General features: G+C 35.3%; 55 protein-coding genes (2 of these 55 running past the window's edge). 25 read left to right on the top strand and 30 right to left on the bottom strand.

Features of this window, described 5'->3' with window-relative positions; translation table 11 throughout:
* The 6 genes from ACFEMA_RS13260 to ACFEMA_RS13235 form a co-directional block, all read left to right on the top strand.
* On the top strand, positions 1–918 hold the 3' portion of the coding sequence (locus ACFEMA_RS13260) for a pyruvate dehydrogenase complex dihydrolipoamide acetyltransferase (protein ID WP_411768693.1). Its footprint begins 792 nt before the window's first position; the window shows 918 of its 1710 coding nt (coding positions 793–1710); the start codon falls outside the window, past its left edge; its stop codon occupies positions 916–918.
* 102 nt (positions 919–1020) lie between these two features.
* Positions 1021–1701, top strand: coding sequence for an SDR family NAD(P)-dependent oxidoreductase (locus ACFEMA_RS13255; protein WP_411768692.1), 681 nt, complete (start codon positions 1021–1023; stop codon positions 1699–1701).
* Between the two features lie 84 nt (positions 1702–1785).
* The gene (locus ACFEMA_RS13250; RefSeq protein WP_411768691.1) at positions 1786–5823 is read left to right on the top strand and encodes an FG-GAP-like repeat-containing protein; all 4038 of its coding nucleotides are present in this window, start codon (positions 1786–1788) and stop codon (positions 5821–5823) included.
* Positions 5824–5843: 20 nt separating this feature from the next.
* Complete coding sequence (locus tag ACFEMA_RS13245; RefSeq protein WP_411768690.1) at positions 5844–6440, top strand: SprT-like domain-containing protein; 597 nt, start codon at positions 5844–5846, stop codon at positions 6438–6440.
* 14 nt (positions 6441–6454) lie between these two features.
* A complete protein-coding gene (locus ACFEMA_RS13240) occupies positions 6455–7537 on the top strand; it encodes a mannose-1-phosphate guanylyltransferase (protein ID WP_411768689.1) in 1083 nt (360 codons plus the stop codon).
* An 8-nt stretch (positions 7538–7545) separates the two neighbouring features.
* The gene (locus tag ACFEMA_RS13235) at positions 7546–9018 is read left to right on the top strand and encodes a DUF389 domain-containing protein (RefSeq protein ID WP_411768688.1); all 1473 of its coding nucleotides are present in this window, start codon (positions 7546–7548) and stop codon (positions 9016–9018) included.
* Here the strand turns inward: ACFEMA_RS13235 and ACFEMA_RS13230 are convergent.
* The 6 genes from ACFEMA_RS13230 to gcvP all read right to left on the bottom strand — a co-directional run bounded on the left by ACFEMA_RS13230 (position 9015) and on the right by gcvP (position 16120).
* Positions 9015–9782 carry an ABC transporter ATP-binding protein gene (locus ACFEMA_RS13230; RefSeq protein ID WP_411768687.1) on the bottom strand — a complete coding sequence of 256 codons (768 nt, stop codon included), beginning with the start codon at positions 9780–9782 and terminating at the stop codon, positions 9015–9017. The genes ACFEMA_RS13235 and ACFEMA_RS13230 overlap by 4 nt on opposite strands.
* On the bottom strand, positions 9782–10519 hold the full coding sequence (locus ACFEMA_RS13225; RefSeq protein WP_411768686.1) for an MlaE family ABC transporter permease: 738 nt from the start codon (positions 10517–10519) through the stop codon (positions 9782–9784). Before ACFEMA_RS13225 ends, ACFEMA_RS13230 begins: the two co-directional genes overlap by 1 nt.
* A gap of 108 nt (positions 10520–10627) precedes the next feature.
* Positions 10628–11476 carry a glycosyltransferase gene (locus ACFEMA_RS13220; RefSeq protein ID WP_411768685.1) on the bottom strand — a complete coding sequence of 283 codons (849 nt, stop codon included), beginning with the start codon at positions 11474–11476 and terminating at the stop codon, positions 10628–10630.
* Positions 11477–11479: 3 nt separating this feature from the next.
* On the bottom strand, positions 11480–12001 hold the full coding sequence (locus ACFEMA_RS13215) for a methyltransferase (RefSeq protein WP_411768684.1): 522 nt from the start codon (positions 11999–12001) through the stop codon (positions 11480–11482).
* Between the two features lie 36 nt (positions 12002–12037).
* Positions 12038–13096: a 3-oxoacyl-ACP synthase III family protein gene (locus tag ACFEMA_RS13210; protein ID WP_411768683.1), complete on the bottom strand. Its 1059-nt coding sequence runs from the start codon at positions 13094–13096 to the stop codon at positions 12038–12040.
* A gap of 174 nt (positions 13097–13270) precedes the next feature.
* Positions 13271–16120 (bottom strand): aminomethyl-transferring glycine dehydrogenase, encoded by a 2850-nt coding sequence (gene gcvP, locus ACFEMA_RS13205; RefSeq protein WP_411768682.1) that lies wholly within the window; start codon positions 16118–16120, stop codon positions 13271–13273.
* A 131-nt stretch (positions 16121–16251) separates the two neighbouring features.
* On the opposite strand from gcvP, the gene ACFEMA_RS13200 reads away from it, so the two are divergent.
* The gene (locus ACFEMA_RS13200; RefSeq protein WP_411768681.1) at positions 16252–17076 is read left to right on the top strand and encodes a hypothetical protein; all 825 of its coding nucleotides are present in this window, start codon (positions 16252–16254) and stop codon (positions 17074–17076) included.
* On the opposite strand, the gene ACFEMA_RS13195 is transcribed toward ACFEMA_RS13200, so the two are convergent.
* From ACFEMA_RS13195 to ACFEMA_RS13135, 13 genes are all read right to left on the bottom strand, one after another.
* Positions 17056–17316, bottom strand: coding sequence for a hypothetical protein (locus ACFEMA_RS13195; RefSeq protein ID WP_411768680.1), 261 nt, complete (start codon positions 17314–17316; stop codon positions 17056–17058). The two genes, ACFEMA_RS13200 and ACFEMA_RS13195, sit on opposite strands and share 21 nt — an antisense overlap.
* A 2-nt stretch (positions 17317–17318) precedes the next feature.
* Entirely contained in the window at positions 17319–17876 is a 558-nt protein-coding gene (locus ACFEMA_RS13190) for a sigma-70 family RNA polymerase sigma factor (RefSeq protein ID WP_411768679.1), read from the bottom strand.
* Positions 17877–17933: 57 nt separating this feature from the next.
* Positions 17934–18809 carry an SAM-dependent methyltransferase gene (locus ACFEMA_RS13185; protein ID WP_411768678.1) on the bottom strand — a complete coding sequence of 292 codons (876 nt, stop codon included), beginning with the start codon at positions 18807–18809 and terminating at the stop codon, positions 17934–17936.
* Positions 18810–18834: 25 nt separating this feature from the next.
* A complete protein-coding gene (locus tag ACFEMA_RS13180) occupies positions 18835–19215 on the bottom strand; it encodes a hypothetical protein (protein ID WP_411768677.1) in 381 nt (126 codons plus the stop codon).
* Positions 19216–19218: 3 nt separating this feature from the next.
* Positions 19219–19518, bottom strand: coding sequence for a hypothetical protein (locus tag ACFEMA_RS13175; protein WP_411768676.1), 300 nt, complete (start codon positions 19516–19518; stop codon positions 19219–19221).
* A gap of 104 nt (positions 19519–19622) precedes the next feature.
* Positions 19623–20126 carry a GbsR/MarR family transcriptional regulator gene (locus tag ACFEMA_RS13170; protein ID WP_411768675.1) on the bottom strand — a complete coding sequence of 168 codons (504 nt, stop codon included), beginning with the start codon at positions 20124–20126 and terminating at the stop codon, positions 19623–19625.
* Positions 20127–20173: 47 nt separating this feature from the next.
* Complete coding sequence (locus tag ACFEMA_RS13165; protein WP_411768674.1) at positions 20174–20521, bottom strand: hypothetical protein; 348 nt, start codon at positions 20519–20521, stop codon at positions 20174–20176.
* A 45-nt stretch (positions 20522–20566) separates the two neighbouring features.
* Positions 20567–20944 (bottom strand): hypothetical protein, encoded by a 378-nt coding sequence (locus ACFEMA_RS13160; protein WP_411768673.1) that lies wholly within the window; start codon positions 20942–20944, stop codon positions 20567–20569.
* 45 nt (positions 20945–20989) lie between these two features.
* The gene (locus tag ACFEMA_RS13155; protein WP_411768672.1) at positions 20990–21292 is read right to left on the bottom strand and encodes a barstar family protein; all 303 of its coding nucleotides are present in this window, start codon (positions 21290–21292) and stop codon (positions 20990–20992) included.
* Positions 21293–21294: 2 nt separating this feature from the next.
* Positions 21295–23328 (bottom strand): M3 family metallopeptidase, encoded by a 2034-nt coding sequence (locus tag ACFEMA_RS13150; protein ID WP_411768671.1) that lies wholly within the window; start codon positions 23326–23328, stop codon positions 21295–21297.
* 5 nt (positions 23329–23333) lie between these two features.
* Positions 23334–24152 carry a hypothetical protein gene (locus ACFEMA_RS13145; RefSeq protein WP_411768670.1) on the bottom strand — a complete coding sequence of 273 codons (819 nt, stop codon included), beginning with the start codon at positions 24150–24152 and terminating at the stop codon, positions 23334–23336.
* A gap of 86 nt (positions 24153–24238) precedes the next feature.
* Positions 24239–24721: a 5-(carboxyamino)imidazole ribonucleotide mutase gene (purE, locus tag ACFEMA_RS13140; protein ID WP_411768669.1), complete on the bottom strand. Its 483-nt coding sequence runs from the start codon at positions 24719–24721 to the stop codon at positions 24239–24241.
* Complete coding sequence (locus ACFEMA_RS13135) at positions 24718–25875, bottom strand: 5-(carboxyamino)imidazole ribonucleotide synthase (protein WP_411768668.1); 1158 nt, start codon at positions 25873–25875, stop codon at positions 24718–24720. The genes purE and ACFEMA_RS13135 overlap by 4 nt, the downstream gene beginning before the upstream one ends.
* A 131-nt stretch (positions 25876–26006) precedes the next feature.
* On the opposite strand from ACFEMA_RS13135, the gene ACFEMA_RS13130 reads away from it, so the two are divergent.
* The 7 genes from ACFEMA_RS13130 to ACFEMA_RS13100 all read left to right on the top strand — a co-directional run bounded on the left by ACFEMA_RS13130 (position 26007) and on the right by ACFEMA_RS13100 (position 31101).
* Positions 26007–27116: an adenylate kinase gene (locus ACFEMA_RS13130; protein ID WP_411768667.1), complete on the top strand. Its 1110-nt coding sequence runs from the start codon at positions 26007–26009 to the stop codon at positions 27114–27116.
* 6 nt (positions 27117–27122) lie between these two features.
* A complete protein-coding gene (locus ACFEMA_RS13125) occupies positions 27123–27332 on the top strand; it encodes a PLDc N-terminal domain-containing protein (protein ID WP_411768666.1) in 210 nt (69 codons plus the stop codon).
* Positions 27333–27364: 32 nt separating this feature from the next.
* A complete protein-coding gene (obgE, locus tag ACFEMA_RS13120; RefSeq protein ID WP_411768665.1) occupies positions 27365–28363 on the top strand; it encodes a GTPase ObgE in 999 nt (332 codons plus the stop codon).
* A gap of 12 nt (positions 28364–28375) precedes the next feature.
* On the top strand, positions 28376–29098 hold the full coding sequence (locus ACFEMA_RS13115; RefSeq protein WP_411768664.1) for an ion transporter: 723 nt from the start codon (positions 28376–28378) through the stop codon (positions 29096–29098).
* 35 nt (positions 29099–29133) lie between these two features.
* Positions 29134–29649: a DUF4136 domain-containing protein gene (locus ACFEMA_RS13110; RefSeq protein ID WP_411768663.1), complete on the top strand. Its 516-nt coding sequence runs from the start codon at positions 29134–29136 to the stop codon at positions 29647–29649.
* A 92-nt stretch (positions 29650–29741) separates the two neighbouring features.
* A complete protein-coding gene (locus ACFEMA_RS13105) occupies positions 29742–30467 on the top strand; it encodes an SDR family oxidoreductase (RefSeq protein ID WP_411768662.1) in 726 nt (241 codons plus the stop codon).
* 82 nt (positions 30468–30549) lie between these two features.
* The gene (locus tag ACFEMA_RS13100) at positions 30550–31101 is read left to right on the top strand and encodes a DUF664 domain-containing protein (RefSeq protein ID WP_411768661.1); all 552 of its coding nucleotides are present in this window, start codon (positions 30550–30552) and stop codon (positions 31099–31101) included.
* A gap of 30 nt (positions 31102–31131) precedes the next feature.
* Here ACFEMA_RS13100 and ACFEMA_RS13095 read toward each other — a convergent pair whose 3' ends face one another.
* A complete protein-coding gene (locus ACFEMA_RS13095) occupies positions 31132–37296 on the bottom strand; it encodes an alpha-2-macroglobulin family protein (protein WP_411768660.1) in 6165 nt (2054 codons plus the stop codon).
* A gap of 127 nt (positions 37297–37423) precedes the next feature.
* Between ACFEMA_RS13095 and ACFEMA_RS13090 the strand changes: the two genes are divergently transcribed.
* From ACFEMA_RS13090 to ACFEMA_RS13065, 6 genes are all read left to right on the top strand, one after another.
* On the top strand, positions 37424–38434 hold the full coding sequence (locus ACFEMA_RS13090; RefSeq protein WP_411768659.1) for a tetratricopeptide repeat protein: 1011 nt from the start codon (positions 37424–37426) through the stop codon (positions 38432–38434).
* Positions 38435–38549: 115 nt separating this feature from the next.
* Positions 38550–39227 (top strand): TetR/AcrR family transcriptional regulator, encoded by a 678-nt coding sequence (locus ACFEMA_RS13085; protein WP_411768658.1) that lies wholly within the window; start codon positions 38550–38552, stop codon positions 39225–39227.
* Positions 39228–40895 (top strand): peptidase domain-containing ABC transporter, encoded by a 1668-nt coding sequence (locus tag ACFEMA_RS13080; protein WP_411768657.1) that lies wholly within the window; start codon positions 39228–39230, stop codon positions 40893–40895.
* Positions 40896–40902: 7 nt separating this feature from the next.
* Entirely contained in the window at positions 40903–42252 is a 1350-nt protein-coding gene (locus ACFEMA_RS13075; protein ID WP_411768656.1) for an HlyD family secretion protein, read from the top strand.
* A 3-nt stretch (positions 42253–42255) separates the two neighbouring features.
* On the top strand, positions 42256–43653 hold the full coding sequence (locus ACFEMA_RS13070; RefSeq protein ID WP_411768655.1) for a TolC family protein: 1398 nt from the start codon (positions 42256–42258) through the stop codon (positions 43651–43653).
* 70 nt (positions 43654–43723) lie between these two features.
* The gene (locus tag ACFEMA_RS13065; protein ID WP_411768654.1) at positions 43724–45082 is read left to right on the top strand and encodes a UDP-N-acetylmuramate--L-alanine ligase; all 1359 of its coding nucleotides are present in this window, start codon (positions 43724–43726) and stop codon (positions 45080–45082) included.
* 35 nt (positions 45083–45117) lie between these two features.
* Here ACFEMA_RS13065 and ACFEMA_RS13060 read toward each other — a convergent pair whose 3' ends face one another.
* From ACFEMA_RS13060 to ACFEMA_RS13035, 6 genes are all read right to left on the bottom strand, one after another.
* Positions 45118–45849 (bottom strand): DUF6090 family protein, encoded by a 732-nt coding sequence (locus tag ACFEMA_RS13060; RefSeq protein WP_411768653.1) that lies wholly within the window; start codon positions 45847–45849, stop codon positions 45118–45120.
* Positions 45850–45884: 35 nt separating this feature from the next.
* On the bottom strand, positions 45885–46619 hold the full coding sequence (locus ACFEMA_RS13055; protein WP_411768652.1) for a DUF6090 family protein: 735 nt from the start codon (positions 46617–46619) through the stop codon (positions 45885–45887).
* Positions 46620–46757: 138 nt separating this feature from the next.
* Positions 46758–47126 (bottom strand): YciI family protein, encoded by a 369-nt coding sequence (locus tag ACFEMA_RS13050; RefSeq protein WP_411768651.1) that lies wholly within the window; start codon positions 47124–47126, stop codon positions 46758–46760.
* A 115-nt stretch (positions 47127–47241) separates the two neighbouring features.
* Positions 47242–48129: a dienelactone hydrolase family protein gene (locus ACFEMA_RS13045; protein ID WP_411768650.1), complete on the bottom strand. Its 888-nt coding sequence runs from the start codon at positions 48127–48129 to the stop codon at positions 47242–47244.
* Positions 48130–48172: 43 nt separating this feature from the next.
* A complete protein-coding gene (locus ACFEMA_RS13040) occupies positions 48173–48760 on the bottom strand; it encodes an FMN-binding negative transcriptional regulator (RefSeq protein WP_411768649.1) in 588 nt (195 codons plus the stop codon).
* 119 nt (positions 48761–48879) lie between these two features.
* A complete protein-coding gene (locus ACFEMA_RS13035; RefSeq protein WP_411768648.1) occupies positions 48880–49323 on the bottom strand; it encodes a DUF1569 domain-containing protein in 444 nt (147 codons plus the stop codon).
* Positions 49324–49374: 51 nt separating this feature from the next.
* Here ACFEMA_RS13035 and radC point away from each other — a divergent pair, with 51 nt between their 5' ends.
* The 4 genes from radC to ACFEMA_RS13015 are packed head-to-tail and all read left to right on the top strand — an operon-like array spanning position 49375 to position 52940.
* Entirely contained in the window at positions 49375–50073 is a 699-nt protein-coding gene (radC, locus tag ACFEMA_RS13030; RefSeq protein WP_411768647.1) for a RadC family protein, read from the top strand.
* A 4-nt stretch (positions 50074–50077) separates the two neighbouring features.
* Positions 50078–51376, top strand: a complete 1299-nt coding sequence (locus ACFEMA_RS13025; protein ID WP_411768646.1) for a polysaccharide deacetylase family protein — start codon at positions 50078–50080, stop codon at positions 51374–51376.
* Positions 51369–52055, top strand: coding sequence for a YjjG family noncanonical pyrimidine nucleotidase (locus ACFEMA_RS13020; protein WP_411768645.1), 687 nt, complete (start codon positions 51369–51371; stop codon positions 52053–52055). The genes ACFEMA_RS13025 and ACFEMA_RS13020 overlap by 8 nt, the downstream gene beginning before the upstream one ends.
* A 24-nt stretch (positions 52056–52079) precedes the next feature.
* Positions 52080–52940, top strand: coding sequence for a hypothetical protein (locus ACFEMA_RS13015; protein ID WP_411768644.1), 861 nt, complete (start codon positions 52080–52082; stop codon positions 52938–52940).
* Here ACFEMA_RS13015 and ACFEMA_RS13010 read toward each other — a convergent pair.
* A complete protein-coding gene (locus ACFEMA_RS13010; protein WP_411768643.1) occupies positions 52937–54214 on the bottom strand; it encodes a replication-associated recombination protein A in 1278 nt (425 codons plus the stop codon). The genes ACFEMA_RS13015 and ACFEMA_RS13010 overlap by 4 nt on opposite strands.
* Before the next feature lie 117 nt (positions 54215–54331).
* On the opposite strand from ACFEMA_RS13010, the gene ACFEMA_RS13005 reads away from it, so the two are divergent.
* A complete protein-coding gene (locus tag ACFEMA_RS13005) occupies positions 54332–55069 on the top strand; it encodes a rhomboid family intramembrane serine protease (RefSeq protein ID WP_411768642.1) in 738 nt (245 codons plus the stop codon).
* 2 nt (positions 55070–55071) lie between these two features.
* Here ACFEMA_RS13005 and rlmB read toward each other — a convergent pair whose 3' ends face one another.
* The 3 genes from rlmB to ACFEMA_RS12990 all read right to left on the bottom strand — a co-directional run.
* Positions 55072–55809 (bottom strand): 23S rRNA (guanosine(2251)-2'-O)-methyltransferase RlmB, encoded by a 738-nt coding sequence (gene rlmB, locus ACFEMA_RS13000; protein ID WP_411768641.1) that lies wholly within the window; start codon positions 55807–55809, stop codon positions 55072–55074.
* Positions 55810–55871: 62 nt separating this feature from the next.
* Positions 55872–57533: a RagB/SusD family nutrient uptake outer membrane protein gene (locus tag ACFEMA_RS12995; protein ID WP_411768640.1), complete on the bottom strand. Its 1662-nt coding sequence runs from the start codon at positions 57531–57533 to the stop codon at positions 55872–55874.
* Between the two features lie 18 nt (positions 57534–57551).
* Positions 57552–57671, bottom strand: the end of a protein-coding gene (locus ACFEMA_RS12990) for a SusC/RagA family TonB-linked outer membrane protein (protein WP_411768639.1). 3003 nt of this gene lie beyond the right edge of the window; 120 of the gene's 3123 nt are visible here — the last part of the coding sequence; its start codon lies beyond the right edge, outside the window; its stop codon occupies positions 57552–57554.

Here is a 57671-nt window from a genome sequence, read left to right as displayed (position 1 = left end):
AAAGAATCCAATAAGAGCGAATCTAAAAAATCAGACTCAACTTCGAGTTCAACTTCAGATTCTGAAAGAATATTTGCATCACCTTTAGCAAAGAAAATGGCCGATGAGAAAGGTATATCTTTAAATCAGGTTAAAGGAACAGGTGAAAACGGTAGAATTGTTAAAAGAGATATAGAAAATTATACGCCATCTGCTTCTGCTGGGACACAGCTTGGTAAGTTTGTGCCGACAGGTCAGGAAGATTACGATGAGGTAGCAAACTCTTCAATGAGAAAAGCCATTGCTAAAAACTTAGCAAAATCTAAATTTTCGGCTCCACACTATTACCTAAATGTTGAGTTTGATATGGAAAATGCGATTGCGTTCCGTGCGCAATACAATTCTATGCCAGACACAAAGATTTCGTACAACGATATGATTGTTAAGGCATGTGCTTTAGCTTTAAAGCAACATCCACAAGTCAACTCTCAGTGGTTTGATGACAAAATGCGAATGAACAATCATGTGCATATTGGGGTTGCTGTTGCTGTACCTGATGGATTGTTGGTGCCTGTTGTAAAGTTTGCCAATGAGCAATCTTTACCTCAAATAAATGCTGCGGTAAAAGAATACGCAGGTAAAGCACGAAACAAAAAATTAAGTTTAGATGAAATGGAAGGGAGTACCTTTACAATTTCTAATTTAGGGATGTTTGGTATAGAAAGTTTTACATCAATTATCAATCAACCGAATTCGGCTATTTTATCAGTTGGTGCTATTGTAGAAAAACCAGTAGTTAAAGAAGGAAAAGTAGTGGCTGGTAATACCATGAAATTATGTTTGGCTTGCGATCATAGAACCGTGGACGGAGCCACGGGAGCACAATTCCTTCAAACTTTAAAAGGGTATATTGAGAACCCTATAACGATGTTATTGTAGTACAGCTATTCATTCTGAACTTGATTCGGAATTATAATATTATGAATCCTGTTGCATTAGTTTGAAACAGGATTTTTATCTTTAGTACTTTAAGCAAAATAAATGAAGAACATCATAATCACAGGAACAAGTAGAGGTATTGGATATGAACTCGTAAAGTTGTTTTCAAAAGCTGGTCATAACGTACTAGCTTTATCAAGAAACGATCTACCGATAAGAGAACTTAATTTAAAAAACGTAAACTCCCTTTCTTTTGACCTCAATAATTTAGAAGATTATGAAACTGTGACCGATTTTGTAAAATCTGAATGGAATGATGTGGATATTTTAATTAATAATGCAGGTTCGTTGGTAAATAAATCGTTTTCTGAAACGACCCTAAGTGATTTTGAAACCGTGTATAAAACAAATGTTTTCGGCGTTGCAGAACTAACACGAATTGTGTTGCCATTTATGAAGAACAATGGTCACGTACTAAACATTAGTTCAATGGGTGGAGTACAAGGAAGTGCTAAGTTTGCTGGTCTTGCCGCGTATAGCTCCAGCAAAGGCGCTGTGATAACCTTAACAGAGTTGCTGGCTGAAGAATATAAAGAGACAGGCCCATCTTTTAATGTACTCGCCTTAGGAGCCGTACAAACCGAAATGTTAGAAGAAGCTTTTCCAGGCTATAAAGCTCCTATTTCAGCAAAAGAAATGGCAGATTACATCACGAACTTTGCACTAACTGGGCATCAGTTTTACAATGGGAAAATGTTACAGGTTTCAAATTCAACCCCGTAATTTTAACAGTATTTCGTAATTCAATTACGCTTGATTCTCTTTCATAGTCAAGACTTATTTTTATATTTAACAAAAAATTATGATATGGGTAAAAATCTACTCATTCAGAGGCTAGTTCTCTTTATTTTGTTATTTGTTTTTAGTATTCACTCTTTTTCTCAAAATTTTAATAGAGTTGAATCTTCAGTTGGTCTTGGAATTCTGCAAGAGAATAACGGTGTTGCTGTAGCTGATTATGACGGTGACAACGACCTGGATATTTTTATTGTTGCAAAAGCAAAAGACGATCCTAATAGTCCAAAAACCATAAGCCGCTTATTTAGAAATGATAATAATGGAGCATTCACGGATGTAACTGAAGCATCAGGTTTGGTAAATTTGTTATCTCAAGATGAAGGTGGAGATGATTGGTTTGGATTGGACGGCCAAAAGAGCGGAGCTTCATGGGGCGATTATAATAATGATGGGCTTCCAGACTTGTTTCTAACATATTCTTTCAAAGTACAACTATGGAGAAATATTGGTAATGGCACCTTTGCAAACGTTACAGGCATTTCAGGGTTTGATACTACTAACGATTGCCGAAATACAGGTGCAACTTGGTTCGATTATGATAATGACGGTGATTTAGATATCTATATCAGTGATTGGGACGAATGTGCAAGTAACCAATTGTATCGAAACAACGGAAACGGTACATTTCAGGACGTAACTAGTTCAACCGGAATCCAAGCTCAAATGGGGTTAGCAAGTTATGCCGCTTTGCCTTTCGATTTCAATTCTGATGGGTTTATGGATCTTTATATTTCCAATGATTTTGATGAGCCAAACGATTTGTACATCAATAGTAATGGAACAACCTTTACTAATCAAGCGGCTAGTTATGGGGTTGATACCATGGGTGATGATATGGGTATTACGATTGGAGATTATAACTTAGATGGTTTTTTTGATTTATTTATTACTGCGATTGATGATAACTTCCTGCTAACCAACAATGGAGATAATACATTCTCCGAAAATGCAGATCAATTTGGTGTTGGCAATACACTTTGGGCTTGGGGCACACGCTTTTCAGACTTTGATCTCGATGGTGACGAAGACCTATTTGTGGTAAATGGTTATGAATTTGAAAACAGATCCGTCGAACCTAACTTCTACTTTAAAAACTTACATGTAGAAGGACAAAATACCTTTGAGGATATCTCAGAGCAATTAGGGCTAAATGAACAGACCATAAGTGTTGAAGTCATCGATTTCGATTATGATAATGATGGAGATATTGATTTGTTTGTCACCAATAATGATGGCTCATCTTTTTTGTATGAAAACACATTATTGAATTTTGATGATGAGAACCCATCGAGCCATTGGTTTAAAGTTGTACTAGAAGGGACAATATCAAATAGAGATGCTATTGGGACTATAGTTAAAATTACTACTTCTAATGGCAATCAAAAACGGTATTATTCAGGCGTTGGATTTTTAAGCCAGAGTTTGCAACCAGTGCATTTTGGTCTTGATGACGTTACTACGATAGATTCAATTGAAATACAATGGCCATCTGGATTAGTGGAAAGCTACACCAATATTGAAAGTGATGTCACAATAAAAGCTACAGAAGGTCAAGGTTTTGAAGTCTTGGATATTCTTCCCAGTCAAAAAATTTACGGTTGTTTAGACCCAGCTTCTTGCAGTTATAATCCAAATGCTACTATCGATGATAATAGTTGTACGTATTTACCACCGCAATCTATAGATGGAAATACAAACCCTTCATTTTACAGTACAGAGTCTTATTCTTATACGATTGCAAATGGTTCATTAGCAAATTGGGAAGTTTCTGGTGGCGAGATTATTAGTGGTCAAGGTACAGGAACCGTAAGCGTTCATTGGGAGTTAGAAGAAGCAGGTTCAATTACAGTTATTGAATCAGATAATTTGTGCTCTAGTTTACCTGTAACGTTGGATATAGAATTAGGTGCTGATAATTTTCCTGAAAACATATCAATTGCACGAGTTTGGAATGAAGTCTTACTTTCAGCTATTCGTGGGGATTTTGCAAGGCCGACTGTACATGCTCGTAACTTATTTCACACTAGCGTTGCTATGTACGATATTTGGGCTGTTTATGATGAAGAAGCGCGACCTTATTTGTTAGGAAACACGGTCAATGGATTTTCTGTAGAATTGAAACCTTTTGTACCTATAGATTCGCCAGAAGTATCCGTAAAGGAAGCCATAAGCTATGCCATGTATAGAATTTTGTCCTATCGTTTTCAAAATTCTCCAGGAGCAGAAGCTAATCAAGAGCGACTGAACTTATTGATGGATAAACTGGGGTATGACACCCAATTTACATCTATCCTTTATGAATTTGGCAATGCAGCTGCTTTTGGAAATTATGTGGCTCAAGTGATGATAGATTATGGTCTGGCAGATGGCTCTCGAGAGATAACAGGCTTTGATAATGCCTATTATCAGCCAGTTAATGAGCCTTATGGGTTGGAGTTGAGCAACAACCCACCTTTAAATGACCCTAACCGTTGGCAACCATTAGGTTTAGATATTTTTATTGACCAAGGAGGTAATGTGGTGGATGGTAATGTGCCAGAATTTTTGAGTCCAGAGTGGGGAAATGTTTGGGGCTTTGCTTTAAAAGAAGAAGATATTACAGAATATCAAAGAGATGGAAATACCTTTAAAGTCTATCACGATCCTTCGGACCCTCCATACGTCAGTACAACAGAGCAAGATGAAGAGAGTGAAGCCTACAAATGGGGTTTTTCAATGGTCTCTGTTTGGCAATCTCATTTAGACCCTAGCGATGGGGTAATGTGGGATATTTCGCCAGGTAGTCTTGGAAATACTGATATAATCAATTTTCCTGCGTCTTATACAGACTACCCAAACTTTTATGACTTCTTTGAGGGTGGTGACATTGGTTCAGGACATGCTACTAACCCAGTAACCCAAAGTGCTTATGAACCAAATATGGTTCCCCGAGGGGATTATGCGAGGGTTTTGGCAGAATTCTGGGCAGATGGTCCGGATTCGGAAACTCCACCAGGTCATTGGTTTACCATACTGAATTATGTGAACGATCATCCAATGTTCGAAAAACGATTCCAAGGAGAAGGAGATGTGCTAAATAGCTTAGAATGGGATGTTAAATCATATTTTATTCTTGGAGGCGCTATGCACGACTCCGCTATTTCAGCTTGGAGTGTTAAAGGATGGTACGATTATATTAGACCCATTTCGGCAATAAGATATATGGCAGCAGAGCAAGGCCAAAGTACAGATCCTAACTTACCTAATTATAGTGTCTCTGGTATAGAACTCATAGATGGGTATATTGAAATAGTTGAAGAGGGTGATCCTCTTGCAGGTTTTTCTAATCAAAATGTAGGAAAGATAAAACTATATACTTGGAGAGGTCATGACTTTATTAACGATACAGAAACCGATGAAGCAGGTGTCGGTTGGATATTAGCTGAGAATTGGTATCCCTATCAAAGACCAACATTTGTAACACCACCATTTGCAGGCTATGTGTCTGGTCACTCAACATTTTCTAGAGCAGCTTCTGAAGTTTTAACCAAGATGACAGGAAGCCCATATTTTCCTGGTGGAGTAGGAGAGTTTATAGCAAAAAAGGATGAATTTTTGGTGTTTGAAGATGGGCCATCACAAGATGTAGTGTTGCAATGGGCAACGTATAGAGATGCATCAGATCAAACAAGTTTATCTCGAATATGGGGAGGTATCCATCCACCAGCGGATGATATACCAGGAAGATTCATTGGGCAAAAAGTGGCTGATGATGTGTTTGATTTTGCAGTACCATACTTCAGTTCTGATGTGGATATTCAGCAACCGACTGAAGAAATTAAAATATACCCAAATCCAACTACTGATAGAACATTTAATATCACTGGGACTTTGCAAACTGATATTATAGAGCTTTTCGATATTCGAGGCAGAAAGATTGAATTTTCTTTTAAAGACTATGATGGAACTAGGCAAATAACTTCAGTAAAAATTGCGAGTAGTACGGCAACGGGCTTGTATATGATGACCATTAATAATCTTGCAAAAATGGTAGTCATTAAAGACTAAATGTTTCTATTTTTGCATTCATGCAAGACTCCATTTTCTCATATATACCAAAAGCTTCCAAAAGTTTAGTCGAAGCATTATTGAATAAGGACTGTTTGACTGTTAAAGTTAAATCTGAGAGAAAAACAAGGCATGGCGATTATAAACTGTTGCCAAACGGCAGGCATCAAATCACGGTCAATTCTAATTTAAATAACTACCGTTTTTTAATTACCCTTATTCACGAAATTTCGCATTTAGAGGCTTATGAGAAACACGGACGATTAATTAAGCCACATGGTAAAGAATGGAAACAGACATTTCAACATTTAATGTTGCCTTTTTTGAGACCTGAGATTTTTCCTTCAGAATTATTGCCACTTTTGGCTAAACATTTCAAAAACCCTAAAGCGTCAAGCGATACAGACTCAACATTGGCATTAGCATTAAAACAGTTTGATCCACCTAATGATAAAACCTTTATTTTTGAGGTGCCATTAGGCAATCATTTTATATTGTATAACGGAAGGGTATTTAAGCGTGGTCAAAAAAGAACTAAGCGTTATGAATGTGTTGAGGTAGCAACAAACAAAATTTATTTGTTTAACCCCAATGCCGAAGTAGAGTTATTGAAATGACAGAAGAAAAAATAATGAAGAATAAAAATTATTATGCCATCTTAATGGCTGGAGGAGTAGGCTCACGTTTTTGGCCGATAAGTACCCAAGACTTTCCTAAACAGTTTCATGACATGCTGGGAACTGGCGATACTCTGATCCAAAAAACATTTTACCGCCTAGCAAAGCTAATTCCGACTGAGAATATTTTTATTTTAACCAATGAGCGTTATAACGATTTGGTGCTCGAGCAGTTGCCAGAAGTTAAACAGCGTCAGGTTGTATTAGAGCCTGCAATGCGTAATACAGCACCATGTATTTTATATGCGTCTTTAAAAATCCAAAAAGAAAATGAAGATGCGGTAATGATTGTGGCACCAAGTGACCATTGGATTGAAGATGAAGACGCTTTTACTAGTAATGTTAAAGAAGCATTTGAATTTTGTTCAAAAAATGATGCTTTAATGACTTTAGGTATTCAACCGACTTTCCCTAATACCGGTTATGGCTATATTGAGTACAATAAGAAAGAAGATAAAACGATTAAACCAGTCATTCAATTTAGAGAAAAACCAGATTATGAGTTGGCAAAATCGTTTTTAAGCCAAGGTAACTTTCTTTGGAATGCTGGTATTTTTATGTGGAGCGTAAAAAGTGTCTTAGCCGCTTTTAAAAATAATCAACCAGAATTGTTTCAGCATTTTATGAACGGCTATGAAACATACAACACTGTCGAGGAATCAGAATTTATCCAGGAAAACTATCCTAAAGCAGAAAATATTTCGGTGGATTATGCCTTAATGGAAAAAAGCGAAAATATTTATGTCATCCCAGCAACTTTTGACTGGAACGATTTAGGAACCTGGGGCAGTCTGTATGATAAATTAGATAAAGATGAGTCTAACAATGCCATTGTCAATGCAAAGGTATTGGCTACGGATGCATCTGGAAATATGATCCGTTCTAATAAGAACAAAGTCGTTGTCGTAGATGGTATAACTGACTATATTATTGTTGATAAAGACGAAGTTTTACTTATCTTTCCTAAAACTAAAGAGCAAGATATTAAAAAAGTACTTCAGCAGGTTAAGGATAAATTTGGTGAAGGTTTAGGATAAATATAGCTATGGCAGAAGAGCACAAATTCAATTTTTCTGAAGAAGAAAAGCAAGCCAAAAAAGACCAGTCCGTAGAGGAAAAAAAAGAGACCGTAAAAAAAGACGCTAAAGGACTTTGGCAAAGTATCAATAGCTTTTTAAGTGAGTTATTAGATTTTAGGGAAGACACAGATAGGGATGCGACAATGGAGGCGATCAAAGCTGATATTCCATTTAAAGGAGCTACAGCTTGGATTTTAGTATGTTCTATTTTTATAGCTTCCGTCGGACTTAATGCAGATTCTACTGCAGTTGTAATCGGTGCCATGCTTATTTCTCCACTAATGGGGCCAATATTAGGGGTTGGGTTATCAATTGCTGTAAATGATATTTATACACTCAAGCGCTCATTGATAAACTTGGCCACCATGATTGTGTTGAGTTTGTTAACAGCTTTTTTATTTTTCTATCTTTTTCCGCTAAGTGAAGATACCAATGAACTCTTTGCACGAACCAAGCCAGATGTAAGAGATGTACTTATTGCTTTTTTTGGTGGTTTGGCTCTCATTATTGCTAGAACAAAAAAAGGAACTATCGCTTCTGTTATTTTTGGTGTGGCTATCGCTACGGCTTTGATGCCACCGCTTTGTACTGCGGGTTATGGACTTTCTCAAGGCAATTTAGAGTACTTTGCCGGCGCCATGTATTTATTTACTATAAATACAATTTTTATTGCATTAGCGACATTTTTGGTTTTAAAAATTTTGCGTTTTCCTATGATTCGCTATGCTAATTCTAAGCGTAGACGATTTGTATCGAGATTAGCAACTTTAACTGCTGTAGTTGTTATGATACCTGCTGTTTGGACTTTTGTAAATGTATTGAAAGAGAGTAATTTTGAAAGAGATGCCAATAGTTTTGTAGAAAATGAGTTAAAAGGACTACGACATTATGAATATCTAAAGAAGAACGCTATAATTAACTATGAACGTGATGGGTTGTCCTCTATTGAGTTAAATACTTTTGGCTTTGATGAATTATCTGAATCTTCTGAAGACCTTTTACGTAGTAGAATGAGAGATTACAAATACTTAGAAGAATGTCAGTTGATTATTAACCAAAGTAATTCAAAAAACATTGATAATTTCAGGTATATGACAGAGTTGAGGTCTAGGGATTCTTTAGAGTTAATGAGCCAGCAAGAAAAAATTATTTTCCTTGAGAATAAGGTTAAAAGCCTGGCTTTGTTAGAAAAAGACCAAATTCCGTTTGATGAATTAATCAAAGAACTAAAGATTAATTATGAAAATCTAGAGAAGATTTCTTTTGCCAATGAGATCAGTTCAAACTTAGAAAGTATCGATACAGTTAAAGTCTTTAATGTAAAATGGAAGGATTCTGCTTCTACTAATGAGACAAGATTGAAGGATACCAATAAGATAAGGTCATTTTTAAAAGAACGATTAGATTTAGATACTCTAGTTGTAAAGCAGAATATTTAATTACGCTCTTCAATATACATTTTACGAACTTTTTTGAAAAGTTCGGAAGAGTATACAAAATTGGTCACGGCTTCATTATCGGTATTAAAGATATTTTGACGAGACCCTTCCCAGGCTTTGACACCGTCTTTTAGAAAAACGATTTTTTCTCCAATTTCCATTACGGAATTCATGTCATGAGAGTTGATGACAGTCGTAATATCAAATTCTTCCGTAATTTCTTTGACCAGATTATCAATGATGATGGCGGTCTTTGGGTCTAATCCAGAATTAGGCTCATCGCAGAATAGGTATTTCGGATTGTTAACGATGGCCCTAGCAATGGCAACCCGTTTTTGCATTCCGCCAGAAGCTTCGTTGGGCATTTTATGATGGGCATCAATCAAATTCACACGTTTTAATACAATATCAGCCCTGTCTTGCATTTCACTTTCACTTTGTTTAGTGAACATACGTAAAGGGAACATTACATTTTCTAAAATAGTCATGGAATCAAAAAGTGCGCTACCCTGAAAAACCATACCGATTTCTGCACGTAAATCTCCTTTTTCGTCCTTATCTAAATTTTGAAATACTTTTCCTTCATAAGAAATGGTGCCTTCTTCATATTGAAACAGACCTAATAAACACTTTAAAAACACCGTTTTCCCAGAACCACTTTGACCAATGATTAAATTGGTCTTTCCTTTTTCAAAATTGGTGCTAATCCCTTTTAAAATGTGGGATTCTCCAAATGATTTATGTAGATCTTTTACTTCTATCATTAGCCTAAAAGGATACTGGTTAATATATAATTGGCAAGAATTATGGCAACACTTGTCCAGACGAAAGATGTAGTACTAGCTTTACCAACTTCAAAAGCTCCACCTTTCATAAAATAGCCATAAAACGATGGAATGGTAGCCAATAGAAAAGCAAAAACATACGTTTTTATAAATGCGTAAACAATATGAAAGGTGATAAAATCTTCTTGAATACCCGTGATGTAATCTTCGAGCGTGCCGTAGCCTCCGTAAACGCATGCTACTAAACCTCCAACAATACCCAAGAACATAGCAATCGAAATTAAAAACGGATAAAGCATTAAAGAAATAAACTTCGGAAATACGAGGTAGTTTATTGCATTGATACCCATTACTTCTAAAGCATCAATTTGTTCGGTGACCCTCATTGTACCAATGCTAGAGGTAATAAAAGAGCCAACTTTACCAGCCATAATTACTGATATAAACGTAGGTGCAAACTCTAGAATTATGGATTGGCGTGTTGCAAAACCTACAAGATATTTAGGAATGAGCGGATTACTAATATTCAATGAGGTTTGTATGGCAACAACACCGCCTACAAAAAAGGATATAAAAGCTACAATACCAAGAGACCCAATAATTAAATCGTCGATATCCTTTAAGATAAGGTTTTTCATCACAGACCATTTTGTCGGTTTGCGAAAAATGTCCTTAATCATTAAAAAATAAGTCCCAATGTTATGTAGGTAGGTCATTCAGTTTTTTGTTAATGCTAAATTATGAAAAACATTCAGCATTTATGTCCAAAATAAATAAGATGTAGTGAAAACTGAAATTTTAGATTAAGAAATAAGAAGCAACAACTAATATAACTTTCCTTTTATGCCCTTCCACCGATGATTTCTAATAAACTTTCCTTGGTCTTCTGTAACTAAATAGTCGGTTTGGTTGTTCTTGGCCTTGAAGAATCCAGACATATAATCCCAGAACAACCTAAAACTTCTTTTTCTATAAGCTAATTTTATGGCAGAAATCAAGGTAATCCAAAAGCCATAACGCATCTTATACATGGCTTCTCCTTGTAAGTATTTAGAGGCTCTGTTGTAAAATTGCCCTGTTGGTTTTAAATGTTTTACATGCAGAGATTCATCGGTTAAGAGCTCCCAGCCATAATACGTTGCTAAAAGTTCGTCGACTGTGTCCCAACCCATTGATGTTTTTAAATGGCCTATGTCTTCAAAACATTCTTTTTTGTAGGCTTTAAGCGCTCCTCTTATATGATCTTTTCGAGTTAAATTTTCGAGTACCCAATCTTCATTTTTTTTGATGTAACAGAAACCTGCTGCCATTCCTGTTTTTGGATTAGACTGAAAGTGCTTTGCTATGCTTTCTAAATAGTTAGGAGGAAAAATCAAGTCCGCATCAAACTTACAAATCACATCGTAATTAGGTTCTACAGTTTCTAATCCTTTGTTAAAGGCATTAATGATTTTTGATCCAGGTAGATGTTTTTCTGAAGATCGATTATTAACCATCGAAATCCAGGGAAAACGTTTCATAAAGTCTTCAACAATCGATTGCGTATTATCCGTTGAATTATCATTAACAATTACCAACTGTTGAGGTAAAAGCGTTTGTTGAGTCAAGGACGTCAAAGTATCGCCTATAAAAGCTTCTTCGTTATGTGCTGGAATGATGATGTAAAAATTCATCTGTTATGATTTTCGAGTAGCATAAATCATATAGTATCTCGGTGTAAACCATCTGAGTAAAGGTCTTATGCCAATTTTTTTGGTAGGATTTGTCCATTTTATTGAGTCTTGAATGGTCCATCCTGTTTTTTCTAGCAACCAATCCAATTGCCAGTCCTCAAATTCATGATAGTGTCTATCCCTCATATCCGTCTTGCTTCTGTAAGCTGAGGCAAACCATAATTTTAATGGAACACTGACCACTATATGATCCGCTTTTATGGCTTTTAAAACCTCATAAGGTGATAGCAAATGTTCAAAAATTTCGAAGGCAGTTACTACTTCGGCGTCAGACGATTTGATGGTTGCTTGGTCTTCATCTAAATCTTCGCCCTGAGTATTGGTGACCATATATCCTTCTGATTTCATAATCTCAGAAAAAGGATTTGGAACTCCTAAATCTAGAATATTTTTGTCTTTGGAAATATGAGTTTTTAAAAACTCGAGTGTAATGTGATAGCGTTTATGAGGCGTGTTTTTGTACATATATTTCAGAAAAACGCAAACTTCAAAATAATGAAGTTAATATTGGTAAACGATAGCATTGATATGCATACCTGCGCCAACACTAGCAAACATAATGATATCTCCTTTGTTAATTTCTTGGTCTTCTACTTTGTTGTTCTTTACCAAATCAAACAACGTTGGTACTGTTGCTACAGAACTATTACCAAATTTTTGGATACTCATTGGCATTACTCCTTCAGGAATTTCAGTTTTATACAGTTTATAAAAACGTTTTAATATGGCCTCATCCATTTTCTCATTGGCCTGATGGATAAAAATCTTTTTAAGATCCTTAATGTCTTTTCCGCTATTTTCTAGGCAGTTTTTCATTGCTAATGGCACATGTTTTAAGGCAAACTCATAAATTTTACGACCGTCCATTTTAATATAGCGTGTATCGGCACACAACTCTTGGTTGTTTGATTTTCCGAAATATAAATAATAGGCCTCATCATAAGTGAAGCTCGCTGTTTCATGCGAAAGTATACCTCCATCCTCATCAGAAGCTTCAACAATAGTTGCACCTGCACCATCTGAATAAATCATACTGTCCCTATCGTGTTTATCCACAACCCGAGACAACGTTTCAGACCCTATAACCAAACAGCGTTTTGCCATCCCTGCTTTTATAAATGCTTGTGCCTGTATCATGCCTTCTACCCAGCCAGGGCATCCAAAAAGAATATCGTAAGCAACACATTTAGGGTTTTTGATTCGTAAGCTATACTTAACACGAGAGGCTAAGCAGGGTAAAATATCACTCTGGATAGTATTGTGCTTTACATCGCCAAAATTATGGGCACATATAATGTAATCAATGGTCTCTCGATCAATCTTTGCGTCTTCAATGGCCTTTTCTGCAGCTAAATACCCTAAGTCTGATGAGGTTAGATTATCATCAGCATAGCGTCTTTCGCCAATACCTGTTATGGCCTCGAATTTTTCAATAATGACGTCATTTTCTTGCGTAAATGTAGAGCCATCTGTATTTAAAAATTCATGTTCTTTAAAATCTTCATTCTTCTCAATACTTTTTGGAATATAACTTCCTGTACCGGTAATTCTGATCGACATAGGGATAAAAGTGTTAGTTCAGCTACGAATCTAATTAATAATGTTCGCTTTTACACCAATTTAGTTTTAGAAAAGCGAATTTTTCAATAATTCGTAAAGATACCGCTATTTGCTGAAATATATAAATAAAATGCGCTCTATAAGAGCGCATTTAGTATCATTAGTGTCCTGAGCCTAAGCTTCTGCATAAGCTTCAATCGGAGCACAACTACAAATTAGGTTTCGATCTCCGTAAGCATCATCAACGCGACGTACGCTTGGCCAAAATTTATTGTCTTTTACATAGTCTAGTGGAAACGCTGCCGTTTCTCGTGTATAAGGTAGTAACCACTCGTCTGAAGTTAGCATTTCCATCGTGTGTGGAGCATTCTTCAAAACGTTATTGGGTTCATCTTTTGAAACGGTATCAATTTCTTTTTTAATAGAAATCATGGCATCACAAAAACGATCCATTTCGGCTTTACTTTCACTTTCAGTTGGTTCTATCATCATGGTACCTGCAACAGGAAAGGATACGGTTGGAGAATGAAATCCGTAATCCATTAAACGTTTAGCAATGTCAGTCACTTCAATGCCATTGGCTTTAAACGAACGACAGTCTATAATCATTTCGTGGGCTGCTCTTCCGTTTTCTCCTGTGTAAAGTGTATTGTAATGACCTTCTAGGCGTTCTTTGATATAATTGGCATTTAAAATAGCAACTTCAGTAGACTTCTTTAAACCTTTTGCGCCAAGCATAGAGATGTACCCATAAGAAATGATACAAGCCAAAGCAGAACCAAAAGGTGCTGCAGATATAGCTGTAATGGATTGATGTCCTCCTGTTTTTATAATTGGATTACCTGGTAAAAATGGGACGAGCTGCTCCGCCACACATATTGGGCCCACACCAGGTCCACCTCCACCATGCGGTATAGCAAAGGTTTTATGTAAATTAAGATGGCATACATCAGCGCCTATATTTCCTGGGTTGGTTAAGCCAACTTGAGCATTCATGTTTGCACCATCCATATAAACTTGCCCACCATTATCATGAATAATTTGTGTAATCTCTTTAATTGCAGACTCGTATACTCCATGAGTAGAAGGGTAGGTGACCATTAAAGCGGATAAATTCTCTTTATGTAACTCTGCTTTTTCTCTTAAATCATCAACATCAATATTACCATCTTCCGAAGCTTTTGTTACAACTACTTTCATACCTGCCATAACAGCGCTTGCGGGATTTGTGCCATGAGCAGATGATGGGATTAAACAAATATTTCTATGATGGTCACCACGAGACTCATGATACGCTTTAATAACCATAAGACCAGCAAACTCACCCTGTGCTCCAGAATTGGGCTGTAATGAAGTTGCTGAAAAGCCAGTAATTTCGGTAAGTTGATTTTCTAAGGCATTTAATACTAATTTATAGCCTATAGGTTGGTCTAGAGGTGCAAAGGGATGTATATTTCCCCAACTTGGCCAACTTAATGGTAGCATTTCTGCTGCCGCATTTAATTTCATGGTGCAAGACCCTAGCGAAATCATGGAATGGTTTAAGGCTAAATCTTTACGTTCTAAACGCTTGATGTAGCGCATCAATTCTGTTTCAGAATGGTATGAATTAAAAACGTCGAACGTTAAAAATTCAGTTTGACGCATTAAGTGATCAGGAATGGTTTCTGAGCTCTCAACCGAATCAATCTTATCTGTAGTGCTTTCTGTAACACGTTCAAAAATGGAAATAATGTCATTTAAGTCTGAAACCGTAGTTGTTTCATTGATTGAAATCGTAACTGTATTGGTATCTGGATAATGAAAATTAATTTCATCCTTTTCGGCTTCGTATTTTGTTTTTACAGCATCTGCCTTTATTTGAAGTGTGTCGAAATAATGTGAATTGGTTTGTTCTAAACCTAATTGCTCTAATGCATTTGCCAGCGTCGAAGCAGAGTTTTTAACCTTATCAGCAATAAACTCTAATCCTTTTGGACCATGGTAAACGGCATACATTCCTGCCATTACAGCCAATAGAACTTGTGCTGTACAGATGTTAGATGTTGCCTTATCTCGCTTAATATGCTGCTCTCTGGTTTGCAATGCCATACGTAAGGCTCTATTACCATTGGTGTCTTTTGTAACCCCAATAATACGGCCTGGTACTTCACGTTTATAAGCTTCTTTAGTTGCAAAATAGGCTGCGTGAGGACCACCGTACCCCATCGGGATACCAAAACGTTGCGTTGTGCCAACAACGACATCTGCACCAAATTTACCAGGTGCTTCAAGTTTTATCAAACTTAAAATGTCTGCAGCGACGGCAACTTTGATGTTTTCGGCATTTGCTTTTTCTATAAATGATTTAATATCTGTAATCTGACCATTTTTCCCAGGATATTGTAATAACGCTCCAAAATATTCATCAGATAAATTATACTCGGCTTCATTACCAATAACCAATTCAATCCCTATTGGATATGCTCTGGTTTCTAAAAGCTCAATGGTTTGGGGTAGAACTAAATCTGAAACAAAAAACTTATTGACCCCTGCTTTCTTTTGCGCGCGTTCCCTTACAGAAAACAATAAGCTCATAGCTTCTGCAGCAGCAGTACTCTCATCTAAGAGAGATGCGTTTGCAATTTCCATACCTGTAAGGTCAATGACCATAGTTTGAAAATTTAGAAGCGCCTCTAAACGACCTTGTGCAATTTCTGCTTGGTAAGGAGTATAAGCTGTATACCATCCTGGGTTTTCTAATATATTGCGCTGAATAACTGCTGGTAAATTAGAAGGGTGGTAGCCTAAACCAATATAAGACTTATACACTTTATTGAGTTGGGACAGTTTATTTATATGGCTAAGATACTCTTGTTCACTCATGGCGACATCTAAGTCTAAGTCCTCCTTTAGACGGATGTCTTTTGGGATGGTTTCAGAGACCAATTGTTCAATACTATCAACACCAATAGTGTTTAGCATAGCTTTTTGTTCGTCAGCACTTGGACCGATATGTCTTAGGGCAAAAGATGTAGTATTCATGCGTTTGTTTAGCTAATTTTTTGATATGCAAAAATACATAAATAAGCATGCTTTTTAGTTAACATTACCTAAAGTTTTTAACTGATTATGGGTGTTGTTAACACTTTGATTATTTTTACCTTATGAGGGTTATGCAACGACTTTTCGACTTTTATATTAACAGCAGTATTCATGTGGCATTAGCCGTTGTTGCCTTTACTCAAATTACTTACGTGTATTTTAATATTGTAACGGATTTTAACATTTTGATTTTTGTTGGATTTGCAACAATATCTGGTTATAATTTTGTGAAGTACTTCGGGTTAGCAAAATTTCATCATCGTAGCTTGGCGAATTGGTTAAAGATTATACAGGTTTTTTCATTGATTTGTACTGTTGCGATGGTATATTTTGCTCTGCAGTTAGAATTGAGAACACTAATCTATTTGAGCTGTTTTGGGGTCATTACTTTTTTATATGCCATTCCTTTAGTACCAAAGCATTACGTTTTTGATGAAAATAAAAACCTAAGGCAGATAGGTGGCCTAAAAATTTACGTGATAGCATTAGTTTGGGCATCGATTACAGTTGGGTTACCAGTATATAATGCTGAATTGGATTTTAATTGGGATGTTGTGATTACTTGTATTCAAAGGTTTTTGCTTGTAGTGGTTTTGACATTGCCTTTTGAAATCAGGGATTTAAAATACGATAGTTTAAAGTTATCTACCATCCCACAGACAATAGGAATTAAAAACACAAAAGGTATTGGGGCGTTGGTGTTAATCCTAATTTTTAACCTGGAATTCCTGAAAGATGAATTGGTTTCTAATACTGTATTAACTCATTTAATAATGATACTACTAATTCTAATATTGTTGATGGGGTCGAGAAAAAATCAAGCGAAATACTATAGCTCGTTTATAGTGGAGAGTGTGCCAATAGTATGGCTAGTGTTATTGATTTTGTTTTACTAGTTCGTTTTTAAAGGCGTTCTCTAGTTTTTGACGCTCATCTTGTTTTAAAACCTCTACACTAGATGATTTAATAACATCTGTAAGTTTATTGTTTCTTTTAGAATAGGCGCGTGTAATACGACACCACGATAGGCGAACGGCTAATTTAACTCGTTCCCATACCGAAGCCTCATCATATTGTCTTTTGTCACAGATGTGTTTTGCTTCTTCGCAACTAATAAAAAATACGTTTTTTTTCATTTTTATTTTAACCAGTTTTCTTCCATGCATTCTGCCAGGGCAGTACGTGCTCTATGTATAATCACCCATAGGTTAGACGCTGTAATATTTAATTCATTACAAATAGTTTCAGTTTCGTAACCTAGAATGGTTTTCATCTTAAAAACTTCAGCTTGTTTCTCTGGCAATTTAGATAAACAACTAAAAATTGCCTCTCCTAATTCTGAATTTTCCATAGTATCCTCAGCCGTTTTATCAAAGGGATCAGCAACACGTTCTTCTAGCCAGTCTCCTTCAGTTTCAGCATCTGAATTATAGGACATCCGGACTTCCGCCTTTCCTTTTTTTGAATTCTTTTTACGGTAATGGTCAATGATTTTACGTTTTAAAATTGAAATCAACCACGTCCGTTCACTAGCCTCACCTTTAAAATTAGCCATGGATTTGAGTCCCGCTAAAAATGTTTCGGAAATCAAGTCCTGCGCAATTTCCCTATTATTTACACGGGTTATCGTGTAATTAAATAAGTAATCGGAATATAGGGACACCCAATTATTAGGATCAAGTTGGTGTTTTGGCATTTGCTTATTTAAAAGTTATTTCAAAAATAGGCAAAAATAATAATACAACATCCCCATTTACTTTGTTGCACTAATTACATAATATCCAAAATCTTTCATGTGTAAACCACTTAAAAGTGCATAAAAAGACCCTTTTAGATTATGCAGACTTTCTTTTTTTATAGGTTGAAAGCTGAATACTTTCTTTAGAATAAAACTAAGGATTGCAAAAGGCACATGTAATACAGAAGGTGCAACTCTCATTGAAACATTATCAAAGGTAATGTCTTTAAACCCAACATCTTTAAGTAAGGTTTTATAATGGTCTCTAGTTTCTAATTTTTCAAGACTCCAATGACTACATAGTCGGTTATAAGCATATTTACCACCTTTACAAAGGTGTTTAGGATCTTTCTTTAGAAATGCATCAGCAATTACTAAGCGTCCTCCAGGTTTAAGAACTCGGAAAGTTTCTTTTATTGAGTTTCTGCTATGACCAGAATGACAGAAACTTTCAATTGCGACTGCAGAATCAAAGCTATTTGACCTAAATGAGATGTCATTGTAGTTTTCTTTTAGGATGATACCATTTTTACCTTTCAGTAACTTGTTTCCTTCCTTTAATTGAAAATCTGATAAAGTAACTCCGTAAGCAATCATTTTTTTATGACGCTGTAAAGCAAAACGCATAGTGCTGCCCATGCCACAACCTAAATCAATAAGTCGATGCTTTTTAGAATTTATATTTAGTCGTTTTATTACTTGATGATTCATTTCATTGAGCATAGAATCACGCTTTAAAGGATTTGTTTTAAAAGGAATAAAATAGCCAAAATGCATATTGTAGTCCTTACTCCAAAATTCATAATCTTCAGTTGCTTCGTTGTAGAAATCTGTGATTTCTATTTTGTTTTGTTCTGAGTAGAAGCTTTGTGGTATGGATTGTGTTTTCATAGTTTATGAATTGTTAAAATTATTGTTAGTTTGGTTTCAGAATAGTTTTCCTTGATTTGCTCCTTCCTCTGAAGAAGAGAAAGAGATTTAGAAACAGAATGACCCCCAAGTAAATTGTAAAACCACCTATTTTCTTACTTAAAATCTCCATAAGTGTTTGGTAACTCATTTCATTATTTTGATAGTAGTAAATTTCCATTATGTATAAAGCGAAGCCAATATTTATTAAATAGAAACCAATTTCAAACAACTTGTTTGTTGCCAAAGCAATGTCTTCTTTTCGTTTAAAGATGTCTATCATAAATAACCTTCCATTTTTGAAGAGCATCTTGGAAATATAGATAGTTAGAGTTATTACTATTGGCAAATAAATAATGTAACCGATAATGATTTTTGAATTTTCCATGATTTATTGATTTTGAATTTTAGTCTTTGTGAGTTGTTTTAACCAAAAAATATTATTGTAATGCAAAACTGCTAGCAGTAAAATGATTCTACCAAGAGTAGTTCCTAAAGAGCTAATCATGTCTGCTAAAGAAGTTAGATCTTGCCAATAAGCAATTGTTATTACAGCATAGCCGATATTTGTTAGATAATAACCAACTAACAAAATTTTGTTAACACTTTTTGCAAGTTCCACATTTCCATTAAATAGGTTTAATAAGAATACTTCACCATTTTTATATACTAACCAGCCAATTATTATCATTATGAAGCATATAATTGGAAGGTATATACTGTATGTGATTATATTGTAATTCATTTTATATATTTTAAACTTTCAGAAAAAATTGAAAGTATTATCAAAAAAAATTATTTTATCAATTTAAAGACGGATTTAGTCAACCAGTTTTGTTTTTGCTCCACCAATTTGTTCATTAAACTATCTAGGTCTTGTGTTAGGGTGTTCAGGGCTTTTGTTTGCTTAATTAGTTCTTTTGTTTTTTCAGTACCATCATCTTTAATAGAAGATACGTCTTCAAGTACTTTAATAACTGGTTTAATTTCTCGTCGGCTACGTTCTTTAGCAACAATACGTGCCAATTCCTGTACATCTTTCTCAGTAGTAAAAAACTCTTTGCGCTCACCAGAAATTAAAACTTTGGTTACAATTCCCCAATCCATCAATTGTCTTAAATTCATGCTGGTATTACCTCTAGAAATTTTAAGATCTTCCATGATATCTTCCATAGAAAGTGGTTGTGTAGAAATAAAAAGGAGTGCTTGTATCTGTGCCATCGCTTTATTAATGCCCCATAGAGAACCTAAACCTCCCCATGTACTGATAAACTTCTCTTTGGCTTCTTGATATTCCATATAACAAATATATAAAATATTTTAAACTTTCAATAATTATTGAAAGTTTATTTTATTTGTAAATGAATATGATCATCATGTCGAACTGCTTGGCATCCATGAAATCTAATCTTGGATTCGTTTTCTAAACTCAAAGAATGTTTTAAATATGGCTCAATAAATAACTTTTGAGTTTCAGATATAAAAACAAGGGATTTAAGTAATGAAGTTGTAGATTTTTTATCTATCTGTAAGTCGCTACTTAAACCAAATGATAAATATTTTGTGAAATCATATTGCCAGTACCCTTGATTAATGCAACGATTTGTTGTTGGGTTCTCATCATTCACATATACTCCATAACCAGAAATAGAAGGTTTTTTATTTGTGGATTCTCCATTTTTATCAAAATACATAAAACTCAAATCAATCTTTTTACCATCGTTATGACTTAAATGTGGTTATAAAGGGAAGCCATCAAAAAAAGGAAAATTTGCATCTAAATAAGTGATTTTTGTTTCACTGGCTTTTGAAGCTTCAAGTAATACTATTTTTAATTTTGGTTTTACATAATTCCTAAATGCTAATGGGTAAAACCAATTTTTGGTTTCTAAATTAGTATTAAACCATGGCAATTGTTCTCTGCCAAAATGAGATGCAATTGGCGGGATTAATATGAGGTTAAATAAGAGATAAGTGATACTGAATACATATCGTTTTTTCCAATTTTTTATACTTGAGATTAAAATTGAAATTAACCAGATTAGTCCTCCAACTTGAGTAATAGCTGTTAAAAGAACGATAATTAATAGGTGCCCGATTAGTTTCAAAATAGTCATAAAACCTAAACGCTAAATGGACTCCCTTATTTTGATTATATAATCTTAAAAATTTGCAGAAACTATGATATTTGGTTTTTCGCCTTGGTTTAATCTTCTGTTATTTATAAATGCTGAACATTCTAGAATTGCTTCAAGAATATCTGGATTATTGTCTTTTATAAACTTTCCATGCTTAATATTAATGACTAATGACTCTTCAATTTCATTTGCCAAATCCTCTACACAATCTATCCAAGCATCCATGTTTTCACCATAATAGTCTGGAAAATTCATTTCTTTTTTGAAGATGATATGAAATGATTTCCAATCCTTTATTTTCTTTCCATTTATATTAAAGACGATCATAATTAATTTTTCATCAACCCCGCCCGCCTTAACAAAGCCTCTGGTTTTGGCTCTTGTCCTCTAAACTTTTTATACAATGTCATCGGATTATCAGTGCCACCCTGAGAGAGAATATGAATTTTAAATTTATTAGCAACGTTTTTATTAAAAATACCTTCTTCCTTAAAATACTCAAAAGCATCAGCGTCTAAGACTTCTGCCCATTTGTAACTATAGTAGCCAGAAGAATACCCACCTTGAAAAATATGAGCAAAAGAAGTACTCATGCAATTCTCGCTAACATCGGGGTAGAGGTTTGTGCCTTCAAATGCTTCAGCTTCATGGTTCTTTACATCTGTTATTTCTGAAGGCTTAATACCATGCCAGGACATATCAAGAAGTCCAAAGCTCAACTGTCTTAAGGTTTGCATGCCTTCTTGAAAGGTTGCTGCGGCTTTAATTTTTTCTATGAGTTCCATTGGTATGACTTCACCAGTTTCATAGTGTTTGGCAAACAGCTTTAAGGTCTCTTCCTCATAACACCAATTTTCTAAAATCTGGCTTGGCAATTCTACAAAATCCCAATACACACTCGTTCCTGATAGGCTTGGGTATTTGGTGTTTGCGAGCATGCCATGCAAGGCGTGACCAAATTCGTGGAATAAGGTTGTCACTTCATTAAAAGTTAATAGCGAAGGTTTGCTTTTTGTCGGTTTTGTAAAATTACAGACAATAGACACGTGAGGACGTTCATTGACTCCATCTTTAATCATTTGGGGTTTGTAGGATGTCATCCAGGCACCGTTACGTTTTCCTGACCTTGGGAAAAAATCTGCATAGAAGATTGAAACTAGTGCACCAGTTTCATCTAAAACTTCGTATGTCATGACTTCTTCATGATATTTGTCAATGGTGTCTGTACGCTTAAATTGGAGTCCAAATAGTTTTTCAGCTACTGTAAAAGCCCCATCAATAACATTCTCTAATTTAAAGTAGGGCTTTAGTTGTTCATCATCCAAATCGAACAGTTTTTGTTTCAATTTTTCAGAATAATAAGCCCCATCCCATTTTTGTAAAATCTTTATACCGTCTTTTTCTTTTGCAAAATCCGAAAGTGTCTGGAATTCCTCTATTGCAGCAGGCTTAGCTTTATCTAACAATTCATTTAAAAATGACTCAACCTTTTCTGGTGTTTCTGCCATGCGTTCTTCTAAAACAAAATGCGCATGTGTTTTATAACCTAACAATTGCGCGCGTTGAAATCTTAGATTTGCAATTTTTAATACAATATCTTGATTGTCTAACTCATCATTTTGGAATCCTTTTCTGCCGAATGCTTTAGATAATTTTTCTCGTAATGCTCTATTGTCCGCGTAGGTCATAAAGGGGATATAGCTTGGGTAATCTAATGTGATTATCCAGCCTTCTTTATCCTTAGACTCTGCCAATTGCTTTGCGGCTTCCTTGGCACCATCAGGTAAACCCGAAACATCTTTTTCGTCAGTGAGGTGCATTTCAAAACGATTGGTTTCTGCTAAGATATGTTCACCAAACGTCAATTTTAGCTTGCTTAATTCTTTGTCAATGGCTCTTAACTTCTCCTTTTTATCCTTAGGAAGATTCGCGCCATTTCGAGAAAAGCCTTTATACTTTTTGTCCAATAAAGTGGATTGTTCCGTAGTTAAATTAAGTTGAGGTTTTAGTTCATAGACCGCTTTAACGCGTTTAAATAATTCTTCATTTAAGGTGATGTCGTTACTAAACTCGGACAATAATGGTGAAACTTCTTGAGCAATTTTCTGAATGTCATCATTAGTTTCAGCCGAATTAAGGTTGAAGAAGATACTCGATATCCGATCTAGTTCTTCACCAGAGTAATCTAATGCCTCAATCGTATTTTCAAATGTAGGTGCGTCGTCATTTGAAGTAATAACATCTATTTCAACCTTTGCTCTTTTAATAGCTTCTTTGAAAGCGGGCATAAAATCTTCCGTTTTTATTTTGGAAAATGGCGCTGTGTTGTATGGTGTGTTGAATGTGTTATTTAGAATATTCATTTCTATTATGCTTTTTTGTAATCAATAAGTGTTTGATTATGTTCATTAATAAGAGTCAAGTTCCCATCGGTTGATAATTTGTATACCCAACCCAAAGGCGAATCTAAAATTTCAAAGATTTTATGATTGTCATTTTCTTTTACTAGTTTAAGTTGCTGTAGTCTATGTTCTCTTTGCAAGTAAATATTGTCATCCGACATAATTGAGAATTGAAAATATTCAACACGCTCATTGGGTACATCTTTAAAATGTTGTGTAACCCACCTGCCAATAACCGATTTCAAATCTAAGGTGTTAAGTAATTGCTGTTTTTTGTATGACTTTAAAAGTGACTGAGAAATATTTGACTCTTCGTAACTCTTCAACTTTTCTAAAAGCTCGGGGTAAATGGAGTCTTGATTAAAAACGGAATAATTATAAAAGTTTCCAATTATTGATTCTAGTTGATAGCCAGGGAAATTATGCATCTTCCCTGTTGCTTTTTGCTGTGCAATAATTAAAGGCCAAAAATCCAAATTGTATTGTGCAATTTGATTATGAGTAAGATTTAATGCTGGAGCACTTGGATTTGATTTAAAAATTGAAGTGTCATATTTCTCAAAATACAACGCAGATTTTAGCATGCCGATAAAACAAAGAGAGTCATATTCAATTTCATTTTTAGCGTTCATTACAACATTTTGGTCATAACTCCTTAACTGATTCCAATACTGAAAATAATCCTCATTATTTTTTAATTCTGGTACTTCTGATATAAATTCCTCAATCGGAAAATTAGGTTTGTCATTACTAGAACACCCAAAAATCAGATGAATTAAAAACATGAATACCAATAAGTGCCTCATCATTATCTATAGGAAATTTAAAAATGGATTGTTACTATCGCCAACAACCTCCTTTTTGGTTGAAACTATTTCAAACCCTTAGCAGAATCTATTACCTTGGCTTTAAGACCTTCTTTATAGACCATAATCTTGTCTAAAACACATTGATCTGAACTACCAATGATTTGAGCCGCTAAAATACCAGCGTTTTTAGCACCGTTTAAAGCGACAGTTGCCACAGGAACACCCCCGGGCATTTGAAGAATGGATAACACAGAATCCCAACCGTCAATAGAATTACTACTTTTTACAGGTACGCCAATGACAGGTAACGGAGATAAGGAAGCCACCATTCCTGGTAAGTGGGCAGCACCTCCAGCACCAGCAATAATTACTTTAATGTCTCTGGTATGTGCATTTTTACTGAAGTCAAATAATTTTTCTGGAGTGCGGTGTGCAGACACAATATCCACTTCCACTTCAATATCAAAACCTTTTAGGATATCAATAGCATCTTGCATCACAGGCAAATCACTCTTGCTTCCCATTATTACAGCTACTTTACTCATTTTGTGTTAATTACTTTAATTGATTTTTTTACGTCCTCAGCAATGGCCCTTGCTTTATTAATATCACTATCTACTATAGTAACGTGTCCCATTTTTCGGAACGGACGCGTCTGTTTTTTGCCATAAATATGTGGTGTTACACCGTCCATATTCATTATGCTTTCAATATTTTCATAAACCACATCTCCAGTATGGTTTTCAGCTCCGACCAGATTTACCATAACACCTGCAACAGTACTTTCTGTTTTACCAAGCGGTAAATTTAAAATGGCTCTTATGTGTTGTTCAAACTGATCTGTGTAACTCCCTTCAATACTGTAATGACCAGAGTTGTGTGGTCTTGGTGCAACTTCATTCACTAAGATATTATCATCTTTTGTTTGAAACATTTCTACAGCCAATAAACCTACATGTTGAATGGCATTTGCAACTTTCAGAGCTACATCGGTTGCTTTTTGTGCAATTTCATCAGGGATTCTGGCAGGGCAAATCACATATTCAACCTGATTGGCTTCTGGGTGGAATTCCATTTCTACAACTGGATACGTTTTAACTGAACCACTTTCGTTTCGAGCTACGATGACTGCAAGTTCATTTTCAAAAGGGATCAGTTCTTCGGCAATACATTCTACATTCAGAAGGTCATTTAAATCACTGAGATTTCTAACAATCTTCACACCATTACCATCATAGCCAAAGCGTGTACTTTTCCAAACAAATGGTAGACTTAGGCCACCATTTGATAAGGCATCTTTAATTTCTGAAGTATACGCAAACCTATGAAATGGTGCTGTCGGGATATCATGATCGGTATAAAACAGTTTCTGTGTCGCTTTATTCTGAATGGTCCTCAGTGTTTTTGAAGATGGAAACACTTTTTTGCCTTCGTCCTCCAAAGTTTCAAGAGCATCAACATTTACATTTTCTATTTCAATGGTCAAAACATCAACGGTTCTACCGAATTGAAGCACCGAGTCGTAATCTAAGATATCTCCTTTAATAAATTCGTCACAAGCCAATCGGGCAGGAGCTTCTTCACTAGAATCCATGACTTTGGTGTAAATGTCAAATTTTCTAGTAGTGTAGAGCATCATTTTGCCAAGCTGTCCACCACCTAAAATTCCGAGTTTAAAATCTGAAGAAAAATGATTCATTGAAGCAATAAAAGGTCTTTTGATTATCAATCACAAAAATACGTTTAATAATACAGTCCTTCAAAATTAGAAATGAAAAATCGCTAATCCCCAATCTATTGATTATCTTTGCGTTTTTAAAATTATAACCATTGCTGAAACTTCACGATTTACATTTTAAACCATTTATAAATACTAAGGAATTGGATGCCGCTGTGCAAAACATGGTAGATGCAATTTCTAAAGACCTAAAAGATGAGATGCCAGTATTTGTAGGTATTCTTAATGGGTCTTTTATGTTTGTAAGTGATTTTGTGAAGAAATACCCTCACCCATGCGAGGTCACGTTTATAAAATTGGCTTCTTATGAAGGCTTAAAATCTTCAGAAGATATTCAACGTTTAATCGGTTTAACTCAAGATTTAACGGGGAGAACAGTGGTTATTTTAGAAGATATCATAGACTCTGGGAATACTTTGGCAGAAGTACATCGCATTTTTAAGAATGAAAATGTAAAACAGCTTTTAATAGCCACATTGTTTTACAAACCAGAAGCCTATAAAAAAGATTTTAAATTACATTATGTAGGTATTGAAATCCCAGACAAATTTATTGTCGGTTACGGTTTGGATTATAACGGCCTTGGAAGAGATTTACCAGAAATATACCAATTAAAAACAACACAACACATGACTAATATCGTTCTATTTGGCCCTCCAGGTGCAGGTAAAGGAACACAAGCTAATTTTCTGAAGGAAAAATACGACTTGGTACATATTTCAACCGGAGATGTCTTTAGATATAATATTAAAAATGAAACTGCTCTCGGCATGTTGGCAAAATCTTATATGGATAAAGGACAATTAGTCCCAGACCAAGTGACGATTGATATGCTGAACAAAGAGGTAGAAAAAAATACAGATGCCAAAGGTTTTATCTTCGATGGTTTTCCAAGAACAGATGCACAAGCAAAGGCTTTGGACGAATTGATGGATAGCAAAGACTCTCAAATTAACGCTATGATAGCTCTTGAGGTTGATGATGAGGTGTTGGTAAAACGACTATTAGAACGAGGTAAAACAAGTGGTAGGCCTGATGATGCAGATGAAACTATTATTAGAAACCGTATTACTGAATACTATTCTAAGACAGCCATATTAAAAAATTACTATTCCGATCAAAATAAGTATTTTGGTGTTGATGGAGTAGGTAGTATTGAAGAGATAACAGAGCGTTTAAGCAAAGTAATAGATAAAATATAAGTAATCATGGATTTTGTAACTTCGGAAATGGGATTGATCTTCTGGACTATTTTCGGTCTACTAATTCTCGCTTTCCCTTTAATTGCATTAATCAGTATACTTAAGAACAACTTTAGGGGTAATGAAAAGTTCATTTGGATTTTGGTTGTTTTGTTTTTGCCTGTTCTAGGCTCATTACTTTACTTCATTATTGGTAGATCGAAACGCATCAAATAAACGCTTAAACAAATACACATTAAACAATTTAGATGACTGAAGGTAATTTTGTCGATTATGTAAAAATGCACGTCACTTCTGGTAACGGAGGCAAAGGGTCTGCGCATTTACATCGTGAAAAGTATATTGCCAAAGGCGGTCCGGATGGTGGTGATGGTGGTCGGGGAGGTCATGTTATTGTTAAAGGAAATTCAAACCTCTGGACACTGATCCATTTAAAATATAAACGACATATAAAAGCTGGTCATGGTGAGCATGGTAGCAGTGGTAGAAGCACCGGTGGCGATGGGGAAGATGCTTATGTTGAGGTGCCTTTAGGTACCGTAGTTAGGGATACAGAGACCAACGACATTTTATTTGAAATCACTGAGGATGGTGAAGAGAAAATAGTCGCTGAAGGCGGTATGGGAGGACGTGGAAATTGGCATTTTAAAAGTTCTACAAACCAGACACCACGGTATGCTCAACCTGGGATTCCGCATGAAGAAAGAGATATTACCATTGAACTTAAAGTATTGGCTGATGTCGGCTTGGTAGGATTCCCAAATGCTGGAAAATCAACCTTGCTTTCAGTGTTGACTGCTGCAAAACCAAAAATTGCAGACTATGAATTTACAACGCTTAAGCCTAATTTAGGCATTGTGCAGTATCGAGATTTTCAATCGTTTGTTATGGCTGATATTCCCGGGATTATTGAAGGAGCAGCAGAAGGCAAAGGATTAGGGCATTATTTTCTAAGACATATTGAACGTAACTCCATCCTACTTTTTTTAGTTCCTGCAGATGCAAAAGATATTAAGGAACAGTACGATATTCTTTTGGATGAACTGAAAAGGTATAATCCTGAAATGTTAGACAAAGAACGTTTATTGGTGATCTCTAAGTCAGACATGTTGGATGATGAGTTAAAATCTGAAATGAAGCAAGAGTTGGATAAACAACTGCCTTTAGACTATATGTTCATTTCATCTGTTGCACAACAAGGACTTCAGGAACTAAAGGATAAACTTTGGAAATTATTGAATGATTAGATTTTTAAGTCTATGAAACAAGACATTAAAAATATTGTTGAGTATAGCAATAACAAGAGAAGTAAGTTCTTTGGGTTATTTATTCAGTTTCTTATCATACTTTCAGTTATTACGTTTTCTTTAGAAACGTTACCAAATTTATCTGCTGAGAATCGCCAACTATTAAATGCTATTGAAATCTTCTGTGTCATTGTATTCTCAATAGAATATATTCTTCGGATATATGTTGCAGAACGCAAATTCAAATTTATTTTCAGCTTTTTTGGACTCATCGATTTATTTGCAATTTTGCCTTTTTATCTTTCTTTCGGGATAGATTTAAGATCATTGCGATTACTAAGACTTTTAAGATTATTTAGACTATTAAAGTTAGTGCGTTATAATAGGGCTATGCTCCAGTTTACCAAGGCCATGTTAATGTCTAAAGAGCAAATCATACTTTTTATGGGTGTGACCTTAATACTGATTTATTTCTCAGCAGTTGGCATTTATTATTTTGAAAATGAGGCTCAGCCAGAACATTTTTCGTCTATTTTCGACAGCCTTTGGTGGGCCATTATCACCCTCACAACTGTGGGCTATGGGGATGTTTATCCCATAACAATTGGTGGAAGAATGTTTACCTTTTTTATTCTTTTAATTGGTCTTGGTATTGTTGCTATTCCTACAGGTATCATTTCTTCATCATTGACCAAGGTCGTCGAAGAAGAGCCAGAGAATTCCTTTAAAAAGTAAATCTTCTAAATTTCATATCTTTAAATAAAAAAGGTATGAAACGAATTATTGCTCCAATACTATTACTTCTTCTTGTGTCTTGCGGGGTGGCAGTCACTTATGACTATGAAAAATCTACTGACTTTTCTCAATACAAGACCTATAACTATTTCACAGATATTACCTCTGGCTTAAATGAATTAGATGAGAGGCGACTTTATGCTGCAATTGATGAAAAGTTGCAATCCATGGGGTTGCAAAAATCTGAAACACCTAGTTTTAATATCGATATTAAAACCCAAGAATTAATTGACACTAATAGAAACACAATTGGTGTTGGATTAGGTGGCACTGGAAGATCTGTCGGTGGTCGTGTCTCGGTTGGTATTCCGATAGGAAGCACTCGCATGTCTCGCAATATATTTATTGAGTTTGTTGATGATTCTAAAACAGGCTTATTTTGGCAAGCGATTGCTGAAGATCGTTACAGCCAAAACACAACTCCTGAAAAACGTGAAGCTGAATTAAAAGCTTTAGTAGAGAAAGTCTTTAGTCGCTATCCGCCTAAATAGGTTTTTTCAATTTTAATAGTATTCTAACATTCATCATTCCTATTTAGAGTTATCGTTTTGTAATTTTAGATTCTTAATTAAAAAGATAAAAAATGCAGAATTTAAAAGATAAAGTAGCACTTATTACAGGCGGTACAAAAGGAATTGGTTATGGAATAGCAGAGGCTTTGCTAAATCAAGGATTACGCGTTGTAATTACAAGTCGTGATGATGCTTCAGCAAAAGCAGCATCAAAAGAGTTGGCTTCAAAAACGAATACTGAAGGTAAAATCATAGGGGTAGAAGCAGATGTCAGACGATTAGAAAGTCAAGAAAAAGCGGTTAAGTCGGCTATAGATGCTTTTGGTTCTGTTGATGTGGTCATTGCTAACGCAGGTTTGGGTCATTTTGGTAGTATTGAAGATTTAACTTCCGAACAATGGAATGCGGTAATAGACACTAATCTTACAGGTGCTTTTAATTCAATTAAAGCTAGTGTTGATGCACTAAAGAATTCTAAAGGCTATTATATTACCATTTCTAGCTTAGCAGGGACAAACTTCTTTGCGGGTGGTTCTGCATACAATGCAAGTAAGTTTGGCGTAACAGGCTTTACCCAAGCTGTGATGTTAGATTTAAGAAAGTATGGTGTAAAAGTGAGTACTATTATGCCAGGTTCAGTTTCTACACATTTTAACGGTAATGAGCCAAGTGAAAAGGGGGCATGGAAAATTCAAATTGAGGACATCGGCAAATTAGTTGTGGATTTGTTGCAAATGAACTCAAGAACCTTACCTAGTAAAATTGAAGTACGACCTACAACACCACCAAGTAAATAGTATGTATAGCGTTAATATTCAGTTAATCTAGTTCATAAGAGGTGGAATTGTACGTTTCTTTATGGAAACTAATTCAATCATTATGAAAAAATATTTTATTATTACTACGTTTTTAATTGCGCTTTGTACAACCTTCACTTATGCTCAATATACTATTGAGCCACCAAAAGGCTATTCTCAAGATATCGGAAACATGATTTCCATGCTCGATAATCTAAAAGGTCGAGTAGAACGTAATGTTAGCAATTTAGATGTAGAAGGCACTGACTTTTTGTTGGATGAAAACGCTAACTCCCCTGGAGCTATAATTTATCATTTGGCAGCGACGGAAGCCTATTACCAAGTTTATACATTTGAAGGTCGTCAGTTTAACAAAGAAGAAGAAAAAATGTGGGGAACGGCATTGAGTTTAGGAGAAAAAGCAAGAAGTGAATATAAGGGTAAGCCAATTGATTATTATCTAGACATTTTTGATAAAGTGAGAGCTAAAACCAAAGCACTTTTAAAAGAAAAAGATGATGAATGGTTTGCAGAGAGCAATGGTACTATGTCTAATCATTGGGCGTGGTTTCATGTTATGGAGCATCAAGCCAATCACATGGGGCAACTCGCTCTAATTAGAAAAAGAATATAAAAGAAAAGAGGCGAGAAATCGCCTCTTTTTTTAATCAACGCTTATTCTAATGCCTTCAGAATGACTACTAAACTCTGGGGCATACATACTTTGAATGGTGCTAATGCCATTACTCATGTTACCAGAGTTGTTAACTCTTAGGTCATATTCAAATACAAAAACCCCTTTAGGTAAATAGTCGATAAAGAAATTGGTGGCGGCATCTTTGGTACTTTCATAATAGCCTAAACCATCTTGCCATTTGTATTGGGACAAAACGTTTATCGGTTCTAACCCTGATGCTCTCATGTCCTTGAGGTGCACAAATTCCATTGGGCGGTCTGATCGCAACTCTATCCTTACACGGATAAGATCACCAACATTTAAATTTGAATTTTCATTAATTGCTGTCAATATCTCTCCTGTATCTCCATTGGTCTTTTTAAAAAGTTTTTTAGACAGTTTTAAAGGTGTTTCAGCAGAGGTAATCTTATCTAAATCTTCAAAGTATTGCCAATACAATGCTCCCCAAGCAATACCATCATTGGTTTTGGAAATGGTGACTTCTGCTTTTTCTGAAGTGATGTCGCTTCCTGTCCAAGACGTTTTGTAATAGCCTGTGCCTGCTTCAATTTTTGAATCCTTTAATGTTTCTTTTGTAATCGTTTCATCACCAACTGTAACTTCAACCATTTCGGACACGTCCAGCCAATCACTTCCTTGCAATAGCAATGCATAGACGGCTTCTGTAGTCGCCTTAGTGGTTTTCCATTGATTGGTCTGTTTATTTTTTAATAACCAAATTTTAAGATTGTCTATATCTTCAAGATTTTCTGATGCACTTTGAATGCTCGACCCAACTTCTGAAAAGGCTTCAATAATTAAAGCTTGCGTTTCTATCGGAGCTTGGTGCCAATACAAGGAATTGGTGTTTTCTTTCCAATACATGCCTAATTCTTCAGACGTAATACTATTTTCTTTTAGCGCTATTATTATCTTATTAGAAATAGATTGCTTATTCGCCCTGTGTGTGACCAATGTCATTAATCCTTTGGCATAAAGTGATCTTTCTAGCCAGTATTTTTCAATCTGCCCTAAATAATAATCTTGAATGGATATATTTTCACTCGATGCTTTTATTTCAGGATAAAAACTTCTTGTATATAAATAGTGCAACTGCATATAAGATAAATGGTCGGTACTTAAATCAGCTTTACTATCGTATTTTCTAATGTCTTTATACTCTTTTATGAATTCAGTATCTAAATAAGAAATCGCCTTTTCAACCATAACCATTTCCTCTTTATTTAAGCTAACTCCTAATTTTTCCAAATGGCCAAACCCTGAAATGATATGCTGAGTGATATAACGGTTGGCGCGACCTCCATTAAACCATGGCCAAGCACCTGACGGTAATTGATTGTTTTTTAACTTTCTTAATGCAATGGTCAACTCATTTTTCATGTGGTTGAGGTCAAACAACAATCCGATTCTCTTTTTCTGCTCAGTTTCGGATTGTGCATCTCGTAACCAAGGGGTTTCTTCAATAAGCAATTGTTTTATATCTTGATTTTTTTCTAAAGCACTTATTAAATCATCCTGACTTGCCCATTGTTTAAATACAGCTTCAATTTTAGGGTTTGAGTTAACAATGTGTTGAGCTAAGGCGTTGGAATAATATCTTGCAAAAGTTTGCTCATTGCACTCATAAGGATATTCCATTAAATATGGTAAAGCTTGTACGGCATACCAAGCAGGGTTTGAAGTCATCTCCAAGGTCAACTTGTGGTGCTTGAGGCTACTCGAAGACACATTTGAGCTATCATCATTTGGCACTTCGAGACCCTCAGTGCCCAAATTAGCCAGCTTGTCTAAAGTGAATGTTTTAGTCTGATTAGATCTTACCCACATTGGTAAAGTTTCCGTCACCAACATACGATTAGATAAAACTGGAAGTACATTTTGCTCACCATCGCTGAACTGCTGACCTTTATCAAAATCAATAGTCGTTGCGGTAATCTTAAATTGTATGACTGATATATCTTTTGGTATTAATAATTTCCAGCTAACTTGTGTATTCCCATTTGCTTCGATAGTAAATTCTCTATCGGTCAATTCAGACATTACCGTGTAGGCCTTATCAAGCTCGCCTGAGATAATGGTCAAATTCTTCCCTGTCAGTGGATCTTTTAATTCCAACCTTGCTATACCCGGAAGTGTTTTATCAGTAATATTTGAAATCTTAGTACTGATAGAAATCTGATCTCCTTCCCTTAAAAATCGTGGAACATTTGGGATGACCATCAATTCTTTTTGGGTGACAGTTTCAAACTGTGCAACCGTACTTTCTAATGTTTTAGTATGTGCTAAGAGTTGTAATTTCCACCACGTTAAAGCTTCAGGAGCTTTAAAATTAAAACTGACATTGCCATCTTTATCCGTTTGCAATTGTGGAAAGAAGAAAGCCGTTTCCTGAAGATTTTTGCGTGGGATGATTTTTTGATTTTCTGAACTGGTTATTTGGTTATTGGGTACCATCTTAATTTTTTTAGATAAAAACTCATATTCTAGACTATCTAAATCTTGGGAAGTTGTGAATTTTTCATCGTTTGAAAAAGGTATAACCTCACTTTCGGATTCTTCAACTATAGACATTTCATTCATAGCAACTGCAGTAACAGTTCCCCTGTAATAGTTTTTGTTTTTATAGTTTTTTCCAAAATAAAGCCCAAACCAATTCAATTGGTCAAAAGATTGATACGGATAGTTACCTACTTGTTTAAAATCATTAAACTGTCTAAATGTTGTGGTATTAAAACTTTGTTGACCTCGCGATTGTAATCTGCTGTAATAATTCTGTTGCCGAATTGGATTGAATGTCCATTGATGTGGCTTAAATTCATCCAAAGACATATCGTACATGCTTGCCAGAAGCTCTGCAGTGACCTTATCACCTTGAGGCCCTTTTATTTTAAAACTCCACGTTTCATCTTGTCCAGGTTGTAGTTTATCTCTAAAGGTCGCCACTTCAATATCTAAATCTGTTTTTGGATATGGCACGTTGACGTTAATTTTAGAACCTGTGTAATCATTAAAAACTGCAAAGTGATAATGCACAACGAAGCCGCCCAAATCTTTTTCGTTTACCGGAATTTCAATCTGTTTTTTAGAATTATTCAACTCGTGAATTTGGGTGTCTATAATCTTCCCACCTTTTTCAATGTCTAATGTCACAAACATAGGTTCTGCGGCAGAACCAAAAGTGAGAACAGCGGTTTCACCAGTTTTATATTGTGTTTTGTTTAATTGAATGTCGAAGAGCTGATTATCAGCAACAGTCTCGTCATTATTACTATAGACATTCAAATAGGTTTTGTCCTTTACTGTTTGTCCAAACTTGTCTTTACTTTCTAACTCAATAATGTATTGTCCAGATTCCCAATTTTTGAAACGGTCAACATTGATTTTTTTTGATGTTTTGGTATTGAAATCAGATTCAAAAACTAGTTTGCCCTTTTCCCAATTGGTCATTAAATGTTCATTCTCATAAGCATCAAGAGGAAAAAGGGTTTTAAATTCTTGTTCAGTTAGACTTTGATAATCTGGAGCATTCCATGGTCGTGGTCTTAAAACAGTTTCTGGTGCTTGTAGTTTATAAATTTTTAATGTTCCAGAGGCAGGGACATATTCACCATTTAAGTTTTTAGTATCAATACTGATGTCGAGCTCTTTAGTTGATTTATTGAACTGTTGAGGTGCTTCAATGGTTGCAGTTAAAGCGTGATATCCAACTCGGACAATCTGTGTTGCACTTCGGGTTTCGCCATTAATATCAGTAACATCAGCTGTAACTTCATACTCAAAAACAGGAAGGTTTTCCTTGTTAACAGTGTCATCAGGTAAGGCTTTGAATTGTATATCAAATTCACCTTTAGCATTAGTTACAGTTTCACCATATGTAATTTCTTGAGGTGCTGAGTTAAAATATGGACTCCGCCAATAGTACCAACGTGGCATCCTGACGATTCGTTTTACACGATAAACCACTTTTGCATCAGAGATTGTGCTTCCTACAAATGCTAAAGCTTCACCTTTTATGGTAACGCTATCATTGACTCTATAAGTCTCTGTGATGGGTTTGAAAGTGGCTTCAAATTTTGGGCGTTTGTATTCTTCCACCGAAAAATAATGATGACCCGTACCAGATACGTCGGACTCAACACGTATATAATAGTTGCCCGTTAAACCACTTGAAGGAATAATAAACTCGCCATGAAAAGACCCGAAATCGTTTGTTACCACTTCTAAAGACGACACCTTTTCACCATTGACATTATGCAGGCTTACCTTAGCCTTGTTTTCTTCTAAAACTGAAGTTTTATTATCTAGAGTTTTAGTAATGATGCCTTTAAAATAAACTGTTTGCCCTGGACGATAAATACTTCTATCTGTAAATAGATGGGTGTTGTACAGAGTTTTATTGTTTTGTGGTTTATTGTAACTCCTGTTAATGTAATAGTCACCAAAAAACCCTGTGTCAGAGCTGGTTATTATTTTAAATGAAATGTTTCGGTAGTAAGATGTCGTTTTATCAAAAACAAACTGCCCTTTAGAATTGGTGTTAAACGTCTTTGTATGGTATTGACCTGATCCGTTTCTTCTATATTTAGCTTCGACTGTAAGGTTTGATAAAGGCATTCCATTATTTCGGTTGATGACTTGAAATGTCACCTCCTCGTCAGTATTATGCTCAATTAGAGCTATATTGGTTGCCTGAATATGTGTTGCTGAAAAGACCTCTTCTTCAGTATTTGTGTCTGCTTTTATAAGATACAGGCCATTCTCAAGGTTTGTCAATACAATTTCAGTACTGTGTGTTTGGTAGTCCCCTTCGTTTCTTAAGTCCGCTTTCCAAGAGTGGATAGCCTTCAATTTTGAAAAAAATCGCATTTTTTCTTCGGGACGGTATAGGTCGTCGTATGCTTTTAATTGAGAATGTGAAACCTTGAAGATATTAAAATCAAGAGTTTCAAGATTTTTATAGGTCACTAAAACACGTGAAGGTTTATCAATGGGGATGTAAGCCTCAGCTTTAATTTGGACAGCATGTTGAAGAATTTGTTCTTTCAGAATAGCACATTTTTTGGCTGCATCACTTTTAGGAAATGTTTTAATAACTGTATCGCAAATACTTAATGCCTCTTTAAGTTTCCAACGGTGTTCGTCGTTGTCATTTGCAGCGTTAAAAGTGTTTCCTTGCTTTTGGTATAGTTTGGCAATTTCAAACTGGTAAAGCCCCGAAGTGACTTCGTTAGAAATAACGTCTGATGCCTCAATAAGACTTGTTAGTAAGAGGTCATCCTTGTTTGGGAAAACTGCTTTATTGTAAACAAAGTTCATGCGTTCAACATCAGCAGTTACAAATGCTCTCGCTGTTTTGTTCTTTCTGTGAAAACGTAAGAGACTTTGATAGATTTTTAGTGCATTCAATTGAAGGTTTATCGAATCTTTTGAAGAGATATCAAGATCAATGAATGTTTCATTACTCGATAAGTACTTGGGGTCGTTGATCTTAAATTGATAGGCTGGCTGCGAAATAGTATTTTCGTCTGTTTTGTAAAAATCAAGCGCATTATGGTTGAGTAAATCAAATAATGTTGGACGATAGTCTTTAGAGCCTTCAACTTCAACAAGTAATGCTTCATAATCAGATAGGGGTTCTTGTTGTAACAGCAAGCCATTTTCTAATGACTTTTGATAGTAAATATGGATTTCCTTAAATAGCGTTTCTAAATCCCAAGTCCTAAAATCATCACTGACCTTTGCAGACGTTGTGCTTCTGTCATAAAAACGATAACGATTCTGTTTAAAGTATTGCCAATACATAGTGGCAAGCATATTTTCTAAAAGGTGTTTGGTCACCGTATCGCTATTCTCGATTTCAGTCTTAAAATTGTTAACGATAGTCAGTTGCGATTCTTCTTCTAAAATTTGTAGGTACTTACTCTGAAATAACAAGCTTTTAACACGTTGCACAGAACTGTTATCGGCTTTTGCTCGTATATATATGTGTTCAACGAGCTCGGCAGCAGATTTTGTTTTGCCATCTTTTTCTAAAGTTTCAACAGCTTTCCATTGTTCGGAGTAGTAATTGTCTTGGGCTTCAGAAAATTGAGCAAAGCAAATGAGCATAAGTATAGAGATGTAGTATTTCATGTATTGTAAGTTTTCCCTAATGTACCTTCAAAAGGCATTCCAAACCTATAAGAATTTAGGGATAATAACGTTTTGATGAGTGAAGTTACCAATTTTATGAGTGAGCTAGTATTAGGAAAATATAAAAATGGCATTTGTTTTGCTCCTAGAGGATAAGTATTATTTTTACAGACCCATGAAAAAATCTATTTCATTCTTATTTCTTTTTTTAATAACATCTATTGTATCAGCACAACAGCCTCATGATAAGGTTGAGCAATTGATAGAGGAAAAACAGTTTCAGAAAGCTGAAGACATTATGTCTGACTATGTTAGCAAACATCCAGATGATGCCAAAGCTATTGAGCTTTTGGGAGATGCTCATGGACACCAAAAAGACTGGGATAATGCAATAACTCAGTACGAAAAACTTACCAAGTTAGATTCTAAAAATGCTAATTACCATTATAAATATGGTGGTGCAATGGGTATGAAAGCGTTGAGCATTAGTAAAATTAGAGCGCTTGGGATTATAAATGATGTCAAGAGAGAATTCATACTAGCAGCAGAATTAGACCCGAAGCACATCGACACACGTTGGGCATTAGTGGAATTGTATATGTCCTTACCGGGAATTGTTGGCGGGAGCATGTCTAAGTCTTTGCGTTATGCAAACGAGTTGGAAAACCTGTCCAAAGTTGATGGGTATTTGGCCAAGGGATATATTTACGAATATGAGGATGAACCAGAAAAAGCTGAATATTATTATAAAATGGCTTTAAAAGTCGGTGGATCATTAACTTGTTTTGACAAGCTGACAAATCTCTATGAAACTCAAAAGCAACCAGAGAAAGCCATAGCAAACATAGAATCTGCCCAAAAGAAGCATCATAGAAATGCATTGCATTACCAAATAGGAAAGGTATGTGCAGATTACAATTTACAGTTAGACAAAGGGGAACTATGTCTAAAAACCTATATAGAAAACTACTCAGCTGCTGATGGTGTCCCTAAGGAATGGGCGTATTACCGTTTGGCTCAAATCTACAAGCACAAAAAAGAAAAGACCAAGGCTTTGGAGTATATTGATAAGGCCCTCGATATGAAGTCTGATTTTGAACAGGCTCTTGAAGAAAAAGAGTCTATACTTCAGATTTAATACTGTTATATTTTTAATTCACATGGAATAGGATTGGGCTTACCCGCCCTAAATTTTTGTTAATTATTTTAAATTAATAGTAATACTATTATATTTGCAAGTAAATAATTTAAAAATGATAAATTTACTTTCAAACTTAAAAATTGCTGTCCCTGACAAAATATTTATCAAGGATCCCGAATCTTCTGATTTGGGAAAGCGTATCATTCAGAATAGTATAGTTCTTATTGATGACATAGGCTTCGATAATTTTACATTTAAGAAGCTAGGAGCAAAGATTGGGTCTAACGAAAGTTCAGTTTATCGCTACTTTGAGAATAAACACAAACTTCTCCTTTATTTAACCTCATGGTATTGGGCTTGGATTGAATATCAACTAGTTTTTGCAACCCATAATATGACTGATACAGAGGAGAAACTTGTTAAGGCTATAGAAACAGTCACTAAGACAATTCAAGAGGATGTTACTTTTTCTCATATTAATGAAGTCAAGTTAAACACCATAATCATTAATGAGTACTCCAAGTCCTATCTTACCAAAGAAGTAGATACCGAAAACAAAGAGGGCTATTTTGTGGTGTACAAAAGATTGATAGGTAGAATTAAAGATATGATCTTGACGATAAACCCAGATTACAAGTATGCTTCAAGTTTGGCAAGTACAGTTGTAGAAGGAGCTTTGCATCAGCATTATTTAGTAGAGCATTTTCCTTCTATCACTGATTGTAATACTAAAATAACACCAACAGACTACTTTAAGAATGTTGTATTTAATGCCATTAAAACCAACTAAATGAATAATAATAATAATACACAGACAATGACTCCTTGGGAGCGCTTAGTGGGCTTATTGAAACTAGAGAAGAGAGCGGTGAGACAAGTGCTTTATTATGCCATATTTTCTGGAATAGTGTCCTTGACTTTGCCCCTGGGGATACAAGCTATTATAAACTTAATTCAAGGCGCACAAGTAAGTACGTCATGGATTATATTGGTCATCTTAGTAACTGTCGGAACATCATTTGTAGGCATTCTGCAATTGATGCAAATAAGGATTATTGAGTCCATCCAACAGCGAATTTTTACACGATCTTCTTTTGAGTTCACTTATAGGTTTCCGAAAATCAAAATGCAGCAATTGAGAAACTATTATCCGCCTGAGTTAGCAAATAGATTTTTTGATACGTTGACCATTCAAAAAAGTTTGGCTAAGATTTTGGTCGATGTACCGACAGCTGCACTTCAGATAGTTTTTGCATTGATACTACTTTCATTTTACCATCCGTTTTTTATAGCATTCGGATTTCTATTATTACTTCTAATTTATGTCGTTTTTAAATTTACCGCTCAGCGCGGTATGGATACAAGTCTAGAAGAGTCGTTGCACAAATACAAAGTGGCACATTGGATTCAAGAAGTGGCAAGAGCAGTCATAAGCTTTAAACTTTCTGGTAAAACAAGCCTGGCATTAAATAAAAACGATGAATTGGTAAATCAATATCTAAAAGCAAGAGAAAGTCATTTTAAAATCTTGGTCATACAATTTATTCAAATGATTGGCTTTAAAGTATTGGTAACAGGAGGACTGTTAATTATAGGTGGATTGTTGGTTTTAAATCAGGAAATGAATATTGGTCAATTTGTAGCAGCTGAAATCATTATACTTCTTGTTATAGCGTCTGTAGAAAAACTTATTTTAGGACTAGAACCTTTTTACGATGCATTGACATCCTTAGAAAAGATGGGACAAGTTGTTGATAAAGAGCTAGAACCACAAGATGGATCTAAGCCGTTATTTGAAAATGGCTTGAACATTGAATTAGATAAAGTAAGTTACTCTGTGCCTAATAGGGAATTTAAAATACTAAAACGTATTTCATTAAATGTCCACCCTCAGAGTCGTATTTTAGTTAAAGGGGTTAGTGGTTCGGGTAAATCAACTTTGTTACAGCTTATAGCAGGTATCATTGATGCAACTGAGGGCAATATTTATGTTAATGATGTCAATATAAAAACAATTAGCCTTAATCATTACAGGTCTCATTTAGGTTTATCTTTGGCAGAAGAAACTTCTTTTGAGGGAAGTATCCGTGAAAATATTGCATTTGGATCTAAAGACTTGTCAGATAATCAAATTCTTTGGGCTGCTGATAAAGTTGGGCTTTCCCAATTCTTAAAAGAATGTCCCGATGGGTTAAATACCATACTATACCCAGAAGGGAAGCGTATGTCTTATACCATTGTTAAAAAATTGGTATTAGCTCGTGCCATTGTTGATAAACCTCAGCTATTGATTTTAGAAGATCCTTTAGAGCATTTTGAGATTGAAGAAGCTCATAAAATGATTGATTTTCTAACAGATCCGGGCAATCCATGGGCATTGATTGTAGTTAGTACAAATCCTTATTGGTCAAACTTATGTACCCAAGTTGTTACATTAAATAATGGACAATTAATCTAGAAAAGCTATGTTAAATATATCTCATAATCAACTTAATAAGTCTGTTGATATTACAGGAACAAAATCAGGTAAGCGTGTTTTTCATACAGATTATTTTAAATACTTTAATCGGTTTTTAGCAGCTTTCACAATTGTTGGTTTCATCATACTCTTTTTACCATGGACACAAAATATCACTGGTAGAGGGCAGGTAACCACATTAACTCCAGATCAAAGACCACAAACCATTCAATCGCCAATCCCTGGCCGTATTGAAAAGTGGTTTGTACGTGAAGGGGATTTTGTTGCAAAAGGGGATACTATTATGAAAATCTCTGAAGTTAAAAGCGAATATTTTGACCCTAATTTAGTGGAGAGAACAGGGATGCAAAGAGATGCTAAAGCACTTTCTGTAGAATCTTATACAGAAAAAGTAAAGGCTTTAAATCGGCAGATTAGTGCATTGACACAAGAAAGACGCCTAAAATTAGAGCAGGCTCGTAATAAATTATTACAAGCTAAACTGAAGGTGGAAAGTGACAGTATTGATCTTGAAGCTGCTAAAACCAACAGGGCAATAGCACAACGTCAATATGATCGTACAGCGACCCTAGAAGGCGAAGGATTTAAGGCTACTAAGGATGTAGAAGATAAGAGACTGAAACTTCAGGAAACTGAAGCTAAATTAATTTCACAAACCAATGATTTATTGGCAAGCAGAAATGAAGTCTTAAACGCACAAATGGAAATTTCTCGTACTGATGCTGAGTATGCAGACAAAATATCTAAAGCACAAAGCGATAAATTTACAGCGCAATCGAGTCAGTTCGACACAGAAGCTCAGGTTTCGAAATTAGACAACGAATACTCTAATTACAAAATTAGAAATAGCTTATTGTACATAACTGCACCTTATGATGGATATATTAATAAAGCAGTGCGGGGTGGTGTAGGACAAACATTTAAGGAAGGAGAGCAATTGGTAGGTATAATGCCAGCACAAGTCGATTTAGCCGTTGAGACTTTTGTAGAACCTATAGATTTACCGCTAATTCATATTGGTGCAAAAGTCCGTGTTCAATTCGATGGCTGGCCTGCCATTGTTTTCAGTGGTTGGCCAAGTGCGTCTTACGGAACTTATGGTGGAAAGGTAGTAGCCATAGAAAACTTTATTAGTGACAATGGTAAATTTAGAGTCTTGTTAGCTCCTGATGTAGAGGATAATCCGTGGCCTAAAGATATTAGAGCAGGTTCTGGTGCGTTTACAATGGCTTTGTTAGATGATGTCCCTATTTGGTTTGAGTTATGGAGAAAGTTAAATGGATTTCCCCCAAATTATTATCAAACAGAAAATCAAGTTAACGCAGCTAAAAAATAAGAGATGAAGTATAGATTTTTCTTATATCTGTCTTGTTTTCTTGGGGCTTTACATGCTCAAGAATTACCATCCGAAGTGCTACGGTTTGATGAATATTTGGGGTACGTTAAAGCATTTCATCCTATAGTAAAGCAGGCAGAACTTATTGTTGATGAAAGTCAGGCAAAATTGATGAAATCTCGAGGAGCTTTCGACCCCAAGATCGAAGTAGATTATGACCGAAAGAAATTTAAATCGTTGGAGTATTTTGACAAGTTGAACGCTACATTTAAAATACCAACATGGTATGGCATAGAATTAAAAGCCAATTTTGAGGAGAATACTGGGGATTTTTTAAATCCTGAAGCGTCCGTGCCTAAAGATGGATTGTATAATGCAGGCGTAAGTTTTTCAGTAGCTCAAGGCTTATTGATTAATGAACGCATGGCAACTTTAAAACAAGCAAAACTATTTAGAGAACAAGCTTTAGCGGATAGAGATATTGAGGTTAACAACATTTTTTTTGAAGCTTCAAAAGTGTATTTCAACTGGTTACAGGCCTACAACGAAAACCAGTTGTACAAAACATTTTTAGTAAATGCAGAACAGCGTTTTAGAGGTGTAAAGCGAAGTGTAGAAGTCGGTGAGCGCGCTCCGATTGATTCTATCGAAGCACGAATTGCTGTTAATGATAGAAAACTGAATTTTGAGCAGACGAAGGTCAAATTCATAAAAGCCACCTTAGAACTGTCTAATTACCTGTGGATTAATGACGTTCCCGTAGAATTGCAAGATAATATAGTACCAGATGTTGATAGTGAATCTCGTATAGATATGACATTTAATATTAGCAGTTTAAGGCAAGATACTTTGTTGGTTGATACTCATCCTAAACTAAAGTCATTAGATTTTAAACGACAAGGTTTAGAAGTAGAAAAGCGACTCAAAGCCAATATGTTGTTGCCACGTGTGGATCTGCAGTACAATTTTTTAAGTACAACCCCAGACATTGCAAGATCTTTTAATATGGCTGATTATAAGGCTGGATTGAATTTAAGCTTTCCACTTTTTTTACGGAAAGAACGCGGTGATCTAAAGTTGGCAAAATTGAAATTAAATGACAACCAATTTGAAATAGACGCTACAAGAATTAATCTAAACAATAAAATAACTGCCTTAAGACGAGAGTTAGACTCCTACCTTATACAAAATGACGTTATCGCTCAAATGGTGTCTGATTATTCTCAAATGCTAAGGGGAGAGGAGCGTAAGTTTGAATTGGGAGAAAGTTCTTTGTTTTTGGTGAATTCTCGGGAGTCTAAACTCATCGATGGTCAGTTAAAGGCTATTTCGCTACAAAACAAATACTTTACCACAAAAGCAAAATTATTCAACAGCTTGGCGGTGAATCCAGAGTTTTAGTAATCTCAGTCTTATCCTTTTTGAAGTCATTTAATTTGGAATTAGACATTTGTAACTTGATATTTGTTGTATGAACGTACATTTTATAGCCATTGGTGGAGCAGCCATGCACAATCTCGCCATAGCACTCCATAATAAAGGATACAAAGTCACGGGAAGTGACGACACCATTTTCGATCCTTCTAAATCCCGATTAGAAGCAAAAGGCTTGCTGCCACAATCTTTTGGTTGGTTTCCTGAAAAAATTACTTCAGATTTGGATGCTATTGTTTTGGGGATGCACGCCAAGGTCGATAATCCAGAATTGCTAAAGGCACAAGAACTAGGGTTAAAAATCTATAGCTATCCTGAGTTTTTATACGAGCAGTCCAAAAATAAAACACGTGTTGTTATTAGTGGGAGCCATGGTAAGACGACTATTACGTCTATGATTCTTCACGTGATGCATTATCACGACCGAGACGTTGATTATATGGTTGGTGCTCAACTTGAAGGGTTTGAGGTGATGGTAAAACTCACCGAAGAGAATGATTTTATAGTGTTGGAAGGGGATGAATATTTAAGTTCCCCGATTGACAGACGACCAAAATTTCATTTGTACAAGCCTAATATAGCTTTGTTGAGCGGGATTGCTTGGGATCATATTAATGTATTCCCGACTTATGACAATTATGTGGAGCAGTTCAATATTTTTGTAGACTCAATTGTTAGGGGAGGAAGTATTAATTATAATGAAGAAGATGCTGAGGTAAAACGAGTGGTGGAGGCTTCAGAAAACCAAATACGTAAACTGCCTTATGGAACTCCAGAATATACAGTGGAAGATGGCGAAACACTTTTAGACACTCCAGAAGGTCCAATGCCAATCGAGGTTTTTGGAGCGCATAACCTCAGTAATTTAGCTGGTGCCAAATGGATATGTCAGCACATGGGCATTGACGAAGATGATTTCTACGAAGCTATTTCAACCTTTAAGGGAGCAAGCAAGCGCTTAGAAAAAATAGCAGAATCTAAAACGAGTGTAGCTTATAAAGATTTTGCACATTCGCCAAGCAAGGTAGAAGCGACTACTAAAGCGTTAAAGTACCAATACCCAGACAGAACCTTAGTAGCCTGTTTAGAACTGCATACCTATAGCAGTTTAAATGCTGAATTTTTAAAAGAATACAAAGGCGCTTTGGATGCTGCTGATGTTGCTGTTGTATTTTATTCTCCACATGCGGTAGAAATTAAAAAATTAGAGGAAGTCACAAAAGAGCAAATTGCTACAGCTTTTGAACGTGATGATTTGGTCATTTATACTAATCCAGATGAGTTTAAAACATTTTTGTCCTCACAAGAATTTAAAAACAAGTCGCTATTACTGATGAGCTCAGGTAATTACGGGGGATTGGATTTTGAAGAGGTGACGAGTTTGTTCGAGGATTAAAAAATGTTAATATTAAGGATTTTTTTATTGAAATTTCAGTCTTTTATTATGGAGTCTATTTTTTTAATTAAGTCTTTTGCAATTTCTTTCTGATACAATAATCTATTAAGAACCGCTTCTTTCCTGTTATAATTAGCCCAAGTAATATTTCTAAATTGAGAAGCGTTTATAAATTCTCTAAAAGCATTGATATTTTTTTCTGTTGTTTGAGGGTTTGATATCGATTCATTTTTCGAAACAAGACGTGTTAGGTCAATATTTTTATAGGTTCCGAGAAAATCGGAATGATATACATCAATACTCTGTTCTTCATCCCATTCAATATACTCCGAATAGGCTACATATTCCTTATTATAATAATTATTAATCTCGGTGAATATTGAGTTGAGTAACCCAGACTCTAAAAAACCAGTATTGGAGAGCTTAAGGTAAGTAGCATTGTCTATATGATAGATTCTGGTTGAGTGATAAGACGTTTTTAAAAGAGAAAGAAGAGAATCAGTTGAAATTATGTCTAAAAAAGCGGGATTCAATAAAGACTTGTTTTGGGTGATTGTTTTTTGGATTCTTTCAATCGCTGTATTAAACGTTACTGTGTCAGTTTTTAAGTCCTTTTTTATATCAGATAAATAACTTCTTGCTAATGATGCTGTTCTTCGATTTTCATTCCAATTATTAATTTGTAGTGCAATTAAAATCCCAATAACTACTAGGATGATTTCTCCAATGGCGTATTTGATGTAAGGTCCTGTTTTATTCTGTTCCATAAGGTTGTATCTAATTTGTCTAAAAAACTTAATCATTAGTCATTCAATTCTATATTTATCATTTCTAACAGTCTTTTTGCGTTATTTATTTGTCTATTATAATATGCTTTTTGCGTATTCATTAGTTGAATTCTAGCAAAGGCTAGATTTTCGATTGCAGGATCTTGATGATATTCTAAAAGCGATTTTCTTTTGCGATATTCAGACTTTATAGCATTGGAGTCCATAAAATCAAATTTCATTAAATATGGCCCTATTTGATTTCTGGAATAAGAAGCAAGAGCTTCATCTACACTTGCCGTTTGTTCATCTATAGTTTTGTAATAACCAAGCACAGTTTCTAACAAATCTTGATTTTCGATAATATTTATTTTACCTGATGAAATCAAGTTGGTCATGGCACTTTCATTAGGGGTAAATCTTTGAAAATACCATAAGGATTTGTAATAACCATCAAGATCACTTGTCTTGTAGTCAAAAGGGTTTCTTATAATTAGTAAAAAACTATCAATCTTAACACGAGCATTATTTTCAGCCGTTAGTATTTTGTTGTATTGGTTAATATCGTCTTGTATGTTGATTGAAATTTTATCTAAAATGTTATTTTCCAGAATTCTTTCTTTTCTATCTTCATTCCAATTGTTAATCTGTAATGCTATTAAAATCCCAATCACCACAAGGATAATTTCGCCTATGGCATATTTTAGATACTTGCCAGTCTTGTTTTGTTCCATATGGTTGTAGCGTATTTTTCTGAAGAATTTTAGCATTGATTAATAGTTTGTAATAATGAAGCCCGTCGGTGGTTTCTATATAGGTATTCACAAAAAACTCTGTTTTGTTTTTCCATAAGGTTTTTGTAATGTGAAGTGTAGTTTAGTTTAGTGTTTTTGCCCTATAACTTCAAATTATTGTTTTTCTTCGCCGATGCAACCTTCAAAAAAAGGAAGAAATTCAAATAATTCGACTTTAAATACACCGTTAATTACAGTAGAATCTCGTTGGGTTATTAATTTGGCTTCATCGATATTTTTTGCCTCAAGAATCATAAAACCATAATCTGAATACCTCCCTCCAATTATGATTTTCTTTTCTTTTCTTAAATTTTGTAGATGAATAGAATGCTGTTTAAACTTAAGTTGTTCTGAAGTAGATACGTTTTCGTTCCATGCTTTTCCTTTAGAATAAACCATTGCAAAAAGTTGTTTTTCTTCTTGAGAATACCCCATAGATACTATAGATAGTAATAAGATTAAGGTGGTTAGTGTTTTTCCCATAATTTTATATTTTTTATCAATTTTGGTGCAGATTAATATAACAATTGATACTCGTTACATACCGAAATGACACAATCGGATAGATTATATATTTCCGAACTATACCCACAAAACTTTAATCATTTAGATGCTTCTTAAAAAAGGCAATAGTCCGTTCCCATGATAAATTAGCCGCTTCTTTATCGTAGCGTGGTGTAGTGTTATTGTGAAAGCCGTGATTGACTTCTGGATAAATATAAGCTTCGTATTCTACGTCATTGGCTTTAAGAGCTTCTTCAAAAGCTGGCCAACCGGCATTGACTCTAGTGTCTAATTCTCCATATTGAAGTAGGAGTGGAGCCTCAATCTTCGCAGCATCTTCTGATTCTGGTTGACGTCCGTAATACGGAACTGCAGCACCTAAATCTGGTAAACGTACCGCCATCATATTTGAAATCCAGCCTCCAAAACAAAAGCCAACGACACCAACCTTACCATTACAATCTTTATGGTTCTTTAGGTGATGGTAGGCAGCAATAAAATCTTCAAGCATTTCGTCGCGATCTCTTTGACGCTGCATGGTACGGCCATCATCATCATTCCCAGGATAACCGCCCAGCGGGGTCAATGCATCTGGAGCTAAGCTTATAAAGCCTGCTTTGGCGGTACGACGACCTACATCTTCAACATAAGGATTAAGTCCTCGATTTTCGTGAACGACAATAACACCAGGCAGTTTGGTTTTTCCTTTAGGCTTAGACAATAAACCTTTAATTGTTCCACCGCCTTTAGGAGACTCATAAGTAATATAGTCTGATTCTAAATTTGGGTCTTGTGGTTCTACCAAAATACTATCCACATAATTTGGGGACATAAAACTCAATAGTGAAGATACTGTAACCCCACCAATGGCATAAAGAGATAGTTTTTCGGCAAATTGTCTTCGGTTTAATTTATTATGGGCATAATCATCGTAAAGGTCAAAGACTTCTTGTTTAATGTCTTCTTTTTTGAGTGGTTTCATAATGGAAGAGTTTATAATTGGTAAAACCCTAAATTACAAATATTTAAAACACACTATCCAAAAATTGTTTAATACTTTCTTGGTTGGCTCTCACTAATTCTTCACGGGCAGCTTTAATATCCTTAGGCTTTTTATCTTGTGACAGTTTAAACTTACCTTCCCAATGGGTTATTTCTATCTCAAACATTTCGATATAGTTGAGGTTACTATCTAATCGAGGGTTTTCAGGTTCTAAAACGTATTTATGATCTGGAGCTTCGAGAAATTCAGTCATAGTTATTAAAGACTTTTTCAATGCATCTTTGCTTTCAATGGCTTTGACTCTGCCTTTAAGATGGACTCTAATATAGTTCCAAGTTGGTAATTGTGTGGTGGAATATATGCTCGGTGAGATGTAACATTGAGGCCCATAAAATAAGATGGTAATAGGGTTGTTGTCTTTCAACAGCTTTGCTTGTGGGTTGTAAATATCGATATGCCCAATGAGTTTACCGTTTTCAAAAATCAGTGGTAGATGTGTAATTAAAGGCTCGCCATCTTTAACCGAAATGAGAGTTGCTAAAGGATAAGATTTTATGACATCAATCATGTGATTGATATCGTTGTCTTGATGGTGTTTAGGTGGGTACACTAATTTTGATTTACGATTTACGATTTACGATTTACGATTTACGATTGCTGATAGCTGATTGCTGTTGGATGATGATACTAAACCGCCACTGCATACTGCGACTGTATACTGCCAACTAATCATACTCCAAACTGCCTCAAGTGATGATCCAAATGCTTATACTGCATCTTTCCCCATTGGTCTTTGGTTAATTTGCCAAAAGTTGGATGTGCTTGCCATTCAGATTTATTGCGTTCTGCATTCAGTTCTTCGGTAAGACTAAGCAGTGCCTCTTTTTCTTTACTAAATTCTCGTTCATCAGTTATCCTGAATAGTTTCAAAGTCGGCATATTCTTTTTCCAGAGGGTATCGCTGTACATACTTTTTTTAAAAAAGGTTTTGGCAAACCAGTTGGGTTTTAAACCATACGTGTTTTTTTGTAGTACAATGTTTAGAGGCATTTGGCAATGGTGAAGCATTTGCGCAACATCCATTTTACCCCATTGTGCATTTGTGTGTGGTTCTAGCTTTTCAATTCGAGTTTTGACTTGCTCGTGAACACCATCATCAAAAATTGATTTCATATTTATGGATTTTGATTGTTCTTCGAATTTACAATTTTTTATCTTTAGTGCATGCCAGAACAACAATCTTCGTTTTCCATTAAAAATTGGTCACAGGACGATCAGCCTCGTGAAAAATTACGGGACAAAGGAAAAAGTACGTTGAGTGATGCCGAATTAGTGGCGATTTTAATTAGTACTGGTAATAAAAATGAAAGTGCCGTAGCATTAAGTCAACGTATTTTAGCGAGTACAAACCACAGCTTAAATGCCCTTGGTAAATTGTCCCTTAAACAGCTTATGGAATTTAAAGGTATTGGAGAAGCCAAAGCCATAACCATTACTGCAGCTTTAGAACTGGGACGACGACGAAAATTGGAAGAGCCTTCAGCCCTCAAAAAAATAGATTCTAGTAGAGCTGTTTTTAACATAATGCATCCTATTATCGGGGATTTACCCCATGAAGAATTCTGGATTATATATTTAAACAATTCCAATAAAGTTATACAAAAAAGCCAATTGAGTAAAGGTGGGATTACTGGTACAATGGTCGATGTGAGATTGGTTTTAAAAACTGCTTTAGAAGTTGGTGCTGTGGCATTGATTTTAGTCCATAACCATCCATCAGGAACTTTAAAACCAAGCAATGCAGATAAGGCAGTGACTATAAAATTGAAAAAAGCGGCTGAAGGTTTAGACATAAAAGTCTTGGACCATCTCATCATTACCGAAAAAGAATACCTTAGTTTTGCTGATGAACAATTGATGTAAATTAATGCTGCTCGTTTATACCCATAAAATTACTCCAAGGTTAACCTATACATTTAAGCATATTTGCAAGCGTATATTAGGTATTGATGTTAGCTTTACCTCAAAGGTCGAAGATTTTATAGCTCACGACAGTTTAAAAATGTCTTACACTAGGCAGCCGTTGAGTAATGAAATTTTTATAAAAAGTCACGAATTACTTTTTGAGCAAGGGCTGTCCGATGTTGAAGTTAATGTTTCGGATTGGGATAATACAAAGGGTTTTTTTGTAACCAATGATCGTAGCCATTTGCCTTTCGATATTTTTGCAGCTTCATTTTATCTCATGTCTCGTTACGAAGAATACTTACCACAGGTAAGGGATGATTATGGCCGTTTTATCGCATCAGAGAGCTTGGCAAAAAAAGAAGGGTTTTTAAGACAACCTATTGTTGACATTTGGGCTTATAAACTCAAGTCGGTTTTACAAGAAGGATTTCCCAAATTTGAATTTCCAAAACGGAGCTATGAGGTACAACCAGTCATTGATGTGCCTAGTGCTTTCTATTATAGAAAAAAAGGGCTGTTACGAACAATCGGAGGGGTTTTAGGGGATGTAATCAGGTTTAAATTTAAACAATTATACGAGCGGATTTCGGTATTGCTTGGTTTTAAACGAGACCCGTATGACAGTTTTAAGTGGATTATAAAGCGTCAAAAGAAATGCGCTTTTAAATTTAGTGTGTTTTTCCTCATCGGGGATTATTCTACTTACGACAAAAATATAAGCATCAATAAAAAGGAATTTGTCTCCCTTATTAAATCTATCGGGGATTATTGTAGTGTGGGTTTAAAAGCATCCTACTTTGCACTAGAAGATTTTGAAAAGCTTAAAAAAGAGAAAACTAAAATGGAATCCGTTATTAATAGAGATGTCATTGGAGTGAGAAATTCCTTTTCTAAATTGAATTTACCAAGTACCTACCGTAACTTATTGGAACTAGAAGTATATCAGGATTTTACAATGGGCTATATCAACGAATTGGGTTTTAGAGCTGGTACGTGTACACCTTTTCTTTTTTACGACTTGGATTACGAGGTGCAGACACCATTAGTAATCAATCCATATCACATGATGGATTTTGCGCTTTTGAAGCATAGGTCCCTGCTTGACAAAGCCGAACATTTACAGCGTTTTATGAACGAGATAAAGGCTGTAAATGGCACTTTTACACCGGTGTTTCATAATTATTCATTAGGTGGCGATGCCAGATGGAAAGGTTTTAGAACTTTGTTTAACCTAGCAATAGACTCAGTAAATGACTAAGCTAATAAAGCATGTTTTTTTTGATTTGGATCATACCCTTTGGGACTTTGATAGAAATTCGGGCCTGACTTTTGAAAAGATTTTCAAAATTCACAAACTAGATTTAGCACTTCAGGATTTTTTGAATGTGTATGAGCCTATTAACTTTAAGTATTGGAAACTCTATAGAGAAGAACGCGTTTCAAAGTCAGATTTAAGGTATGGCAGGTTAAAGGATGCGTTTACAGCAATTAATATGGAGGTTTCAGATGAGATTATTTATCAATTATCTGAAGATTACATTACCTATTTAAGTAATTTTAATCATGTTTTTGAAGGAACAGAAGACATTTTAAACCATTTAAAACAATCCTATCAATTGCATATTATAACCAATGGATTTGAAGAAATTCAGGAAAAGAAAATGAAGACCTCTAATATTAGGCATCATTTTAAAACTGTTACAAATTCAGAAATGGTTGGTGTAAAAAAACCTAATCCAAAAATATTTAACTTTGCGTTAGAGCAAGCTGGGGCAATAGCATCTGAGTCCATAATGATTGGTGATAATTTAGAAGCTGATATCGAAGGGGCGATTGCAGTAGGGATGGAGTCCATTCTTTTTGATTATGCCAATAGATATCCTAAAGTAGAATTAAATCGTGTGAGCCAGCTTAAGGATTTGATTCGGTATTTGTGATTAATTAATAAAATTCAATTTTCGATGATAAAAAATATAACCGTATTTGCATTGCTATTTACTTTTGCGATGTCCTATTCACAAAAAAGCCTGAATAACTACAAATATGTTGTAGTCCCTATTCAACTAGACTTTTTAAAAGGTCAGGATCAGTATAGAACCAGTTCTCTGACAAAACACCTGTTTAATCAATTAGGTGTAAAGGCCTATTTTGATGTACAAGAATTGCCAAAAGAATTATTTGAAAACAGATGTAAAGCACTTTATGCCGATGTTAATAAAGTTAAGGGCGGCTTTTTAAAAACCAATATACAAATTGAATTAAAGGATTGTGTGGGTAATATTATAGAAACCTCTCAAATTGGTAGCACTAAGGAAAAGGAATATAAGGAAGCATATAGTATTGCCATAAAAGAAGCCTTTGAGTCTTTTAATTTTATGGGGTATTCTTATGAGCCTTTAGAAGAGGAAATGATGGTAGTACCAGTTGCAAAAAGTCAAAAGCCTATAGAAGAAGATACTGCTACAAAATCTGAAATCGAAAGTTTAAAAAAAGAAATTAAAAAGCTAAAGGAAGACAAAGCAGAAGAAAAAATGCCTGAGCCAGAAGTTAAGGTAAATGAACAGACGGTTAAAGAAGTAGAACCAGAAACTAACATGTCTAAATCAAATAGTGATTTATTATATGCCCAAAAGATAGAAGGGGGCTTTCAGCTAGTGGATTCAGAGCCAAAAAAAGTTATGGTGCTTTTAAATACAGCAGCAGACAATGTGTATACTGTAAAAGGAAAAGAAGCGATTGTATTTAAGAAAGATGGTCAATGGATTTATTCGGAAAATACAGGCGCTACAAAAACAGAAAAAGTTCTAAATATAAAGTTTTAGTAGCCGTATTTATCTTTCCATAATGTTTTAAGATATTGACGTTGGGCTAACTCTCTACTGTTGTTTCCAGGTTCATAGAGTCTCGTGTTCTCAATTTCGTTAGGTAAAAATTCTTGATTTACGAAATTGTTTTCAAAGTCGTGGGCGTACTTATACTGGTCACCATAGCCCAATTCTTTCATTAATTTTGTCGGTGCATTCCTTAGACCTAATGGCACTGATAGGTCTCCTGTTTGTTTCACCAGTTGCTGTGCTTTGTTAATAGCCATATACGCAGCATTGCTTTTTGGGGAACTCGCCAAATATGTGGTGCACTGACTCAAAATAATTCTAGATTCTGGATTGCCAATAACGGATACCGCCTGGAAGGTGTTGTTAGCAATAACCAATGCAGTCGGGTTGGCGTTACCGATATCCTCACTAGCTAAAATTAATAATCGTCTAGCAATAAATTTCACATCCTCACCACCTTCAATCATACGAGCGAGATAATAAACAGCAGCGTTGGGATCACTACCTCTAATGGATTTTATAAATGCCGAAATGATATCGTAGTGTTGTTCTCCGGTTTTATCGTATCGTGCAGTATTACTTTGTACCTGCTTAAGTACAGCCTTATTTGTTATTTCAATGGTGTCTCCTTCAAATGAAGTTACTATCAGTTCAAAAATATTCAACAATTTACGAGCATCACCTCCAGATAACCTTAAAAGAGCATCGGTCTCTTTTAATTCAATGTCTAACTTTGAAAGTACTTCATCTTTTTTTACTGCTCGGTGCAACAATGCTTCAAGGTCTGATTTACTAAAAGACTCTAACACATAAACTTGACAACGTGATAGGAGAGCAGGGATGACTTCAAAACTTGGATTTTCCGTAGTTGCTCCAATCAAGGTAACCCATCCTTTTTCAACAGCTTCTAATAAGGAATCTTGTTGCGATTTGCTAAATCGATGAATTTCGTCTATAAATAGTATTGGGTTTTTAGCAGTAAATAAACCTCCACTTTTTTTAGCCTTATCAATGACCTCCCTAATATCTTTAACCCCAGAATTGATGGCACTCAATTTGTAAAAAGGGCGTTCAGACTCATTGGCAATGATATAAGCCAGAGTAGTTTTACCGATACCCGGAGGTCCCCATAAAATCAATGACGGAATCACCCCGCTTTTAATTTGTTGGTATAGCGCACCGTCTTCACCAACCAAATGGGTTTGGCTTAGATAATCATCTAAATTTTGTGGTCTAAGACGTTCTGCCAATGGAATATTCATAAAGTAAAATTACAAAATGTGGCTTATAAAAATCTTAAATTAGCAGATAATGAGTGACAATTATTCAGTCATTTGCAATATGGCGAGAAATTTGACAGCATAAACTAAAATATCTTAATGAGTCAAAATTTCAAATACTCTAATCGTGTGGTTATTTACCCTTTATTAATGGTATTTACTATTTGGTTGGTTTTTTGGTTTCAGGTTAGAGTTTATGGTGGTATTAAAAACTATGGTATCCACCCTCAGGAAATTGATGGTCTATTTGGGATTTTTACGAGCCCTTTCTTGCACGCCAACATTCAACATCTATATCATAATTCCATTCCACTTTTTGTGCTAACCATGGCACTGTTTTATTTCTATAATAAAATAGCTTGGAGAGTTATTTTTTTTGGAATAGTTGTGTCGGGGTTTTTAACATGGATTATAGGAAAATCTGGTAACCATATCGGTGCCAGTGGTCTCATCTATGTATTAGTAAGCTTTATGTTTTTTAAAGGGATTTTAGCTAAGCATTATCGTCTCATTGCACTATCTCTTTTAGTAATTTTTCTATATGGCAGTATGATTTGGTATGTTTTTCCTATAAAGGATGGCGTGTCATGGGAAGGTCATTTGGGCGGTTTACTTACAGGATTGGTATTTGCAATTATATTCCGAAGATCTGTAGCTAAACCAGAACGTTATGTGTGGGAGCAACCTACTTACAATGAAGCCGACGACCCTTTTATGAAACAGTTTGATGAAGATGGAAATTTTATAGAACAAAAACCTGAAGATGAAACTGATTTAGAATCTGATGAAGTCTCAAAAACAAGCATAAATTATATTTTCAAAAACAAAGAAGACTGATGTTATTGACGCTGTCTCACCGCTTCATATAAAAAAGCCCCACAAGCTACTGAGACATTTAAGGACTCAATTTCGCCAAGTATGGGAAGTTTGGCCTGTTCATCAACAGCTTTTAAAACAGAAGGATTTATACCACGTCCTTCTGATCCCATGATAATGGCACAGGGCTCTTTTAGGGATACATCATAAATGGTTTGATTTGCTTTCTCAGTGGCAGCTATAACTTTAATGCTTGAAGCCTGCATGTGGTAAACAGCATCCTTAATATGATCGACCTTACAAATTGGAATTTTAAAAATAGCTCCGGCACTTGTTTTTATGGTATCACCATTAATAGGTGCTCCGCCTTTTTTTTGAATGATAATACCAGAAACACCTGTGCATTCTGCTGTTCTTATAATAGCTCCAAAATTTCTAACATCACTTAGCTGGTCTAAAAGTAAAAACAATGGATTTACACCAGATTCAATAACATTTAGTACTAAATCATCTATAGAATGAAAACCCACTGGTGAAATTTGAGCTGCTGCACCTTGATGATTTCCGCCTTTAGATAAACGGTTAAGCTTTTCAATGGGCACATAACTCGAATTAATTTTCTCGGATCTAATAAGTCCTTCCAACTCTTGAAAAAGTTCCCCTCGAAGCCCTTTCTGTAAAAAAACTTTATCGATAGACTTACCAGAATTTATAGCTTCAATGATGGCTCTAATACCAAAGATGGTGCTTTCATTTTTCATGGGGTAAAGGTATAAAAAAACCACCCAGATTATGGGTGGTTTTAAGACTATTAAATCTCTTATTAATTTTGATCGCCAGGCCCAATGTTAGGATTAGCATCAATCTCAGCTTGAGGGATTTTAAATATCCAGTCATCATTCACTGAGGGTCTTTCTATTTGATATGCTCCTTGGTACAATACAGAAGAGGCACCAGAGCCACCATCAGCTGCATGGTCAATACCTTCATCCCATCTAATTTTATTGGTATATCCAAATCCTTCGCCCCACATTTCTACTCTCCATTGAAATTTAATCTCATCCATAAGACTAGTTTGGTCGATAAAAACTGTTGCATCGAACGCACTATCTCTTGTTGATACCAATGCGTCTAATGCTTGTTGAGCACCAATAATGTCATTCATCATAGCTTTAGCTTCAGCTTCAACAAGATACATTTCAGAAGATCGCATATAAATGACATCATCAGGATCAATCGTTCCTGGATTTGCTTGTTTTAATTTAAAATGCATGTATGGATGCGTATTATGACCAGAAACTAAACCATAAGTGCTTTTTATATCAGCAATGGCAGCATCAAATTCTTCTTCAGTTGTATATAAAGGATTGGTGTTATTATCCCATCCTCCTTCTCCGTTTGCAGCAGAAGTATTTGAGTTTGGTGCATCTGGTAAAAATACATCTTTTCTAAAGTCTGTATCAGGAATTGCATCTACTAATCTTCTATCAGCAATTTTTGGGTTATTTCTGATTTGGCTTCCATTGAACGTGTTACTTGCTAAATAGAAATATGATCGGAAAAATGTAGTTTCTGTTTCTATAACATTACTTCCCCAAATAACTTCAGACAATCCGTTAGAGTTGAATCCAGATTTCCAATCACCTTCGCTCAATAATGGGTAACCTTGTCTAGCAGCTACAGCTTCATCTGCAGCTGTTTGCCAATCACCTTTAGACAATGCCCAACGTGCTTTAATTCCATGTGCCGCATTAGCATTTAATTGCATTTTTGCCGCTGGACTAGCTCCACCACTACCACTACCATTATCTCCTCCTGCCGCAAATGCAGCTATAGCAGCATCCAAATCTAATTCTATTTGGTCATAAATTTCTTGAACCGTTGATCTAGCTTCACTAGTAAATGGTGATTCTGATGAGAATAATAACGGAACCCCAAGATCAGTCGCTGGATTGCCAATTAAATAACCTCTACCATAATGTTGAACAAGTGAAAGGTATGCATAAGCTCTGTAAGTGTAAGCTTGTCCCAAAATTCTATTTAGTCCTTCGGTCATTGTTAAACCTCCATTTTCAATTCCATTAATCAATAGATTAGCATGTAAAATGATGTTATAACGATGATACCATAGTAACTCATTTGTCAGAGATGTTGGTATTGTATGGTCATTCCATTGCATAGTTGTTCTCCAACCTAAGTTATTGGCACTTGCCGAATGGATTAATTCACCTGCCAAGTTATCTCCCATAGGAACCCAAAAATGATTGTTAGCTCGAGCTGTATTTCCTCCAGGAAATACAGTTTGGGATTGTGAAAATAATCCGCGGTGTACACCGTTTAAAACCAATTGCATATTTGCTTCATTTGCAAGGGCATCACCAGCGGCTATCGCATCTGTGGGTGTTCTTTCTAAAAATTCTTCATTGCATGATACTATTGGCACTAATAATAAAGCCAAAAGCAAAATTTTTATTTTTTTAAACATAATAATTGTGTTTTAATGTTAGAAGGATACGTTTAATCCAAGTGAAATAATTCTGTTAGGTGAAAAATCATTAGCTGAAGGCGATCCTGCAAGGTTATCTTGAGGATTTAGTCCTTTTCTTTCACTTGTTAAAAACAA

Source organism: Winogradskyella sp. A3E31 (genome assembly GCF_046720935.1).
GTDB lineage: Bacteria > Bacteroidota > Bacteroidia > Flavobacteriales > Flavobacteriaceae > Winogradskyella.
Note: the sequence above shows the minus strand (reverse complement) of the source record. Positions and strands in the feature narration are given on the sequence as shown.

Bases quoted from the DNA above. Each gene is read 5' to 3' on its own strand.
- ACFEMA_RS13005 (WP_411768642.1), top strand. From the start codon at position 54,332: ATGAGTCAAAATTTCAAATACTCTAATCGTGTGGTTATTTACCCTTTA.
- ACFEMA_RS13035 (WP_411768648.1), bottom strand. From the start codon at position 49,323: ATGAAATCAATTTTTGATGATGGTGTTCACGAGCAAGTCAAAACTCGA.
- ACFEMA_RS13110 (WP_411768663.1), top strand. From the start codon at position 29,134: ATGAAACGAATTATTGCTCCAATACTATTACTTCTTCTTGTGTCTTGC.
- ACFEMA_RS13080 (WP_411768657.1), top strand. From the start codon at position 39,228: ATGAATAATAATAATAATACACAGACAATGACTCCTTGGGAGCGCTTA.
- ACFEMA_RS13125 (WP_411768666.1), top strand. From the start codon at position 27,123: ATGGATTTTGTAACTTCGGAAATGGGATTGATCTTCTGGACTATTTTC.
- ACFEMA_RS13170 (WP_411768675.1), bottom strand. From the start codon at position 20,126: ATGGAATATCAAGAAGCCAAAGAGAAGTTTATCAGTACATGGGGAGGT.
- radC (WP_411768647.1), top strand. From the start codon at position 49,375: ATGCCAGAACAACAATCTTCGTTTTCCATTAAAAATTGGTCACAGGAC.
- ACFEMA_RS13055 (WP_411768652.1), bottom strand. From the start codon at position 46,619: ATGCTAAAATTCTTCAGAAAAATACGCTACAACCATATGGAACAAAAC.
- rlmB (WP_411768641.1), bottom strand. From the start codon at position 55,809: ATGAAAAATGAAAGCACCATCTTTGGTATTAGAGCCATCATTGAAGCT.
- ACFEMA_RS13235 (WP_411768688.1), top strand. From the start codon at position 7,546: ATGGCAGAAGAGCACAAATTCAATTTTTCTGAAGAAGAAAAGCAAGCC.
- ACFEMA_RS13025 (WP_411768646.1), top strand. From the start codon at position 50,078: ATGCTGCTCGTTTATACCCATAAAATTACTCCAAGGTTAACCTATACA.
- ACFEMA_RS13215 (WP_411768684.1), bottom strand. From the start codon at position 12,001: ATGTACAAAAACACGCCTCATAAACGCTATCACATTACACTCGAGTTT.
- ACFEMA_RS13225 (WP_411768686.1), bottom strand. From the start codon at position 10,519: ATGACCTACCTACATAACATTGGGACTTATTTTTTAATGATTAAGGAC.
- ACFEMA_RS13045 (WP_411768650.1), bottom strand. From the start codon at position 48,129: ATGAAACCACTCAAAAAAGAAGACATTAAACAAGAAGTCTTTGACCTT.
- ACFEMA_RS13065 (WP_411768654.1), top strand. From the start codon at position 43,724: ATGAACGTACATTTTATAGCCATTGGTGGAGCAGCCATGCACAATCTC.
- obgE (WP_411768665.1), top strand. From the start codon at position 27,365: ATGACTGAAGGTAATTTTGTCGATTATGTAAAAATGCACGTCACTTCT.
- ACFEMA_RS13175 (WP_411768676.1), bottom strand. From the start codon at position 19,518: ATGATAATAATTGGCTGGTTAGTATATAAAAATGGTGAAGTATTCTTA.
- ACFEMA_RS13220 (WP_411768685.1), bottom strand. From the start codon at position 11,476: ATGAATTTTTACATCATCATTCCAGCACATAACGAAGAAGCTTTTATA.
- ACFEMA_RS13050 (WP_411768651.1), bottom strand. From the start codon at position 47,126: ATGGGAAAAACACTAACCACCTTAATCTTATTACTATCTATAGTATCT.
- ACFEMA_RS13010 (WP_411768643.1), bottom strand. From the start codon at position 54,214: ATGAATATTCCATTGGCAGAACGTCTTAGACCACAAAATTTAGATGAT.
- ACFEMA_RS13185 (WP_411768678.1), bottom strand. From the start codon at position 18,809: ATGAAAACACAATCCATACCACAAAGCTTCTACTCAGAACAAAACAAA.
- ACFEMA_RS13210 (WP_411768683.1), bottom strand. From the start codon at position 13,096: ATGTCGATCAGAATTACCGGTACAGGAAGTTATATTCCAAAAAGTATT.
- ACFEMA_RS13245 (WP_411768690.1), top strand. From the start codon at position 5,844: ATGCAAGACTCCATTTTCTCATATATACCAAAAGCTTCCAAAAGTTTA.
- ACFEMA_RS13090 (WP_411768659.1), top strand. From the start codon at position 37,424: ATGGCATTTGTTTTGCTCCTAGAGGATAAGTATTATTTTTACAGACCC.
- ACFEMA_RS13135 (WP_411768668.1), bottom strand. From the start codon at position 25,875: ATGAATCATTTTTCTTCAGATTTTAAACTCGGAATTTTAGGTGGTGGA.
- ACFEMA_RS13115 (WP_411768664.1), top strand. From the start codon at position 28,376: ATGAAACAAGACATTAAAAATATTGTTGAGTATAGCAATAACAAGAGA.
- ACFEMA_RS13075 (WP_411768656.1), top strand. From the start codon at position 40,903: ATGTTAAATATATCTCATAATCAACTTAATAAGTCTGTTGATATTACA.
- gcvP (WP_411768682.1), bottom strand. From the start codon at position 16,120: ATGAATACTACATCTTTTGCCCTAAGACATATCGGTCCAAGTGCTGAC.
- ACFEMA_RS13200 (WP_411768681.1), top strand. From the start codon at position 16,252: ATGCAACGACTTTTCGACTTTTATATTAACAGCAGTATTCATGTGGCA.
- ACFEMA_RS12995 (WP_411768640.1), bottom strand. From the start codon at position 57,533: ATGTTTAAAAAAATAAAAATTTTGCTTTTGGCTTTATTATTAGTGCCA.
- ACFEMA_RS13150 (WP_411768671.1), bottom strand. From the start codon at position 23,328: ATGAATATTCTAAATAACACATTCAACACACCATACAACACAGCGCCA.
- ACFEMA_RS13250 (WP_411768691.1), top strand. From the start codon at position 1,786: ATGGGTAAAAATCTACTCATTCAGAGGCTAGTTCTCTTTATTTTGTTA.
- ACFEMA_RS13190 (WP_411768679.1), bottom strand. From the start codon at position 17,876: ATGCCAAAACACCAACTTGATCCTAATAATTGGGTGTCCCTATATTCC.
- purE (WP_411768669.1), bottom strand. From the start codon at position 24,721: ATGAGTAAAGTAGCTGTAATAATGGGAAGCAAGAGTGATTTGCCTGTG.
- ACFEMA_RS13105 (WP_411768662.1), top strand. From the start codon at position 29,742: ATGCAGAATTTAAAAGATAAAGTAGCACTTATTACAGGCGGTACAAAA.
- ACFEMA_RS13195 (WP_411768680.1), bottom strand. From the start codon at position 17,316: ATGAAAAAAAACGTATTTTTTATTAGTTGCGAAGAAGCAAAACACATC.
- ACFEMA_RS13160 (WP_411768673.1), bottom strand. From the start codon at position 20,944: ATGACTATTTTGAAACTAATCGGGCACCTATTAATTATCGTTCTTTTA.
- ACFEMA_RS13240 (WP_411768689.1), top strand. From the start codon at position 6,455: ATGAAGAATAAAAATTATTATGCCATCTTAATGGCTGGAGGAGTAGGC.
- ACFEMA_RS13060 (WP_411768653.1), bottom strand. From the start codon at position 45,849: ATGGAACAGAATAAAACAGGACCTTACATCAAATACGCCATTGGAGAA.
- ACFEMA_RS13255 (WP_411768692.1), top strand. From the start codon at position 1,021: ATGAAGAACATCATAATCACAGGAACAAGTAGAGGTATTGGATATGAA.
- ACFEMA_RS13095 (WP_411768660.1), bottom strand. From the start codon at position 37,296: ATGAAATACTACATCTCTATACTTATGCTCATTTGCTTTGCTCAATTT.
- ACFEMA_RS13100 (WP_411768661.1), top strand. From the start codon at position 30,550: ATGAAAAAATATTTTATTATTACTACGTTTTTAATTGCGCTTTGTACA.
- ACFEMA_RS13070 (WP_411768655.1), top strand. From the start codon at position 42,256: ATGAAGTATAGATTTTTCTTATATCTGTCTTGTTTTCTTGGGGCTTTA.
- ACFEMA_RS13180 (WP_411768677.1), bottom strand. From the start codon at position 19,215: ATGGAAAATTCAAAAATCATTATCGGTTACATTATTTATTTGCCAATA.
- ACFEMA_RS13020 (WP_411768645.1), top strand. From the start codon at position 51,369: ATGACTAAGCTAATAAAGCATGTTTTTTTTGATTTGGATCATACCCTT.
- ACFEMA_RS13165 (WP_411768674.1), bottom strand. From the start codon at position 20,521: ATGTATTTTGATAAAAATGGAGAATCCACAAATAAAAAACCTTCTATT.
- ACFEMA_RS13230 (WP_411768687.1), bottom strand. From the start codon at position 9,782: ATGATAGAAGTAAAAGATCTACATAAATCATTTGGAGAATCCCACATT.
- ACFEMA_RS13145 (WP_411768670.1), bottom strand. From the start codon at position 24,152: ATGTTTTTAATTCATCTGATTTTTGGGTGTTCTAGTAATGACAAACCT.
- ACFEMA_RS13155 (WP_411768672.1), bottom strand. From the start codon at position 21,292: ATGATCGTCTTTAATATAAATGGAAAGAAAATAAAGGATTGGAAATCA.
- ACFEMA_RS13015 (WP_411768644.1), top strand. From the start codon at position 52,080: ATGATAAAAAATATAACCGTATTTGCATTGCTATTTACTTTTGCGATG.
- ACFEMA_RS13085 (WP_411768658.1), top strand. From the start codon at position 38,550: ATGATAAATTTACTTTCAAACTTAAAAATTGCTGTCCCTGACAAAATA.